General features: G+C 66.8%; 58 protein-coding genes (2 of these 58 cut by a window edge). 27 read left to right on the top strand and 31 right to left on the bottom strand.

Features of this window, described 5'->3' with window-relative positions:
* On the top strand, window positions 1-176 hold the 3' end of the coding sequence (locus ACR4XW_RS07230; protein WP_434759858.1) for a GntR family transcriptional regulator. Its footprint begins 595 nt before the window's first position; the window shows 176 of its 771 coding nt (coding positions 596-771); its start codon lies off the left edge, out of view; its stop codon occupies window positions 174-176.
* A 34-nt stretch (window positions 177-210) separates the two neighbouring features.
* Here ACR4XW_RS07230 and ACR4XW_RS07225 read toward each other — a convergent pair whose 3' ends face one another.
* From ACR4XW_RS07225 to ACR4XW_RS07195, 7 genes are all read right to left on the bottom strand, one after another.
* A complete protein-coding gene (locus tag ACR4XW_RS07225; RefSeq protein WP_434759857.1) occupies window positions 211-825 on the bottom strand; it encodes a hypothetical protein in 615 nt (204 codons plus the stop codon).
* Window positions 822-1,838, bottom strand: coding sequence for a putative FMN-dependent luciferase-like monooxygenase (locus tag ACR4XW_RS07220; protein ID WP_434759856.1), 1,017 nt, complete (start codon window positions 1,836-1,838; stop codon window positions 822-824). Before ACR4XW_RS07220 ends, ACR4XW_RS07225 begins: the two co-directional genes overlap by 4 nt.
* Window positions 1,838-3,490, bottom strand: coding sequence for a dipeptide ABC transporter ATP-binding protein (locus ACR4XW_RS07215; RefSeq protein WP_434759855.1), 1,653 nt, complete (start codon window positions 3,488-3,490; stop codon window positions 1,838-1,840). Before ACR4XW_RS07215 ends, ACR4XW_RS07220 begins: the two co-directional genes overlap by 1 nt.
* Window positions 3,487-4,362: an ABC transporter permease gene (locus tag ACR4XW_RS07210; protein WP_434759854.1), complete on the bottom strand. Its 876-nt coding sequence runs from the start codon at window positions 4,360-4,362 to the stop codon at window positions 3,487-3,489. The genes ACR4XW_RS07215 and ACR4XW_RS07210 overlap by 4 nt, the downstream gene beginning before the upstream one ends.
* Window positions 4,359-5,300, bottom strand: coding sequence for an ABC transporter permease (locus ACR4XW_RS07205; protein WP_434759853.1), 942 nt, complete (start codon window positions 5,298-5,300; stop codon window positions 4,359-4,361). The genes ACR4XW_RS07210 and ACR4XW_RS07205 overlap by 4 nt, the downstream gene beginning before the upstream one ends.
* Entirely contained in the window at window positions 5,297-6,961 is a 1,665-nt protein-coding gene (locus ACR4XW_RS07200; RefSeq protein WP_434759852.1) for a TIGR04028 family ABC transporter substrate-binding protein, read from the bottom strand. The genes ACR4XW_RS07205 and ACR4XW_RS07200 overlap by 4 nt, the downstream gene beginning before the upstream one ends.
* 773 nt (window positions 6,962-7,734) lie before the next feature.
* Complete coding sequence (locus ACR4XW_RS07195; RefSeq protein ID WP_434759851.1) at window positions 7,735-8,481, bottom strand: NUDIX hydrolase; 747 nt, start codon at window positions 8,479-8,481, stop codon at window positions 7,735-7,737.
* Between the two features lie 64 nt (window positions 8,482-8,545).
* Here ACR4XW_RS07195 and nadA point away from each other — a divergent pair, with 64 nt between their 5' ends.
* The 3 genes from nadA to nadC are packed head-to-tail and all read left to right on the top strand — an operon-like array spanning window position 8,546 to window position 12,130.
* Window positions 8,546-9,556 (top strand): quinolinate synthase NadA, encoded by a 1,011-nt coding sequence (gene nadA, locus ACR4XW_RS07190; protein WP_434759850.1) that lies wholly within the window; start codon window positions 8,546-8,548, stop codon window positions 9,554-9,556.
* The gene (nadB, locus tag ACR4XW_RS07185) at window positions 9,549-11,231 is read left to right on the top strand and encodes an L-aspartate oxidase (RefSeq protein ID WP_434759849.1); all 1,683 of its coding nucleotides are present in this window, start codon (window positions 9,549-9,551) and stop codon (window positions 11,229-11,231) included. Before nadA ends, nadB begins: the two co-directional genes overlap by 8 nt.
* Entirely contained in the window at window positions 11,228-12,130 is a 903-nt protein-coding gene (gene nadC, locus ACR4XW_RS07180; protein WP_434759848.1) for a carboxylating nicotinate-nucleotide diphosphorylase, read from the top strand. The genes nadB and nadC overlap by 4 nt, the downstream gene beginning before the upstream one ends.
* A gap of 30 nt (window positions 12,131-12,160) precedes the next feature.
* Here the strand turns inward: nadC and ACR4XW_RS07175 are convergent, their stop codons facing one another.
* Window positions 12,161-13,858, bottom strand: a complete 1,698-nt coding sequence (locus ACR4XW_RS07175) for a fumarate hydratase (RefSeq protein WP_434759847.1) — start codon at window positions 13,856-13,858, stop codon at window positions 12,161-12,163.
* A gap of 155 nt (window positions 13,859-14,013) precedes the next feature.
* Here ACR4XW_RS07175 and ACR4XW_RS07170 point away from each other — a divergent pair, with 155 nt between their 5' ends.
* A complete protein-coding gene (locus tag ACR4XW_RS07170; protein WP_434759846.1) occupies window positions 14,014-14,715 on the top strand; it encodes a glycerophosphodiester phosphodiesterase in 702 nt (233 codons plus the stop codon).
* 1 nt (window position 14,716) lies between these two features.
* Here ACR4XW_RS07170 and ACR4XW_RS07165 read toward each other — a convergent pair whose 3' ends face one another.
* Window positions 14,717-14,842 (bottom strand): DLW-39 family protein, encoded by a 126-nt coding sequence (locus ACR4XW_RS07165; RefSeq protein WP_434759845.1) that lies wholly within the window; start codon window positions 14,840-14,842, stop codon window positions 14,717-14,719.
* 53 nt (window positions 14,843-14,895) lie between these two features.
* On the bottom strand, window positions 14,896-16,959 hold the full coding sequence (locus ACR4XW_RS07160; protein ID WP_434759844.1) for an MFS transporter: 2,064 nt from the start codon (window positions 16,957-16,959) through the stop codon (window positions 14,896-14,898).
* Window positions 16,960-17,078: 119 nt separating this feature from the next.
* On the opposite strand from ACR4XW_RS07160, the gene ACR4XW_RS07155 reads away from it, so the two are divergent.
* The 5 genes from ACR4XW_RS07155 (at window position 17,079) to ACR4XW_RS07135 (ending at window position 20,662) form a co-directional block, all read left to right on the top strand.
* Entirely contained in the window at window positions 17,079-17,678 is a 600-nt protein-coding gene (locus ACR4XW_RS07155) for a TetR/AcrR family transcriptional regulator (protein ID WP_434759916.1), read from the top strand.
* A 68-nt stretch (window positions 17,679-17,746) separates the two neighbouring features.
* Window positions 17,747-18,688, top strand: a complete 942-nt coding sequence (gene trxB, locus ACR4XW_RS07150; protein ID WP_434759843.1) for a thioredoxin-disulfide reductase — start codon at window positions 17,747-17,749, stop codon at window positions 18,686-18,688.
* 77 nt (window positions 18,689-18,765) lie between these two features.
* The gene (trxA, locus tag ACR4XW_RS07145; protein ID WP_434759842.1) at window positions 18,766-19,089 is read left to right on the top strand and encodes a thioredoxin; all 324 of its coding nucleotides are present in this window, start codon (window positions 18,766-18,768) and stop codon (window positions 19,087-19,089) included.
* A 316-nt stretch (window positions 19,090-19,405) separates the two neighbouring features.
* The gene (locus ACR4XW_RS07140; protein ID WP_434759841.1) at window positions 19,406-20,068 is read left to right on the top strand and encodes a flagellar basal body-associated FliL family protein; all 663 of its coding nucleotides are present in this window, start codon (window positions 19,406-19,408) and stop codon (window positions 20,066-20,068) included.
* 21 nt (window positions 20,069-20,089) lie between these two features.
* Window positions 20,090-20,662: a hypothetical protein gene (locus ACR4XW_RS07135; RefSeq protein WP_434759840.1), complete on the top strand. Its 573-nt coding sequence runs from the start codon at window positions 20,090-20,092 to the stop codon at window positions 20,660-20,662.
* Window positions 20,663-20,705: 43 nt separating this feature from the next.
* Here the strand turns inward: ACR4XW_RS07135 and ACR4XW_RS07130 are convergent, their stop codons facing one another.
* Both ACR4XW_RS07130 and ACR4XW_RS07125 read right to left on the bottom strand, forming a co-directional pair.
* Complete coding sequence (locus tag ACR4XW_RS07130; RefSeq protein ID WP_434759839.1) at window positions 20,706-21,956, bottom strand: carboxylesterase family protein; 1,251 nt, start codon at window positions 21,954-21,956, stop codon at window positions 20,706-20,708.
* Window positions 21,953-22,333: a RidA family protein gene (locus ACR4XW_RS07125; protein ID WP_434759838.1), complete on the bottom strand. Its 381-nt coding sequence runs from the start codon at window positions 22,331-22,333 to the stop codon at window positions 21,953-21,955. Before ACR4XW_RS07125 ends, ACR4XW_RS07130 begins: the two co-directional genes overlap by 4 nt.
* A gap of 475 nt (window positions 22,334-22,808) precedes the next feature.
* On the opposite strand from ACR4XW_RS07125, the gene ACR4XW_RS07120 reads away from it, so the two are divergent.
* From ACR4XW_RS07120 to ACR4XW_RS07090, 7 genes are all read left to right on the top strand, one after another.
* Window positions 22,809-23,786 (top strand): AAA family ATPase, encoded by a 978-nt coding sequence (locus tag ACR4XW_RS07120; RefSeq protein ID WP_434759915.1) that lies wholly within the window; start codon window positions 22,809-22,811, stop codon window positions 23,784-23,786.
* Window positions 23,787-23,790: 4 nt separating this feature from the next.
* The gene (locus ACR4XW_RS07115; RefSeq protein WP_434759837.1) at window positions 23,791-24,666 is read left to right on the top strand and encodes a DUF58 domain-containing protein; all 876 of its coding nucleotides are present in this window, start codon (window positions 23,791-23,793) and stop codon (window positions 24,664-24,666) included.
* Window positions 24,653-25,138: a hypothetical protein gene (locus ACR4XW_RS07110; protein WP_434759836.1), complete on the top strand. Its 486-nt coding sequence runs from the start codon at window positions 24,653-24,655 to the stop codon at window positions 25,136-25,138. Before ACR4XW_RS07115 ends, ACR4XW_RS07110 begins: the two co-directional genes overlap by 14 nt.
* Window positions 25,129-26,088 (top strand): vWA domain-containing protein, encoded by a 960-nt coding sequence (locus ACR4XW_RS07105; RefSeq protein ID WP_434759835.1) that lies wholly within the window; start codon window positions 25,129-25,131, stop codon window positions 26,086-26,088. Before ACR4XW_RS07110 ends, ACR4XW_RS07105 begins: the two co-directional genes overlap by 10 nt.
* Window positions 26,085-27,035, top strand: coding sequence for a vWA domain-containing protein (locus ACR4XW_RS07100; RefSeq protein WP_434759834.1), 951 nt, complete (start codon window positions 26,085-26,087; stop codon window positions 27,033-27,035). The genes ACR4XW_RS07105 and ACR4XW_RS07100 overlap by 4 nt, the downstream gene beginning before the upstream one ends.
* Window positions 27,032-28,066 (top strand): tetratricopeptide repeat protein, encoded by a 1,035-nt coding sequence (locus ACR4XW_RS07095; protein ID WP_434759833.1) that lies wholly within the window; start codon window positions 27,032-27,034, stop codon window positions 28,064-28,066. Before ACR4XW_RS07100 ends, ACR4XW_RS07095 begins: the two co-directional genes overlap by 4 nt.
* Window positions 28,067-28,132: 66 nt before the next feature.
* Window positions 28,133-29,629 carry an Rv1352/Rv1906c domain-containing protein gene (locus ACR4XW_RS07090; protein WP_434759832.1) on the top strand — a complete coding sequence of 499 codons (1,497 nt, stop codon included), beginning with the start codon at window positions 28,133-28,135 and terminating at the stop codon, window positions 29,627-29,629.
* Window positions 29,630-29,869: 240 nt separating this feature from the next.
* On the opposite strand, the gene ACR4XW_RS07085 is transcribed toward ACR4XW_RS07090, so the two are convergent.
* Genes ACR4XW_RS07085 through ACR4XW_RS07060 form a run of 6 tightly spaced genes read right to left on the bottom strand, consistent with a single transcriptional unit; the run spans window position 29,870 to window position 34,646 of the window.
* On the bottom strand, window positions 29,870-30,931 hold the full coding sequence (locus tag ACR4XW_RS07085; RefSeq protein ID WP_434759831.1) for an NADH:ubiquinone reductase (Na(+)-transporting) subunit F: 1,062 nt from the start codon (window positions 30,929-30,931) through the stop codon (window positions 29,870-29,872).
* 4 nt (window positions 30,932-30,935) lie between these two features.
* The gene (locus ACR4XW_RS07080) at window positions 30,936-31,256 is read right to left on the bottom strand and encodes a phenol hydroxylase subunit P4 (protein ID WP_434759830.1); all 321 of its coding nucleotides are present in this window, start codon (window positions 31,254-31,256) and stop codon (window positions 30,936-30,938) included.
* Window positions 31,253-32,830, bottom strand: a complete 1,578-nt coding sequence (locus tag ACR4XW_RS07075) for a YHS domain-containing protein (protein ID WP_434759829.1) — start codon at window positions 32,828-32,830, stop codon at window positions 31,253-31,255. The genes ACR4XW_RS07080 and ACR4XW_RS07075 overlap by 4 nt, the downstream gene beginning before the upstream one ends.
* 3 nt (window positions 32,831-32,833) lie before the next feature.
* Complete coding sequence (locus ACR4XW_RS07070; RefSeq protein ID WP_434759828.1) at window positions 32,834-33,151, bottom strand: MmoB/DmpM family protein; 318 nt, start codon at window positions 33,149-33,151, stop codon at window positions 32,834-32,836.
* A 2-nt stretch (window positions 33,152-33,153) separates the two neighbouring features.
* The gene (locus tag ACR4XW_RS07065; RefSeq protein ID WP_434759827.1) at window positions 33,154-34,173 is read right to left on the bottom strand and encodes a ferritin family protein; all 1,020 of its coding nucleotides are present in this window, start codon (window positions 34,171-34,173) and stop codon (window positions 33,154-33,156) included.
* Between the two features lie 41 nt (window positions 34,174-34,214).
* Window positions 34,215-34,646, bottom strand: coding sequence for a hypothetical protein (locus tag ACR4XW_RS07060; RefSeq protein ID WP_434759826.1), 432 nt, complete (start codon window positions 34,644-34,646; stop codon window positions 34,215-34,217).
* 267 nt (window positions 34,647-34,913) lie between these two features.
* Between ACR4XW_RS07060 and ACR4XW_RS07055 the strand changes: the two genes are divergently transcribed.
* Window positions 34,914-37,229 carry an ATP-binding protein gene (locus tag ACR4XW_RS07055; RefSeq protein WP_434759825.1) on the top strand — a complete coding sequence of 772 codons (2,316 nt, stop codon included), beginning with the start codon at window positions 34,914-34,916 and terminating at the stop codon, window positions 37,227-37,229.
* Window positions 37,230-37,265: 36 nt separating this feature from the next.
* Here the strand turns inward: ACR4XW_RS07055 and ACR4XW_RS07050 are convergent, their stop codons facing one another.
* From ACR4XW_RS07050 to ACR4XW_RS07035, 4 genes are all read right to left on the bottom strand, one after another.
* Complete coding sequence (locus ACR4XW_RS07050; protein WP_434759824.1) at window positions 37,266-38,441, bottom strand: TFIIB-type zinc ribbon-containing protein; 1,176 nt, start codon at window positions 38,439-38,441, stop codon at window positions 37,266-37,268.
* Window positions 38,442-38,679: 238 nt separating this feature from the next.
* A complete protein-coding gene (locus tag ACR4XW_RS07045) occupies window positions 38,680-39,855 on the bottom strand; it encodes an SPFH domain-containing protein (RefSeq protein WP_434759823.1) in 1,176 nt (391 codons plus the stop codon).
* 109 nt (window positions 39,856-39,964) lie between these two features.
* Complete coding sequence (locus ACR4XW_RS07040; protein WP_434759822.1) at window positions 39,965-40,672, bottom strand: hypothetical protein; 708 nt, start codon at window positions 40,670-40,672, stop codon at window positions 39,965-39,967.
* Between the two features lie 235 nt (window positions 40,673-40,907).
* Window positions 40,908-41,795, bottom strand: coding sequence for a fructose bisphosphate aldolase (locus ACR4XW_RS07035; RefSeq protein ID WP_434759821.1), 888 nt, complete (start codon window positions 41,793-41,795; stop codon window positions 40,908-40,910).
* Window positions 41,796-41,978: 183 nt separating this feature from the next.
* Between ACR4XW_RS07035 and ACR4XW_RS07030 the strand changes: the two genes are divergently transcribed.
* The 7 genes from ACR4XW_RS07030 to ACR4XW_RS07000 all read left to right on the top strand — a co-directional run bounded on the left by ACR4XW_RS07030 (window position 41,979) and on the right by ACR4XW_RS07000 (window position 47,029).
* Window positions 41,979-42,146 carry a hypothetical protein gene (locus ACR4XW_RS07030; RefSeq protein WP_434759820.1) on the top strand — a complete coding sequence of 56 codons (168 nt, stop codon included), beginning with the start codon at window positions 41,979-41,981 and terminating at the stop codon, window positions 42,144-42,146.
* Window positions 42,146-42,727, top strand: coding sequence for a hypothetical protein (locus ACR4XW_RS07025; RefSeq protein WP_434759819.1), 582 nt, complete (start codon window positions 42,146-42,148; stop codon window positions 42,725-42,727). Before ACR4XW_RS07030 ends, ACR4XW_RS07025 begins: the two co-directional genes overlap by 1 nt.
* A 77-nt stretch (window positions 42,728-42,804) precedes the next feature.
* The gene (locus ACR4XW_RS07020) at window positions 42,805-43,500 is read left to right on the top strand and encodes an IclR family transcriptional regulator (protein ID WP_434759818.1); all 696 of its coding nucleotides are present in this window, start codon (window positions 42,805-42,807) and stop codon (window positions 43,498-43,500) included.
* A gap of 18 nt (window positions 43,501-43,518) precedes the next feature.
* A complete protein-coding gene (locus ACR4XW_RS07015) occupies window positions 43,519-44,844 on the top strand; it encodes an aminotransferase-like domain-containing protein (protein ID WP_434759914.1) in 1,326 nt (441 codons plus the stop codon).
* Window positions 44,845-44,856: 12 nt separating this feature from the next.
* The gene (locus ACR4XW_RS07010) at window positions 44,857-45,846 is read left to right on the top strand and encodes a D-alanine--D-alanine ligase family protein (RefSeq protein WP_434759817.1); all 990 of its coding nucleotides are present in this window, start codon (window positions 44,857-44,859) and stop codon (window positions 45,844-45,846) included.
* Entirely contained in the window at window positions 45,843-46,625 is a 783-nt protein-coding gene (locus tag ACR4XW_RS07005; protein ID WP_434759816.1) for an SURF1 family protein, read from the top strand. The genes ACR4XW_RS07010 and ACR4XW_RS07005 overlap by 4 nt, the downstream gene beginning before the upstream one ends.
* A 2-nt stretch (window positions 46,626-46,627) precedes the next feature.
* Entirely contained in the window at window positions 46,628-47,029 is a 402-nt protein-coding gene (locus tag ACR4XW_RS07000; RefSeq protein WP_434759815.1) for a DUF3817 domain-containing protein, read from the top strand.
* A 13-nt stretch (window positions 47,030-47,042) separates the two neighbouring features.
* Here the strand turns inward: ACR4XW_RS07000 and ACR4XW_RS06995 are convergent, their stop codons facing one another.
* The 9 genes from ACR4XW_RS06995 to rpmH all read right to left on the bottom strand — a co-directional run bounded on the left by ACR4XW_RS06995 (window position 47,043) and on the right by rpmH (window position 53,322).
* The gene (locus ACR4XW_RS06995) at window positions 47,043-48,101 is read right to left on the bottom strand and encodes a ParB/RepB/Spo0J family partition protein (RefSeq protein ID WP_434759814.1); all 1,059 of its coding nucleotides are present in this window, start codon (window positions 48,099-48,101) and stop codon (window positions 47,043-47,045) included.
* A gap of 164 nt (window positions 48,102-48,265) precedes the next feature.
* The gene (locus tag ACR4XW_RS06990; protein ID WP_434759913.1) at window positions 48,266-49,126 is read right to left on the bottom strand and encodes a ParA family protein; all 861 of its coding nucleotides are present in this window, start codon (window positions 49,124-49,126) and stop codon (window positions 48,266-48,268) included.
* A 209-nt stretch (window positions 49,127-49,335) separates the two neighbouring features.
* Window positions 49,336-49,959 (bottom strand): nucleosidase, encoded by a 624-nt coding sequence (locus ACR4XW_RS06985; RefSeq protein WP_434759813.1) that lies wholly within the window; start codon window positions 49,957-49,959, stop codon window positions 49,336-49,338.
* Between the two features lie 28 nt (window positions 49,960-49,987).
* Window positions 49,988-50,650: a 16S rRNA (guanine(527)-N(7))-methyltransferase RsmG gene (gene rsmG, locus ACR4XW_RS06980; protein ID WP_434759812.1), complete on the bottom strand. Its 663-nt coding sequence runs from the start codon at window positions 50,648-50,650 to the stop codon at window positions 49,988-49,990.
* Window positions 50,650-51,273, bottom strand: coding sequence for a Jag family protein (locus tag ACR4XW_RS06975; RefSeq protein ID WP_434759811.1), 624 nt, complete (start codon window positions 51,271-51,273; stop codon window positions 50,650-50,652). The genes rsmG and ACR4XW_RS06975 overlap by 1 nt, the downstream gene beginning before the upstream one ends.
* Window positions 51,274-51,353: 80 nt before the next feature.
* Entirely contained in the window at window positions 51,354-52,466 is a 1,113-nt protein-coding gene (yidC, locus tag ACR4XW_RS06970) for a membrane protein insertase YidC (RefSeq protein ID WP_434759912.1), read from the bottom strand.
* Between the two features lie 8 nt (window positions 52,467-52,474).
* Window positions 52,475-52,786, bottom strand: coding sequence for a membrane protein insertion efficiency factor YidD (gene yidD, locus ACR4XW_RS06965; RefSeq protein WP_434759810.1), 312 nt, complete (start codon window positions 52,784-52,786; stop codon window positions 52,475-52,477).
* Window positions 52,783-53,175 carry a ribonuclease P protein component gene (rnpA, locus tag ACR4XW_RS06960; RefSeq protein WP_434759809.1) on the bottom strand — a complete coding sequence of 131 codons (393 nt, stop codon included), beginning with the start codon at window positions 53,173-53,175 and terminating at the stop codon, window positions 52,783-52,785. The genes yidD and rnpA overlap by 4 nt, the downstream gene beginning before the upstream one ends.
* Before the next feature lie 9 nt (window positions 53,176-53,184).
* Complete coding sequence (rpmH, locus tag ACR4XW_RS06955) at window positions 53,185-53,322, bottom strand: 50S ribosomal protein L34 (RefSeq protein ID WP_434759808.1); 138 nt, start codon at window positions 53,320-53,322, stop codon at window positions 53,185-53,187.
* 328 nt (window positions 53,323-53,650) lie between these two features.
* Between rpmH and dnaA the strand changes: the two genes are divergently transcribed.
* Both dnaA and dnaN read left to right on the top strand, forming a co-directional pair.
* Window positions 53,651-55,114, top strand: coding sequence for a chromosomal replication initiator protein DnaA (dnaA, locus tag ACR4XW_RS06950; RefSeq protein ID WP_434759807.1), 1,464 nt, complete (start codon window positions 53,651-53,653; stop codon window positions 55,112-55,114).
* A 484-nt stretch (window positions 55,115-55,598) separates the two neighbouring features.
* Window positions 55,599-56,059, top strand: partial view of a DNA polymerase III subunit beta gene (gene dnaN, locus ACR4XW_RS06945; protein ID WP_434759806.1) — the 5' end (the start) only. 700 nt of this gene lie beyond the right edge of the window; only the first 461 of its 1,161 coding nucleotides appear in the window; the start codon lies at window positions 55,599-55,601; its stop codon lies beyond the right edge, outside the window.

Raw genomic sequence — 56,059 nt, 5'->3', positions numbered from 1 at the left:
CCGGCCCAGCCGCGGTACTGGTCGAATCCCGGCTCACCACCGATGTCGATGCCGAGGTCGTCGCCCATGCCGAAACGACGTATGTGGGCAGCCGCTGGGCCATCGGCACCAGCACCACGGCGTCTCCCGGCACTCCTCAGGCGACGAGTCTGGTGGGGCTGACCACCACCGGTTGAGCCCCTACCGCCCGGGTGCCCCGGTCGAGCACCTTCATCGGCCGGCCTCCCCCGCCGCCACGGTGAAGCCGGCGGTCAACTTCACCTGGACGCTGATGAACGAGATCACCTGCGACCAGGTGGCGATCTGGGCGCGCGTCCAGCCGGCGGCAGCCAGAGTGGCGAGCACTTTGGGACGCGCCTCGCGCGGATGCAGCACCAAGAAGTGGGCGTGTTCCACCACTGCGGCCAACGGTACGCCGAGGTGCTCGCGTTCGTCCTCGGGTACCTGCCACCACTGGCCGGGTTGACCGGCCAGAGCCAGTTTGGCGTCCCGGTGGGTGCCCCAGGGCTCCATCTGGGCGGCCGATTCGAGCAACCTGTCAACCAACTGCGGGTCGCCGGCCCGGGCCCGGTGCCACTCGGCCACGGCCGATCCGGGTTCGGTCAGCCCGGCGACGAACCCGGCCACCAGGTGCCGGTCGGCGAGCGCGATGCCCTGGGTGGCCATGCCGAACAACGCCCGATAGGCGGCCCGGATGTTTTCGCGGGTTTTCGGACGGGGCCGGCGGGTGGTGTCGCGCCGGTCTCCGGGAACGATCCCGATCGCCCGACCGGCCACATCGACCGCCGGGGCGTAGCGGGGCTCGGCAATCGGTGCGGCGCTCATGCGGCACTCCGTTCCGGATGGGTGCCCAGCCCGAGGGCGGGGGCCACGTGCTCGCCGATCAGTTCAACCGACCGCAGGATCTGGGCATGGGGCGGGTCGATCGAATGCACCTGCACCGACAACTCGGTCGCCTCCTGCAGGGTCGCGTCGGCCGCCAAGGCCTCGGCCACCTGGGCGGGCGATCCGACGAAGGAGTCGGTCAGCCGAATCAGATCGTCAACCTCGGCGTCGGCCGAAACCCGCTTGCCGAAGGTTCCGGACGTGGCGACCGCGCGGCGCAGACCCGCTTCTGCCCAGCGGTAGGCCTGCTGGGTGGTGTCGGCAACGAAAACCGTGCGCGAGGTGAGCACCCGGGGCCGAACCCCAACGGGCAACGCCGCCCGGTAGGACTCGATGATCGGCAACTGCAGGTCGGCCAGCGTCGCGTCGAACCGACCCTCGGGACGGGGTTGGGTGCGCGACAGCATCAGGCCGTCCCCGGCCCGTCCGGCCCGTTCGCCCCCGGAAGCCGAGAAGGTCGCCTGCCAGACCCGCTCGGGCAGGGTTCCGGCGGACGGATACAGCCGGTTGGCGGTGCCGTTGATCGGTTCACCCCGCCACGCGGCCAGCAAGGTGGCGAGCTTGGTCGCCGACAGTTCGTAACGGTCGGCGAAGTCGACCCCGAAGGCGCCGAAAGAACTCGGCGTACCGCCGGTGGAGATACCGACCTCGAGGCGTCCGCCCGACAGCAGGTCGGCCACCGCCACGTCCTCGGCGGTGCGCACGGCGTCTTCCATCGGCAGGCAGATCACCCCGGTGCCGAGCCGGATCGTCGAGGTCTGCGCGGCCACGTGACCGAGGAACACCAGCGGTGAGGGCAGCCCGCCCTCGGCGCCGTGAAAGTGGTGCTGCGCCACCCAGGCGGTGGCATACCCGTGGCTTTCGGCGTGCCGGATCTGCTCGCTCGCATAGCGGTAGCGCTGCGCGGGCGGCACATCGTCGAGCAGTCGGGTGAAGAATCCGAGGGTGGTCATCATGCTCCTTGTGGTGCGGGTGTGCGGCCGGGGATGGCGGCCAGGAGTTCGCGGGTGTAGTCGGTGGACGGGTGACCGAAGACCTCGTGGGTCCAGCCGGATTCGATGACCCGGCCGCGGCGCAGCACCGAGACCGTGTCGCTGATCCGTCCCACCACGCCCAGGTCGTGGGAGATGAACAGGTAGGTCAGGCCGAGTTCGTGCTGCAGGTCGGTGAGCAGCCGCAGAATCTGGGCCTGGACGGTGACGTCGAGGGCCGAGACCGGCTCGTCCAGCACCACCACCTGGGGTTGGACGATCAGGGCGCGGGCGATCGCGACCCGTTGCCGCTGCCCGCCGGAAAGCTCCCGGGGCAACTTGTCGCCCACATCGCCCGGCAGCGCGACCCGGTCGAGGTACTCGGCCACCAGTCGGCGTCGTCCGGCCCGGTCGGCGAGCCGGAAGTTGATCAGCGGCTCGGCGATGATGTCGGCGATCCGCTGCCGGGGGTCCAGGGACGAATACGGGTTCTGCAGCACCAGTTGGGCCCGGCGCCGAAGTTCGCGGATCTGATTGCGGCCCTTCAGCGCACCGACGTCCAGGCCGGCGACCTTCACCAGCCCGGAGGTGGGGCGGTGGAACCCCAGCAGAGCACGCACGGTGCTGGTCTTGCCCGAGCCCGACTCCCCCACGATCGCGTGGGTGGTGCCGGCCGCGACCGTCAGCGACACCTGGTCGACCGCCCGGAACGGGCCCCGTCCGGTGTCGAACTCCTGCACCAGGCAGCTCACCCGGATCGGTGGTTCGGCACTCGGGTCGGGTACCGGACGTGGCGGGGGCACGTCGGCGGCCACCGCGGCCGCCTCTTCGAGCAGGGTGGCGGTGTACTCGTCGCGGGGGCGGGCAATGATCTGGCACGTCGGGCCCTGTTCGACCACCCGGCCGTGCCGCATCACCACGATCCGGTCGGCCCGCTCGCGGGCCACGCCGAGGTCGTGGGTGACCAGCAGCACCGCCGAGTTGTGCTCGGCGCGCAGCCCGTCGATCAGGTCCAGAATCCGCCGCTGCACGGTCACATCCAGGGCCGAGGTGGGTTCGTCGGCGATGATCAGTTCCGGGTCCAACGCGATCGCCGAGGCGATCAGCACCCGCTGCTTCATCCCGCCGGACAGTTCGTGCGGGTACTGCCCGGCCCGCAGTTCGGGGTCGTCCAGGCCGACGTGCTCGAGCAGTTCGAGCACCCGTTGCCGGATCGCGGGTTTCGACCCCCAGCGGTGCACCCGCAAGACCTCGGCCAACGATTCACCGATGGTCTTGACCGGGTTGAGTGAGTTGTTCGGGTCCTGCGGCACCAGGCCGACGCGCCGGCCGCGGATCTCGCGCAGCATCGCCTCGCCGGCACCGGTCAGGTCGGTGTCGCCCAGGGTGATCGTGCCGCCGTCGCGGCGTCCGTTGTCGGCGAGCAGGCCGATCACCGCTTGGGCGGTGGTGGTTTTGCCCGAGCCGGATTCACCGACCAGGGCCACCACTTCACCGGGACGGATGGTGAACGAGACCCCGTGCACGACCTCGGTGCGGCGCTGCCGGGAGGTGTAGGACACGGTGAGGTCGCGGACGTCCAGGACCGCCTCCCGGGTCCGCTCGGAGGCTGCGGGGGTGTGGGTGATGGTCATCGGTTCGCTCCTCGGGAGATTTCGCGGCTGATCCGGTTGGTCGAGAGCACCACCGCGACCACAACGAGGCCGGGCAGGGTGGTCAGCCACCAGGCGGTGCCGACGTAGGTGCGGCCCTCGGCGATCAGCAGGCCCCATTCGGGGGTGGGCGGAGGTGCGCCGTAGCCGAGGAAGCCGAGCGTCGAGATCGCCAGGATCGCGGTGCCGAATTGCAGGGCGGCCAGGGCGATCACCGCGTTCAGGGAGTTCGGCAGGATGTGCCGGCGCAGCACCGTCCAGAAGGTGCCGCCGGAGCCGAAGGCGGCCTCGACGTAGTCGGTGCGCCGCACCCGCAGCACTTCGGCCCGCGATACCCGGGCGAAGACCGCCACCGAGGTGATGCCTACCGCGATCGCGGCATTGGTGGTGCCGAAACCGAGCAGGATGATCACGCTCAGCGCCAACAACAGCGCCGGGACGGCCAGCAGCACGTCCACCAGCCGCATCAGCACCGAGTCGGCCGGGCCACCGAGTGATCCGGCGAGCAGGCCGATCGCAGTGCCGGCGATCAGGCCGACGCCGACCGCGATCGCGGCCGCACCGAGGGAGTGCACCGATCCGTGCACGACCCGGCTGAACAGGTCGCGTCCGGTGGCGTCGGTGCCGAACCAGTGCGCGGCGCTGGGTGCTTGGAGGGCTTCGCGGGCGGTGCCGACCAGCGGGTCGTGGGCGGTGAACAGGCCCGGGACGAAGGCGAATCCGAGCACCAGGGTCAACGTCAGCACCGCGAGCACCAACCCCGGACGGGCCAGCAGGCGGCGCAGCAGCAAACCCGCGGTACGCAATCGCGCACCGGTGATGGGCCGCGCGGCTTCGAGTTCGATGGTGGTCATACCGGCTGCACCTTCTTCAATCGGGGGTCGATCACCGGTGAGATCAGGTCGACCAGCAGGTTGGCGAGGACGAACACCACCGCGGCGAGCACCACGATTGCCTGTAGTACTGCGACGTCCTGGTGGGCGACGGCCTGCTCGGTGAGCCGGCCGATGCCGGCGCGTCCGAAGACGGTTTCGGTGACCACCGCCCCGGCGATCAGCTCACCGAGCAGCACCCCGGCGATGGTCAGGGTCGGTACCAGCGCATTGCGGGCCACATTGCGGGTCAGCACCCACCAGCGCGAGGCACCCTTGGCGCGCACCACCGCCACGAAGGGCTGACGCTGCACGTCCTCGATGGAGCGCACCAGGATCTGGGCCAGCGGGGCACTGATCGGCACCGCGAGGGTGAGTACCGGCAGCACCAGCGACTCGATCGGGCCGGCGCCGATCACCTTGACCAGGCCGAGTTGGAAGGAGAACACCTGGATCAGCACCATCGCCAACCAGAACACCGGCACCGAGATGAACACCGACGGCAGCGCCGCCAACAGATTGCGCAACCACGGACGTCCGGACCAGGTCGCGGCGAACGCGATCAGCACCGCCAGGGTGACCGCGGTGGCGAAACCCAGTGCGGCCAGGGTCACGGTTTGCGGCAGCACCTCGGCGATCAGCGCGCCCACCGGCGTCCCGTTCTGGATCGAGTACCCGAAGTCACCGACCAGGAAGCCGGCGAGCGTGTGCAGGTAGGCCTGCCACAGTGGCACGTCAGCTCCGTAGGAGGCGCGGATCTGGTCGATCTCGGCCCTCGACAGGCCCAGGTCGGGGTTCTCGAACTTGATCAGCATCGCGTCGCCGGGCAGGGCCTGCAGCAGCACGAAGGCCGCGGTGAAGGCCAACGCGATCACGATCAGGGCCTGGCCGATGCGGCTCAGGACGGCCCGGCCGGTCATCGGGTCACCCAGGTGTTGTAGAAGGACGGACGCCCGATCGCCTCGGTGTCGAAGCCGTGCACGACCTGGGGGTTGACCGCGAAGACCTGCGGTTCCTCGAACAGCGGGATCACGTAGTACTGCTCCAGGAGGTACCGCTGGACGGCCCGGCTCGCGGCGACCCGGTCGTCCGGATCGGCCGTCGAGGCGACGGTTTCGAGCAGCTTCTCGAGCTCGGCGTCACCCGTGTCGTCGGCACCTCTGTCGCCGACACTGTTCAACAGCACATTGCGGTTGTCGGAGTGGTACTGCGACTTGATCACGTCCGGATCGGCGCGGCCCACCATGGCGTGGAAGACCTGCACCTGGTTCGGGTCCTTGATCGCCTTGGTGTAGGTGCCGGCGTCGGCGCGCAGTACTTGGAGATCGACCCCGAGTTCGGTCTTCCACTGTTGGGCGATCAGGGTGACCACGTCGAACGATCGCGGCTGCGGCTTTGCCTCATTCACCACCAGGGTGAACTTCTTGCCGTCCTTGGCGCGGATGCCGTCGTCGCCCGTCCGCCAGCCGGCCTCGTCCAGCAGTGCGCGGGCTCGGGCGGGGTCGTGCTCGAGCTTGCCGGACAGGTCTTCGTAACCGAGCGCGGTCGAGCCGAGTACCGAGGTGGCGAGCGGGTAGTTGTCGGTGAACAGGGTGTCGACGATCTGTTGCCGGTTAGTGCCCAGGCTGAGGGCCTTGCGCACCCGGATGTCGCTGAGGAACTCATGGCGGAACCGCAGGTTGAGGCCGTTGTTCACCCCTCGGGTTTGTGGGGCCAGCAGGTCGGCCCCGGCGCCGGTGATCGCGGGTTCGTCGGTGGCCGCGATCTGTCGGGCGACATCACCTTGGCCCGAGGTCAGCGCGCCGACCCGGACGCCGGATTCGGGGGTCACCACATAGGTAATCCGGTCGAGGTAGGGGCGACCCTGGTTGGCCGATGATTTCGGCGCCCAGGCGTAGTCCTCGCGGGCGGTGAGCACCACCTGGGCGCCGACCTGTTCGGACTCGACCACGAACGGGCCCGAGCCGATCACCTTGGTGCCGTTGCCGGCGCCGAAGTCCTCGAATCCGCCGTCGAGGGTCTTCGGGGAGAGCAGCCCGGAGTTGATCGTGGAGGTGGCCTGCAGGAAGCCCGGGGCCGGTGCGGAGAAATGGAAGGTGACGTGGGTGGCGTCGTTAACCTCGGAGCGTTCGTAGTTGTTGATCGCCTCGCTGACCTGCAGGCCGCGCTTCGGGTCGCCACGGCCGTAGAGGTCGAAGTTCTTGGCCACCGCGGCGGCGTCCAGTTTCGTGCCATCGGAGAAGGTGACGTCGTCGCGGATCGTGAAGGTGTACTCGGTGGCGTCATCGTTGACGGTCCATTCGGTGGCGATCCACGGTTCGAACTCCAACGTGTCGGGGTTCTGGTACACCAACCGGTCGGTGATCTGGTTGATCAGGCCGCCGTTGGGGTAGAGGCCGCCGGCGGGCGGGTAGAGCGAGTCGTGCGGGACCGCCTCGAGGTAGGTCAGTTCGCCGCCGGTGACGGGGTCGCCGGTCGGAGGGTTCGCGCCGTCTGCTGCCCCGCCGCAGGCGGTCAGGGTGAACAGGGCGAGGGCGCCGAGGGCTGCGACCGCAGCGGATTTCCAACGAGGACGGGACATGGTGGTGCCTTTCGGGAAGAGCAAAGAGACGTATCGAGCACGGGTGCGGGTACGTCAAGGAGTCGGGGAGAACCCGGGAAGTGTGGAGGGTGCCGTTGCCGGCGGGACGGTCTCGCGACCGGCCGAGCATGTGGAACGGTTCGGTTCGGGTGCGTGAGCCGGGGTCGAAAGATGCCCTGGTTGGCTCACACCGGAACCGGATTGGGTGGTGTGACCCCGTCTGCGCACGACACGGCCCTCACGGGCCTGTGGGGTGCGGCAACAGCGCGGAAAACCCGCGGGCTGGAATCAGCTCAGGTCGTCACCGACAGCAGCGACAACACATCTGCGCACAGCGACCGAAGTCAATGTGGCGGCGAAGGGTCGCGAACTGATGCATGGGTGACAACCTGCCACACGAGAAATCGCGAGAACCCGGATATCCCACATGATGAGATTGAAAATTCAACCGATCTCGGGGCGGGGTCGGTCGTCCGCCCGTCGCGCGCTGCTGCAACCGGCCTGATTTCGTGGCGCGAAACCATATTCGGGTTCGGAGGCCCGAAAACGGACCGGTTGCAGCAGAAGGGCAAAGAGCCCGAGCTCGCGTAGGTAACCCTCACCCGGGCATACCCCAACCTCATCTCCCCTGCTCGCGTACCAAAACCCCCAACTCACCTCGCGGATTCCGGCCGAATCCGCGAGGTGAGTTGCCTGTTTTGGTACCCACCGCGCCCCATACCCGCCCGGGCCTGGCAGCTACGGGGCGCCGAGCGGGCAATGCGGGCAGATACCTAGGCCCGTGACCCCGGTTCCGGGCGGAGCACCGCGAACGGGTCGGTGATCTCGAGTTCGTGGCGGGTGAAGCGGAAGAGCTTGGCGGGCCGGCCGCCTTTGACCCCCGGCGAGGTGGTCTGCCCGGTCGGGGCCAACTGCTCGCGGCGGGTCAGAATCCGCTGCAGATTGGTGACCGAGATCTTGTGCCCGAGCGCTGCTTCATAGGCATCGCGCAGTTGCGCCATGGTGAACTCCGGCGGGGCCAGAGCGAAACCGATGTTGGTGTAGGAGAGTTTCGCCTGCATCCTGCCCACCCCCTTGTGCACCAGCCGGTGGTGGTCGAAGGCCATCTCGGGCAGTTCGGCGACCGGCAACCACGCCGCCCCGGCGGGCAGTTTCGGATCATTGGTCCAGGGCACCAGACCGAGATAGGCAGTGCCGATGGTGCGCTCGAAAGGGTCGCGGTCGGGCGCGCTGACGGTGAGCAGTTGCTCCAGGTGGGCGACCTCCGACAGCTCCACCCGGGTGGCCAGGTGGCGGCGCACCGAGGTGCCGATTCGCTCGTCCACCTCCACCGGACCCGACGGCAGGGCCCACATTCCGGCATAGGGCTCCCGGGGTCGCTGCCAGGCCAGCACCGAGAGCACGAACCCCGTTGTCAGCGGGCGTACTTGCAGCACCACGGCCAGGGCCTCGTGGCGGTATTTCGCCACCCCGCTGTCGTCGCGCAGCGGCGCCCGGCGGTCTCGATCAGGTGTCCCCACGATTGTGCATGCTACTGTTGAATCAGTTTTCGCCCGTGAGTCGAAAACCGAAGGAGACGAAAACATGAACAACACCGCGGTTGCCACCGACTGGCAGACCTGGACCGAGAGCGAATGGACCCGCTGGCGCTCCGAGGTGCGCGAGCTCGCCCGGGCCCAGAACGCCGTCCTGCTGGCGCACAACTACCAGCTCCCCCAGATTCAGGACATCGCCGACCGGGTCGGTGACTCGCTGGCCCTCTCCCGACTCGCGGCCACCGCCGAGCAGGACACCATCGTGTTCTGCGGGGTGCACTTCATGGCCGAGACGGCCAAGATCCTCTCCCCCGACAAGCGGGTGCTGATTCCGGACGCGAATGCCGGCTGCTCGCTGGCCGACACCATCAACGCCGACCAGTTGCGGGCCTGGAAGGCCGAACACCCCGGCGCGGTGGTGGTCTCCTATGTCAACACCACCGCCGAGGTGAAGGCCGAGACCGATATCTGCTGCACCTCGTCCAATGCCGTCGAGGTCGTCGAATCGATCCCGCCCGACCGCGAGATCCTCTTCCTGCCCGACCAATTCCTCGGCGCCCACGTGCGCCGCATCACCGGACGCGACAACATCCACGTCTGGCTGGGCGAATGCCACGTGCACGCCGACATCTCCCCGTCCGACCTGCTCGACCGGGTCGGCGAGAACCCCGAGGCCGAGCTTTACGTACACCCCGAATGCGGCTGCACCACCAGCGCCCTGTGGTTGAACAGCCGCGGTGAACTACCGGCCGACCGCACCCACATCCTGTCCACCGGTGGCATGCTGGACGCGGCCCGCACCAGCACCGCCGGCACCGTGCTGGTTGCCACCGAGATCGGCATGTTGCACCAGCTTCGCAAGGCGAAACCGCACACCACCTTCGAGCCGGTCAACCCGCGAGCGGCCTGCCCGTACATGCAGATGATCACCCCCGACAAGCTGCTGCGCTGCCTGCGCGAGGGCACCGACGAGGTACACGTCGACCCGGCCATCGCGGCCCGGGCCCGGCGATCGGTGGAACGGATGGTCGACATCGGCAAGGCGGGCTCCGGTGAATGACCGGCTGCTCAGCACGGCCGCACCCGCCTGGCAGCAGCACACCTCGGTGGTGATCGTCGGCTCGGGAGCCGCCGGGTTGGCCGCCGCGATCCACCTGGCCTCCGCACGGGTGCCGACCGTACTGATCACCCGCGCCGGAATCCGCGATTCGGCCACCGACCGGGCCCAGGGTGGGCTGGCGGCGATGTGGGCCGCGGACGATTCGGCCGCACTCCACATCGCCGACACCCTCACCGCCGGGGCCGGGCTGTGCGAGCCGGACACGGTGCGCGACCTGGTTGCCGCGGCGCCGGAGGCATTGCGGCGGCTGATCGAGCTCGGCGCAGAGTTCGATCGGGATGCCAGCGACAATGACCAGCACGACTATGACCTCCACCTGGAGGGCGGGCATCAGCGTCGCCGAATCCTGCACGCCGGGGATTCCTCCGGTGCCGAGGTGATGCGCACCCTGATCGGTGCGCTCGCCCGGGCCCGCTCGGTACCCGATGCGACCGTGACGGTGCGCGAGGACGTCCGGGCCCTGGACGTGTTGACCGACTCGGACGGGGCAACCCGCGGGGTGCGGGTGTTGGCCGACGACGGCAGCATCGGTGACCTCGTTGCCCCCGCAGTCGTCCTGGCCACCGGCGGTGCCGGGCAGCTCTGGCGTGGCACGTCCAACCCGGCGGTCGCCACCGGGGACGGACTGGCGATGGCTTGGCGGGCCGGGGCGGTGCTGCGCGATCTGGAGTTCGTGCAGTTCCATCCGACCGTGCTCGCGGTTCCCGGCGAACGCGGGGTGCTGATCTCGGAGGCGGTGCGCGGTGAGGGGGCGGTGCTGATCGACCGCACCGGTGCCCCGGTGATGGCCGGGCTGCATCCGCTGGCCGATCTGGCGCCGCGCGATGTGGTCGCGGCCGCGATGCATGCGCACCTGCAGCGCACCGGCGCACCGCACCTGTTTCTGGACGGCACCGCGCTGGGTGCCGAGGAGTGGCGGGAGAGGTTCCCGGCGATTCTTGAGATGTGCCGTGCGCGCGGTATCAACCCGGCGACCGAACCGATTCCGGTGCAACCCGGGGCGCACTACCTGTGTGGCGGGGTGGCCGCCGATCTGAGCGGACGCACCTCGGTGCCGGGCCTGTACGCCGTCGGGGAGGTCGCCGCGACCGGGCTGCACGGCGCGAACCGGTTGGCCTCCAACTCCCTGCCCGAGGCCCTGGTCGCCGGTGACCGGGTGGGGGAACTGCTCGCCGCCGAACCGGCCCTCAGCGCCCTGCCCCCGGAACCACGTCCGGACAGCTCCGCGGAAGCGGGCGCGACAACCCTGATCGACCCGTCCGCGATCGAGCGGATCCGGGACGTGATGACCTCCGCCGCCTCGGTGGCCCGCGACGCCGACGGATTGGGAGACGCCGCCCGCACCCTGACGACCATGTGCGACGCCGACACCAACCTGACCCAGGACAGCATCACCGCGACGAACCTGCATACTGTGGCCACGCTGGTGGTGGCCGCCGCCCGGGCCCGCACCGAATCACGCGGGGCCCACCGACGCACCGACCATCCGCACACCGATCCGAGCTGGGCCCGGCATCTGACCTGGCAGCGCACTGCCGACGGCGTCATCGCCGGCACCAGCCCCGTGAACACCAAGCCCGTGAACGCCAACCGCAACGAAACGGAAGCAGCATGAATACCTGGCCCTGGCCGTCCGACCTGACCGCCGCTCTCGAAGCCGTCGGGCTCGACCCGCAGCACGTTCACGATGTCGCCGACCGCGCCCTGAGCGAGGACCTGTCCTGGGGTCCGGACGTCACCACCGAGGCCACCCTGGACGCCGACGCCCGGGGCATCGCCGATGTGGTGGCCCGGCAACCCGGGTGCCTGGCCGGGGTACCGGTCGCCGCGGCGGTGCTGCACACCCTGGCCTCCCGGCAGCAGACCGAGATCACCGTGGAGTTGCACGCCCGCGACGGTGACCGGGTGGCCCCCGGTGACCCGGTGCTGTCGGCCACCGGCCCGCTGCGCACCTTGTTGACCGCCGAACGGTCGATGCTGAACCTGTTGGGGCAACTCTCCGGAGTGGCCACCGGCACCGCTGCCTGGGCCGACGCCCTGGCCGGCACCGGGGCCCGGGTGCGCGACACCCGGAAAACCGTCCCGGGGCTACGGGTGCTGCAGAAGTACGCGGTGCGCTGCGGCGGGGGGCTGAACCATCGTCTGGGCCTGGGCGATGCGGCGCTGATCAAGGACAACCACGTGGCCGGGGCCGGCTCGGTGACCGCCGCCTTCACCAAGGTCAAACAGCACGCCCCTGACATTCCGGTCGAGGTTGAGTGCGACACCCTCGACCAGGTGCGCGAAGCCGTCCAGGCCGGCGCCGATCTGATTCTGCTCGACAACATGAGCCCCGACGTGCTGTGCGAGGCCGTGGCGATCACGCGTCCGCGTGGGGTGCGCACCGAGGCCAGTGGCGGGCTGGTGCTCGCCGATGCGGCCGCGGTGGGCGCCACCGGCGTCGACTACATCTCGGTCGGGGCGCTCACCCATTCATCGGTGGTGCTCGACCTCGGGTTCGACCTGCGCGCCTGAGCCGGGCTTACCGAGCGGAACTCCCCCGACTCAACTCTGTGAGTCGGTGTCCGGGCGCTGCTGAATGGTCAGCAAAGTCGGCTTGGAGACCTCGGCGAAGAAGTCATTGCCCTTGTCGTCGACGACGATGAAGGCCGGGAAATCCTCGACCTCGATCCGCCAGACCGCCTCCATGCCCAGCTCGGGGTATTCGAGCACCTCGACCTTCTTGATGCAGTCCTGGGCCAGCCGGGCGGCCGGGCCACCGATCGAGCCGAGATAGAAACCGCCGTACTTGCCGCAGGCATCGGTGACCTGCCGGGAGCGGTTGCCCTTGGCCAGCATCACCATCGAGCCACCGGCGGCCTGGAACTGGTCGACATAGGAATCCATCCGGCCGGCGGTGGTCGGCCCGAAGGAACCCGACGCCATCCCCTCGGGGGTCTTCGCCGGGCCGGCGTAGTACACCGGGTGATCCTTGAGGTACTGCGGCATCTCCTCACCGGCGTCCAGACGCTCGCGGATCTTGGCGTGGGCGATGTCGCGGGCCACCACCAGGGTGCCGGTCAGCGACAGCCGGGTCTTCACCGGGTGCTTCGACAGTTCGGCGCGGATCTCGTCCATCGGCCGACCCAGATCGATCTTCACCACCGCGTCCGGGTCGTCGTCCACACCCAGGTCGGCGTCGGTGACCTCGGGCAGGTACTGGGCCGGGTCGAACTCGAGCTGTTCGATGAACACGCCTTCGGGGGTGATCTTGCCCAGGCACTGGCGGTCGGCCGAGCAGGACACCGCGATGGCCACCGGCAGCGAGGCCCCGTGGCGCGGCAACCGAACCACCCGCACGTCGTGGCAGAAATACTTGCCGCCGAACTGGGCGCCGATACCCATCTGCTGGGTCAGCTCATGGACCCGCTGCTCCATCTCCAGGTCGCGGAAACCCCGTCCGGTGGCGGCGTTGCCGTCGGTGGGCAGCGAATCGAGGTACTTGGCCGAGGCGTACTTGGCGGTCTTCAGGGCGAACTCCGCCGAGGTGCCACCGACCACGATGGCCAAGTGATAGGGCGGGCAGGCCGCGGTGCCCAGCGCGCGAATCTTCTCGTCCAGGAACTTCATGATCGCGTCGGGATTCAGGATCGCCTTGGTCTCCTGGAACAGGTACGACTTGTTCGCCGAACCGCCGCCCTTGGCCATGAACAGGAACTTGTACTGGTTCTCGTGGCCGGGGATGGTGTCGGCGTAGAGCTCGATCTGAGCCGGCAGGTTGGAGCCGGTGTTCTTCTCCTCGAAGAAGCTGACCGGGGCGTTCTGCGAGTACCGCAGGTTGAGCTTGGTGTAGGCGTCGTAAACCCCGCGCGAGATCGGCTCCTCGTCGGTGCCGGCGGTGAGCACCTGCTGGCCGCGCTTGCCCATCACGATTGCGGTGCCGGTGTCCTGGCACATCGGCAGCACGCCGCCGGAGGCGATCTGGGCGTTCTTCAGCAGGTCGAGGGCCACGAACTTGTCATTGGCCGAGGCGTCCGGGTCGTCCATGATCTTCTGCAACTGCGCCAGGTGGGCGGGCCGCAGGAAGTGGGCGATGTCGTGCATCGCGGTTTCGGTGAGCAACCGCAGCGCCTCGGGATCGACCTCGAGGAAGGTGCGACCACCGGGCCCCTCCACGGTGCGTACCCCTTCGGTGGTCAACAACCGGTACGGGGTCTCGTCTTCTCCCAGCGGCAACAGGTCTTCATAGGCGAACTCGGCCATGGCTCACTCCTCGCGTTCGGTCTGCCTTCCATCCTGTCACCGCGGGTTCGGTTCGCGCTGCCCGGGTCGTCGACTGAAACAACGTGTGACTTCTTGTCCGACAGGTCGACAACATGTCACACGATCTCGCCCGTGCGGTGCGCAAGACTGGACCCATGACCGAAATCTGGGGACACCGTGGGGCCAGCTCCGAGGCACCGGAGAACACCCTGCTGGCTTTTGCCCGGGCGGCGAAGGCCGGGGCGGCGGGAATCGAGTTGGACGTGCACCTGCTGGCCGATGGCACACCGGTGGTGATTCATGACGAGACCTTCGAGCGCACCACCACCGGCACCGGGGCGGTGCACGAGGCGACTCTGGAGCAGATCGCCGGCTGGCAGGCCCTGGGTGATCCGCCGCAACCGATCCCGACCCTGGCCGAGGTGCTGGAGTTGTTGGGTCCGGGTGATCTGACGATCAACATCGAGTTGAAGACCGATGCGGTCGGTCAGCCCGGCCTGGCCGAGGCCTGCCTGCGGTTGGTCGAGGAGCGGGAGCTGGCCGAGCGGGTGTGGTGGTCGTCGTTCAACCGGTACACCCTGCGCGAGCTGCGCTCCTTGTCGCGGCAGGCCCGGATCGGGCTGCTCACCCACGGCCCGGTCGACTGGGAGTGGGCGCAGGAGTTCGAGCTACAGGCGATTCACCCCGAGCACAGCCTGGTCACCCCGGTCCTGGTCGACCGGGCCCGGCATCACCGGATGCGGCTGCATGCCTGGACGGTCAACGATCCCGGCCGCGTCCGGCAATTGGCCGAGCTCGGGGTGGAGGCGATCATCACCGACATCCCACGCGAGGCGGTGCAGGCGCTGGCCGGCTGATTCAGCCGTCGATGGCGTCGGTGGCGTCGGCCCACAGTTCGGCCTCGGCCTGCACCCGACGGCTCTGCCGACGCACCAGCAGGGAGGCGCCGAGCAGCATCACCAACAGCGTCAGTTTGATTTTCACCCCGCCACCTTATCCCGAAATAGGCCGGCAGTTGACCGCCCGAGAAGCCCGGACTATTCGCCGCCGCGGCGCAACTGGTGCATGTCGACCAGGAAGGCCGCGGTGAGTGAGTTGCTCGCCTGACGCAGCTTGTCGACATCGACCCCGACATAGCGTTCGGCAACGGTGGGTTCGACCGTGGTGAGCACCTTGTCGCGGTCGAGTTCGGTGGCCAGTTCGGCGATCGCATCGCGCACCGGATCGTCCAGGACGCCACCGGGACGAGCGGCACGCTCGGCGATCTCGATCGCGAATTTCTCCGCGCTCTCGACCATCTTGGCGTCCTCGCTGGTGAGCATCGTGGCGGTGCGGCGCATCAACTGGACGCCGCGTTCGAAGTCGCCGTCGCCGAGGTCGGTGATCGCCTGGGTGAGCAGGGGTCGGTCGCTGCGCCGGGCCTGGTCGACCAACAGGTCGTACTGCAGGCCGAGGACGCGTTCGCTGGTGCGGGCCCGCTTGATGTTGCGACCGAGTGGCACCCGGGGCATGTCGGCCGAGCTCTGCCCCATCTGGTCGAGGTATTCCTGTCGGGCCTCATCGACACTGTGCACCGTTTCGCGCAGCGGCAGTTCCTTGATGAAGAAGCTCAGCGCCAGCACCGACAACCCCATCGGGATGCCCCACCAGAAGGATCCGGTGAGCGCATCGGTGACCCCGTTGCGCACCGCCGCGACCACCTCGGGGGGCAGGCCGGCCAGCGAACCCGGATCGAGCACCGAACCGGCATCGAGCTTGCTCAGATCGACCCGGTCGGCGGCACCGGGGGGCAGATGCCGCGCGATGCCGGTGGGAATGCCGGCCGACATGATCGCGCCGAACAATGCCACGCCCACCGTGTTGCCGACGGTACGGACGAACTGGGTGGTGGCGGTGGCCACACCGAGGTCGCGGCGCATCGCGGCGTTCTGCACGATCAGCAGGTAGATCTGCATGCACGAGCCCAGCCCCAGGCCGAACAGGCCGAGTACCGCAGCGAGCTGCCAGAAGGGGCTGTGCATGTGAATCTGGGTGAGCAACCAGAACGACAGCGTCATGATGCTCACGCCCACCAACATGAAGGGCTTGTAGCGGCCGGTGCGGGTGATCAGCAGGCCGATCACGATGCCGGTGCCGATCATCACGATGTTCAGCGGCATCAGGATCACACCCGACTGGGTGGCGTTGGCGCCCAAACCTCCCTGGGCGAACACCGGGGCGTACATGATCGCGCCGAACATCATCATCGCGACCCCGAAGCCGGAGAGGTTCGACAGGGTGAACACCGAGTTGCGCCACAGCCGCAACGGAATCACCGGCTCCTCGGCGCGGCGTTCGATGAACACGAAGACCACCAGCGCCACCAGGCCCACCCCGTACAGGGTGAGAATCTGCCAGGAGAGCCACGGCCAGGTCGTCCCACCGGTGGAGGTGGCGATCAGCATCGTGGTGATCGCCAGCGACAGCACCACGATGCCGGGCACGTCGACCTTGGCGGTGGACGGGGTGTGGTCCATCTGCAGGAAGCGGAGCACCGCGAAGAAGGCCACGATGCCGAAGGGCAGGGTGGCGAAGAAGAGCACCCGCCAGCCGAAGGTGTCGGTGAGCGCGCCGCCGACCAGCGGGCCGGCCACCGAGGCCAGCCCGAACACCGCACCCAGGTAGCCCTGGTATTTGCCGCGGAACCGGGGCGGCACGATGTCACCCAGGATGGTCTGCGACAGCGGCATCAGGGTGCCCATGCCGATGCCCTGGATGCCGCGGGCGAAGACCAGGAACCAGAAGTTCGGCGACAACCCGGACAACAGGGTGCCGCTCATGAAGACGATGAGCCCGGCCAGGAAGAAGATCCGTCGGCCGTACATATCGGACAACTTGCCGACGATCGGGACGGTGATCGCCGACATCAGCATCGCGATGGACGGCACCCAGGAGTAGTGGTCCATGCCGCCGAGTTCGGAGACGATCCGTGGCATCGCCGGGCCGACGATGGTTTGCGAGACCGCCGCCACGGCCATGCCCAGCACCAAGCCGATGAAGACCCGGCGCTCGTCAGGGCCCATCACGTACTTGGGGGTCTCCGCGGCGGTGGCAGTGGACACAGACTTCCTCACAGGTGGAACGAAGGGGGTTTGGAAGCCGAACTCCACGACGAGCCGGCGGCGAGCCCGATCTTAGACAAAACCTGCAGTGACTGCAAGAATCCTGGATCGTGACTGAGATGGGTATTCGGGAGCAGAAGAAGAAGCAGACCTGGCTGGCCCTGCACCGGGCGGCTCTGGACCTGGCCTGCGCCCACGGCGTGAACGAGGTGACCACCGAGCAGATCGCCGCTGCGGCCGGGGTATCGGCGCGCACCTTCTTCAACTACTTCTCCACCAAGGAGGCCGCCCTGGTGGGGCTGCGGGACGAGGCGATCTCACCGATGGCCGAAGCGTTGCAGGACGTGCCCGACGACACCGCGCCGCTGGATGCCCTCTATGTCGCCTGCTGCGCGTTGCTCACCGATTTCATCGAGGATCCCGACCTGTGGCGGCGACGCCGCGAGCTGTTGTCGGCCAATGCCGGGCTGTTGCGGTTGGCCAGCGCCCGCAATCACAACACCGAACACCAATTGGCGATGATCATCGCCGAACGGCTCGGGTGCGCCGAGGACGAGGACCCCTACCCCAGCCTGGTGGTGGGCGCGGCGATGGCGGCATTACGGGCCACGATCAGGTTTCACGGGCCGCATCCCGAAACCGATCCCTTCGAAACCTTGCGGGGTGCTTTCGACCTGCTGACGGCCGGGCTGCCGGTTCCGGAACGCTTCGGGGAATAATGGCAGCCGCGGGCGGCGTTGACCCGATCGCCCTCCGGGGCCAAGCACCACCAGACACAAGGACGCACATGAGCATCGAGTCAGACATCCGTGACGTGATCATCGTCGGCAGCGGGCCGGCCGGTTGGGCCGCCGCGATCTACACCGCCCGCGCAGCCCTGAAGCCGCTGGTGATCGAGGGGGCAATCGAGGCCGGCGGAGCGCTGATGAACACCACCGATGTGGAGAACTACCCGGGCTTCGCCGAGGGCATCATGGGCCCCGACCTGATGATGCAGATGCGTGGTCAGGCCGAGCGGTTCGGCGCCGAGATCATCACCGACGACGCCACCGAGGTGTCGCTGACCGAAGAGATCAAGACCGTCACCATCGGTTCGGGTGAGACCTACCGCGCCCGCGCGGTGATTCTGGCCACCGGGTCGGGCTACCGCCGACTGGGCCTGCCCGATGAGGACCGACTCTCGGGCAAGGGAGTCTCCTGGTGCGCCACCTGTGACGGCTTCTTCTTCCGCAACAAGCAGATCGCGGTGGTCGGCGGCGGTGACTCGGCCGCCGAGGAGGCCACCTTCCTGAGCCGCTTCGGTGAGAAGGTCACCCTGATCCACCGCCGCGACGAGTTGCGCGCCTCCAAGATCATGGCCGACCGGGTGGCGAACGACCCGAAGATCGAGATGGCCTGGAACTCCGAGGTGGTCGGCATCGGTGGTGAGAACACCGTCGAGTCGCTCACCCTGCGCGATACCCAAACCGGTGAGACCCGCGAGATCCCGATGGACGGGCTGTTCATCGCGATCGGTCACGACCCGCGCTCGGAGCTGTTCGCCGATCAGGTGGAAACCGCCGACGGCTACGTGGTGGTGGACGAGCCCTCCACCCGCACCAACCTGCCCGGGGTCTTCGCCTGTGGCGACCTGGTGGACAACCACTACCGCCAGGCGGTGACCGCGGCCGGTACCGGCTGCAAGGCGGCCCTGGACGCCGAGGCCTACCTCGCCGCGCTGGCCGACTGAGGTTCGTTTCCGATGCGACTGTCGGACGCATCGGGCACAGTGGAAACCGACACACCCAACCAACCCCGGGAGAGAACATGGCCGAAGTCATCGATGTCACCGACGCAACCTTCGCCGAGGTGGTGCTGCAGTCGTCCAAGCCGGTACTGGTGGATTACTGGGCCGACTGGTGCGCCCCGTGCAAGCAGATTGCGCCGATCATCGCCGAGCTCGCCGCCGAACACGGCGACAAGATGACCTTCGCGAAGATGGACGTGAACGCCAACCAGCAGATTCCCACCCAGTACCAGGTGCTGAACCTGCCGACCCTGCACATCTTCCGCGGCGGTGAGGTGGTCGACCAGATCGCCGGTGCCCGCTCGAAGATGGCGCTGAAGAAGGCGATCGACCCCTACCTCTGAGCCCGTCACCGAGGGCCGAGCCGGGGCCGGTGCGGCCCGGCCGGTGAATCACGGGGGTGCGAACCACCCCCGTGAGAGCATGCGCTCGGACGACCTCACGAAAGGTACCCAGATGACAGGCGGTTACTCTCCCCCACCGGGCTTCGGCGGTTCGGGCCATCCTCCGCAAGGAGGCTTTGGTGGCGCCCCCGGGCCGGGTGGCGCGTTTCCTCCGCCCTCGTCGGGGTACCCGCCACAGCAGGGCCCGGGTCAGATGGGACCGGGCCAGATGGGGCCCGGTGGGCCGGGTCAGATGGGCCCCGGTGGACCGAGTCAGATGGGGCCCGGTGGACCGGGGCACTTCGGCGGTGGCGATCACGGCTTCCCGCCCCAGGGTGGATTCGGTGGGCCGCCCCAACCGCCCAAGAAGTCGAACTCCTGGGTGCTGCCGCTGGTGATCGGACTGGTCGTGCTGCTCATGGCCGGAGGCGGCTTTGCGCTGTACTGGTTCGTGCTGCGCGACACCCCGACCGAGGAATCGAGTGGCTCGTCGCCGCAGACCACCCAGGGCCCGCAGGAGACCGAACCACAGGAAACCGAGCCCGGGGACCCCGATCCCCGGGACCCCGCGGGGCAGGATCCGGAACCGGGTGACACCCCCCAGCAGCCGGCCGGTGAGGGCAAGCTGGATTGGCCGGAATCCTTCGGTGACTGGAAGTTGGCACCGGGCAGCGAGGAAATGGACTCGGTGGCCGTTTACGTCAGCACCTCCGGCGCCGGCCAGTTGGTAACGATGTACGGCGAAGAGATGACGGTCGAACAGTTGTATGCCAGCGAGGAGACGGTGCAGGTCGACGGCATCACCTGCATCAGCGAGGCCGTGGTGGGCAGCTACCAATGTGCTGCCGACCACAACGGTGGTGTGGTGGTCGGCAGCAGCTCCACCGAGAAGCGCGATGAGTTGGCGGCCAGCATGAAAGAATTGTTGGCAGCCCTGTGAGGGTTTAGGCTCCTGCACACCATGGTTGACGAGACAGACGACTGGCGCGGCGACGACTCCGTCCACCCCGACGACGAGCCACCGCGCGGCAAAGCTCCGGTGGTGATCGCGATCGCCTCGGTGGTTGCCGTGCTGGTCGTGGTGGGCCTGGTGGGTTTCCTGGTCTCCCGGGCCGGGCCCTCGGGCAAGCCGACCTCGGAGATGACCCCCACCCAGGCCCCGTTGAAACTCGAACTGCCGGTCACCGTCGGCGATCTCGCCCGTGACCCGAACGTCGACTCCTCCACCAAGCTCGGTGAGGGCGAGGAGCAGGTCGAGGCCCGGTCGGCCACTTTCGTGCGCGACCGCACCGACAGCCTGTATGTGGTGATCGCCCGTCCGATGACCGATGCCCAGGAGATGCTGGCCCTGCTCGACGCCCGGGCGATCCGGGAGGTCGGTGACGGCTACTGCGGACGCGACAGTTCCGACCTGGATGTGTGCGCGGTGATCCGCGAGGACATCGGCATTCTCGCCGCGGGCCTGGAGGGTCAGACCCCCGAAGCGATCGTCGAGGACGCCACCGAGATCGGTGCCGCCATCGAACGCGAGTAAGGCCCCCGGTCCCGGCCGGTGAGCCGACTCCCGGCTCGACGGCTCAGTGGCCCAGGATCTGTTCGTGCTGCCGCTCGGGTGTCCACCGGGGCCACGTCCGGCTCGGTGCCCCGGTGCGGGCGAAGGCTCCCCACAGTCGGCGGAGTTCGCGGCCGAGCACTTCCACCTCCTGCCACGGGGTGCCACCCAACATCGGCGCGCTGCGCCAGGCTTGCTCGGTGCCGAGCAGAAACGGCAGCTCCAAACAGTGCACCGCCCCGAACGCTCGGGGCGGAGCCCAGGCGAAGTGGTAGAGGTAGGCGTTCCCCTGTGCCGCAGTGTGCTCGCGGGCCTGTTCGCGGGCGGGCTCGATCGCGAACTCCCGGCTGGCCTCGCGCGTGGTGTCCAGAACATCTGCGGCGTGAATGTCGGGGGCGAAGGCGACGCACTCGTCGGTGGTGTAGCCGATCATCAGGTCGGGCATCGGGTGGCTGCGGCGAATCCGGTGATCCTCGGCCGGCGTCGTGCTCAGGGGTGCGCCCTGGGTGGGCCGGAAGGGCAGGGCGCTCGGTGCGGGATCTCGCTCCATCGACCACCGGAACGCCGCCACTTGGGCGGCCAGCAGCTCGTCCACCTCGGCGTCCAGCGGATGTCGGGACAATTGGCTGACCACGAACTCACCGAGTTCGCCGGCCTCGTCCATCGGACGCAGGGTGCTGATCGCCGGGGAGCTTTGCACGATCAGGCGCGAGATCACGGGGCGCGTTTCGGGCAGGGCGGTCAGGGCGAGGGCCGACAGCCCGCCGGCGGATTGACCGAAGACGGTGATCCGGTCGGGGTCACCGCCGAAGGCCGCGATGTTGTCCCGCACCCACTGCAGCGCCGCGGCCTGGTCGAGAAGCCCGAGGTTTCCGGGCGAGATACCGGGTGCGTACAGGAAGCCGAAGACGCCGAGCCGGTAGTTGGCCGACACGACCACCACGTCTTCGTCGGCGGCCAACCTGCTCCCGTCATAAGCGGGCGAGGTACCCCCGCCGGTGACGAACGCTCCCCCGTGCAGGAACACCATCACCGGGCGGCTGCCGTCCGAACCCGGGGTGCTGATCGCCAGATGGAGACAATCCTCGCTCTGCTCGATGCCTTCGACGACATCGCCGATCAAGGGCGCCAGCCGCGAGAGCACCTGCGGACACACCGCGCCGGGTGCGCCGTCCGGTGTTTCGTCACCGAGCGGCAGCAGCGTGGGCGGTTCGAAGCGGCCCGCCCGGGCATAACGCACGGCGGGATACCGCAGTACCCGATTCTCCGATGTCATTCCTCGCCCCCGACGATCGCAATGGCCTCGATCTCCACCAACAGCCCCGGCTGTGCGAGTTCGACGCCGTAGGCCGATCGGGTCGGCTTGGGATCGGGGAAGTGCCGACCATAGACCTCGTTCATCGCAGCCCAGTCGGAGGCGGCATTGGCCAGCAGGACGGTGGTCTTCACCACGTCGGCCATCGTGGCTCCCTGTCGCTGCAGTTCGGCTGCCAGAAGACCCAGTACGACCTCGGTCTGTTCCTCGACCGTGCTGCCCCGCACCTGGCCGGTGGCTGGATCGATCGGCACCATCCCCGATACGAAGACAAGATTCCCCCGACGTAGGGACGTCGACAACGGTGGCCACTCGGGGGCGGCGGGTTCAGTGGTCATCGATCGCTCCATATCTTCCGGTTGTAGCAGTATTCCGCGATTTCAGGAACAAGTCGGTATGCCGATCCATCGTCCACCGCCGACCGGAAGTGCATGGATTTATACACATTGCTGCCCCCGTGGTTGCTTATGATGGGGCGTCCTGTTGTGAGCAGCCCGAGGAGCGTGTGTGTCCCACCACCCCTACAGCCAACCCTCGGCCCCCGGCGGCCCCGCCGACTACGGCCAATCCGACTACGGCCGGAACAACCCCGGTGCACCCGGTTACCCCCCGGCCAGTCAGTCCTCGGCACCGGGGTACGCACAACCACACCGCGCCTACCCCGAGCCGCAGCACAACTCCGATCCGTCCGGGGGTTATCAAGGTCACCCGGGGCACCAGCCGTCGGCTCAGCAACCCGCGCATAATCAGCCGTCCGGGCACCAGCCCCAGCAGCCGGCCCAGTTCTCCGGCCCCAGCGCCCCGCGGCCCACGATCAGCAACGAGGAGTTGGCCGCGGCCTCCCGCACCGTGCAGGTGATCCGGGAAGGGTTCGCGACAAAGGTGGTCGGCCAGCATGATCTGAGCCGGGCCCTGCTGGTCACCCTGATCAGCCGGGGTCACATCCTGCTGGAATCGGTGCCCGGTCTGGCCAAGACCCTGGCCGCGTCCACGCTGGCCAGCACGGTGCAGGCGACCTTCCACCGCATCCAGTGCACGCCCGACCTGCTGCCCTCCGACATCATCGGCACCCAGGTCTTCGATTCGCGCACCGCCGACTTCATCACCCAACTCGGCCCGGTACACGCCAACTTCGTGCTGCTGGACGAGATCAACCGCTCCAGCGCCAAGACCCAGTCGGCGATGCTCGAGGCGATGCAGGAGCGCCAGACCACGATCGGCGGGGAAACCCACACCCTGCCCGAACCGTTCATGGTGTTGGCCACCCAGAACCCGATCGAGGAAGAGGGCACCTACGTTCTGCCCCAGGCCCAGATGGACCGCTTCCTGCTCAAGGAGATCGTCCACTACCCCACGATGGAAGAGGAGTTCGAGGTACTGAACCGGATCGAGACCGGCGAACTCGACTCGCGCTCCATCGATGCCGTGGTCAGCCCGCAGGACGTGGAGAATCTGCAGGATCTGGCCACCCGGGTCTATGTCGATGCGGCCATCAAGCGGTACATCGTGGCGCTGATCAACGCCACCCGGCACCCGGCCCAGTACATGGGCGAAGAGGTCGCCCGCTACGTCGAATACGGCGCCTCCCCGCGTGGCGCGATCGCGATGTTGACCACCGCGCGGGCGATGGCGCTGATCAACGGCCGTGGGCATGTGATTCCCGAGGACGTCCACGCCCTGCGGCATTCGATCCTGCGGCACCGCCTGGTGCTGACCTTCGAAGCCCTGGCCGACCGCGTCCAGCCGGAGATGGTGATCGACGCGATCTTCCAGGCCGTGCCGACGCCGTAATCCCATGGCGCTGCTGACCAAGGTCAAGACCCGGATGGCGATCCACGCGCACCGCAAGGTGCGCGGATTGCTGGACGGCGAATACCAGTCCTTCCACAGCGGCCGGTCGATGGACTTCCAGGACCTGCGCGAATACGTCATCGGCGACGATGTGAAGGACCTCGACTGGAAGGCCTCGGCCCGCAAGGGCGAGCTGCTGGTGAAGCGGTACCACGCCGAGCGCAAGCACACGATTCTGCTGGTGGTGGGCTGTGGCCGGTCGATGTCGGGCATGTGCCCCGACCGCACCCCGAAGAACGAGATCGCGATCTTCGCCGCCGGGGTGATGGGTTACCTGGCCACCAAACACTCCGACTACGTCGGGATGGTCTACGGCGACGCCGACGAGGTGCACTCGGTGCGGCCGGCCACCACCGAACTCGCCCTGGAACGGATGCTGACCAATCTGGTCGAGCCGACCTCGGCGGCGTCCGATCTGACCGGCTGTCTGGATTACGTCACCCGGGCGGTGCGGCGGCGCACCATCATGGTGGTGATCACCGACGACGTCGACCTGTCGGAAGAGGACGAGCGGTTGCTGCGGCTGTTGCGGGTGCAGCACGAGATCCTGTTCCTGACTCTGGCCGATCTCGATCCGACCGACCCGCAGGTGGCCGATGCCCCGGTGATCGACGCCGACACCTGGGACGCCATCCCGAGCTTCCTGCGCCATGACCACCAACTGCGCGCCGAGATCGCCGCGGCCGACGAAGAACGCCATGCCCGCCGGCGCCGCACCCTGGAACGGCTCGGTATCGCCGGAGAACACATCACCGGCGAGGATCAGGTGATCGTGACGCTCTTCCGGCTGCTGGAAAGGCACCGTCATGGCAACGATTGAGCCGCTGGAGATCTTCGGACCACAGGCCTACTCGTCGCTGTGGTTGATCGCCGGCATCCTCGCCGTGCTGGCCTTCTTCGCGATCCCACCGGTGATCGTGTGGCTGACCCGGGTACGTCCGCCGAAACCGCCACCCCCGCCCCCGCCACCGGACCCGAACCAATTCCGGGCCGAATGTCTGGCCCGGATCAACGCGATCCGGCAGCGTCATGCCGCCGGGCAACTCGGCGAACGCGAAGCCCACCAGGAACTCAGCCAGACGGTGCGCGCCTTTGTCTCCGACGCCACGGGCCGCCCCGTCGACCGGATGACCCTGAGCGATGTGCAGGCCGTGCTGGCCGATGACCCGCGGTTCGCCCATCTCGCCGACTGGATCGAGATGCTGTACCCGCCGCAGTTCGCCCCCTCGGTGCCACGTTCGGTGGCCGACTCGGCGAGTGAGGCCGAACGGTTGGTGGGCTCATGGAACTGACCAACTGGTGGATGTCCATCCCGATCGTGCTCGCCGTGGTCGCCCTGTCGGCGCTGTTTCTGCTGCGCGACCGGCCGGCCGACCCGGCATCGGGGCTGCGGGCGGCCAATACCGAACGGATGCGCCGCACCCCCCGCTTCGCGCAGTTGGCCCGGCAACACCGGCTGTGGATGCTGGTGCAGGTGATCGCCATCGCCCTGGTGGTGCTCGGTGCGTCCTTGTTCTCGACCCGACTGTCCGATGCCGCCGGCAGCGACTCCGAACAGCACAACCGCGACATCGTGTTGTGTCTGGACGTGTCGGGTTCGATGCGCGATATCGACGCCGGCCTGATGGAGTCCTTCGCCGAGTTGGCCGATGATTTGCGCGGGGAACGGATCGGGCTGGTGATCTGGGACTCGAGTGCGGTGATGAAGTTTCCGCTCACCAACGACTACAAGTTCATCGAGAAGCAACTCGCCGACGGTGTCACCGCGATGGAGAAGTTCTCCTACGAATGGAGCCGGGGCACCTTCGAGGGCAACGGGTCGTCGCTGATCGGTGACGGTCTGGCCTCGTGTGTGCTGCGCTTCGACCGTCCGGACGAACCGCGCGCCCGCACGATCATTCTGGCCACCGACAACATGGTCAACGGGGACGCGATCTACACCCTGCCCCAGGCCGTCCAAATGGCCCAGGACAAGGAGATCGTGGTGCACGCGATCGCCCCGCGGATGTACGACGAGGTGCGTGAGATGCGCAAGCTGGTCGCCAAGACCGGGGGCATCACCTACCTGATGGACGACAAGTCCGGCGCCGAACAGATCGTCTCCTCGATCGAGACGATGGACCGGCAACGATTGCGCGGGCTGCCGACCGCCACCGCCAGCGACCGGCGCGCCCCCGGGCTGGTGCTGGTCGGGCTGGGACTGCTCGCCCTGTTGGCCGCGGCATGGAGGTTGCGACAGTGACATTCCATCCCGATTGGATCGCGCTGATGGTGGGCCTGGTCGCCCTGGCGGCCGCGGTCGTGCTGCTGTTGCGCTCGAAGGATCGGATCACCTGGCTGCGCAGGGTGGGCATCGCGCTCGCCTTCGTGCTGATCACGGTTCGTCCGGTGGTCGGTGCCTCCGCCTCGACCGGACAGGCCAGTGATCTGGACGTGATTCTGGTGGTCGACCGCACCACCTCGATGGCCGCCGAGGACTATGACGGCAACAACACCCGGCTCACCGGGGTGCACCACGACGTCCGCGAGATCGCGACCCAGTTCACCGGGGCCCGGTTCGTGCTGATCAGCTTCGACAACGATGCCCGGGTGGAGTTGCCGCCCAGCACCGACACCACCGCGGTGGCCTCGATCGCCGAATCCCTGGGTTACATGGATGCCTATTACGGAGCCGGGTCGACGATTTCGGTGGCGATCCCGGTGATCGCCGAAGAGTTGGACCGGATGGCCGAGGAGGAGCCGGGCCGCAAGCGAATGTTGATCTACCTGGGCGACGGGGAGAACACCTCCGACCAGAGCCCCGAATCCTTCGCCGACCTGGCCGGCAAGATCGACGCCGCCGCGGTGCTCGGCTACGGCACCACCTCGGGTGGACGGATGAAACACAGCCCGGACCGTGACCGCTACGTCTACGACTACGAGAACAGCGGTGATGCGATCTCGCGGATCGATGAGGAGGCGCTGCGCAAGATCGCCTCGGAACTGGACGGGGAGTACCTGCACCGCACCGCCCCCGACGACCTCGAACTGAAACGCCCCGACCAGGGCTTCGCCGCCCTGTCCGGCGGTGAGGTGACCAGCGGGGTGGATCTGAGCTGGATTTTCGGCACCGTGCTGGTGGGCCTGGCGCTGTGGGAGGCCTGGCTGGTGGCGGTGCGCTTTCGCCAAGTGCGACGGGAGCTGCGATGAGTACCGATCGACGTACCGGGCGGGGCTTCCAGCGTCCCGCGTGGCTGAGCGAACGAGGCCTGACCTGGCTGCTGCGGGCGGCCCCGGTGATGCTGTTGCTGATGATCTTCGCGATCAAATCCCTGTCGATGGTCGGGGTGAACTCCGCCGGGATGCGCGCCTACGAGAAGGCCAACTTCGGGTCGAGCCGCACCAGTTTTGCCCAGCTCGGCTTTCTGAACATCCTCGAACCGTGGATCGCGACGTACAACCGCGGCACCGCCGAATACCAACTGCGCGATTACGATGCGGCCCGCGAAAGCTTCACCAAGGCTCTGGACCAGGCGCCGAAGAAGTACGACTGTCGGGTGCGTCTGAACCTGGCGGCCAGTATCGAGGGTCAGGCCGATGTGTTGGCCGGGCAGCAGCAGCATGCCAAGGCGGCCGAACGCTACGAGGAAGGCGTGCGGATCCAGTCCGAGGGTGAATGCGGCGAGCCCCCCGAGGGTGAGCCCTCCCCCGATCCGTCCGCTTCGGAGGAACCCTCCGAGAGCCCTTCGGGCGAGCCGTCCGAAAGCCCGTCGGGTGAACCGACCCCGTCCGATGGCCCCTCGGGGGAACCGTCCGATGACCCCTCCGGGGAGCCGACCGATGGCCCCTCCGGAGAACCGACCGACGGGCCCTCGGGGGAACCGACCGACGGCCCCTCCGGAGAACCGACCGAGGGGCCCGGCGAGCAAGGGGGCGAGGAAGGCCAGGACGGCAAGCAGTCCGAGGAGGAGCGCCACCGGGAGGAGGCGAAGCGCAAGCAGGAGCAACAGGAGCGGATGGAGAAGAAGGCCGAGGAGCAACGCACCCAGGCCGAACGCACCGATGAAGGCTCCGACGAGGGCGAGGACGATCCCGAACCTCCCCCGGACGAGGCCGGTCCCGAGGGTGGCGAGCAGCGCCAGAAGCAGTTGGAGGAGCGGTCGAAGAAGGCCCAGGGAGAGCAACAGAAGGGCCGCGACCGGGAGGGTGCTCCCGACCAGCGCAGCGATAAGCCCTGGTGAACTTCCCGCGGCCTGCCCCTGAGCGGAGATAAACTACAGCGATATTTGTAAAGGGGATGTGGCCTGATGCAACGTTGGAATCCGCCGCCGAATTGGCCCGCACCACCACCGGGTTGGGAGCCGCCCGCCGGCTGGCAACCCGATCCGTCCTGGGGGCCGCCCCCGCCGGGGTGGCAGTTGTGGGTGGACGAACCCATGCCGGGAGGACCTGCTGAGCAGGGTGGTGGTTACCCGAGCGGACCCGAGCACCCGGCCGGCGCCGAGATGGGTCAACCGAGCGCTCCCGGCCACCAGCCCAGCGCTCCCGGCCATCAGCCGAGCGCTCCGGGTTTTCAGCACAGCGCTCCCGGGTATCAACCCAGTGCCCCGGAGCACCAGCCCAGCGCCACTGATCACCCCGGCGGAGCGGACCACCAAGGTGCCGGACCGGATTTCCAGGGGGGCGCCGACTACGGCCCGGAACACCAGAGCAGTGCCGACTACGGCCCCGGAAACCAGGGCGGCGCGGACTACGGCCCGCAATTCCAAGGCGGGGCCGACTACGGACCCCAGAACCAGAGCGGTCTCGGCCAGGGCCTTCAGGGCGATCACGGACCCTCCTTCCAGGATCCGTACCAGGGCGGTCAGACCGGGCAGTACTCCGGCCCGTACTCCGGCAGCACGTACAGCGGCCCCTACAGCGGCGGGCCCTATGCCCACGGCCAACCGGAGCCCGGCGGTTTCGGCGCCGGACAACCCCCCGGCGCTCAGGGCCCCGGCCCGGCGTCCGGTTCCTACGGTCCGAGCTACCCCGGCGGGGACCACGGCCCGGGGCCGACCCGAAGCAGCAAGAAGCCGATGATCGCGATCATTTCGGCGATCGTCGCCGTGGTGCTGATCGGCGGCATCGTCGCCGCGGTGTTCCTGACCGGCAAGAAGTCCGAGCCCACCACCGAGCCGCCCGCGACGCCTCCTGCCACATCGGAACCCACCGATGAGCCCTCCGAGGAGCCGACCGACGAACCGAGCCAGGATCCGAGTGAGGACCCGGCGAAGGATCCGAGCCAATCACCGGGCAAGCCCCCCGCTGACCCGCCCAAGGGTTCGGGCACGTTCGGTGAAGGCACCCACAAGGTCGGCACCGACGTGAAACCCGGTACGTACCGATCGAGCCCCGATGTCGAGAACTGCAATTGGGCCCGACTGGCCAACCTCAATGACGATGACGATTCGATCATCGCTTCGAGCAGCCATTCACCGGCGATCGTGACGATCAAGGAAACCGATGTGGCCATCGAGGTCAGCGGCTGCGGCGAGTTCGTGCCCGTGGAGCAGACCTACCCCGACAAGCCCGCCACCAGCTTCGGCCCGGGCGTCTACGTGGTCGGCAAGCACATCGAGCCCGGCACCTACACCGCCCAGGACCCCGAGGAAACGTGCTACTGGGGTCGGCTGTCCGGATTCGGCGGCTCGGTCGAGGAGGACATGATCGAGAATGATTTCGGTGGCCAGTCGACGGTGACCATTCAGGAGAGCGACCGGGGATTCCTGAACCGACGCTGCGGAACCTGGGTCAAGAAATAGCCGGACCGTAACGAAACCCCCGCCCGTTTCACCGGGCGGGGGTTTCGCCGTCCTGCTGCAACCGACCCGATTCCGGCCCGTCGGCACCGCATACAGCTTCCCGGCCCGAAATCAGGCACATTGCAGCAGCCGGGCTCGGGAACCAACAGTAATCACCCGCGCGATGCCTGGTGGGAGACACAAACACCGAGGGCGGGCAACTGTCGTTGCCCGCCCTCGGTGGCGTTCAGCGGTGCGAACTCAGCGCTTGATCAGCGGTGAACCCACTCCGGCTGCCTTGTCACCTTCGTTGAAGAAGTCTTCGTGGAAGATGTCGCGGGGGAACAGTCGCCGGCTCATCAGCGACTTCAGGGTTCCCTCGACCATCGCCGGCGACCCACAGATGTAGGCCTGGTAGCCGCCGAGCCGTTCGAAGTCCTCCTCCATCACCGACGAGACGTAACCGGTGCGGTAACCGTCCCCCTCGCCGGTATCGATGCAGGCGTGGAAGGTGAACTGGTCGGGGTACTCCTCCTCCAGTTCGCGGAACAGGTCCACGTCGTAGAGGTACTCCGGTGCGCGCGCCCCGGCGTAGAGGGTGATGTGCCCCTCGTACTCCTCGTTGATCAGCGCGTGCTTGACCATCGCCGCCAGCGGGGCCAACCCGGTGCCACCACCGAGCATGACCACCGGCTTCTCCTCCCAGGTGCGCAGCACGAACCGGCCGTAGGGCCCGGCCAGCTTGATCCGGTCACCCTCCTTGGCGTCGGCGAACAACCAACCCTCGGTGCCGATCCCACCCGGAACCAGTGCCACATGGAACTCCAGTTCGTCGGTCTGGGTCGGCGGTGAGGCGATCGACCAGGTGCGGTCGATCCCCTCGTGACCCGGGATCTGGAAGCGCATGTACTGCCCGGCGTTGAAGCCGATCTCCGAATCGAGTTTGACCACCAGTCGCTTGATGTCGGTGGCGATGTCCTCCAGGGTGACGATCGTCCCCTCGAAGTCCTTCACCGGGAACATCTCCAGCTCGTCGTCGACCTCGATGTCGGCCTCGATCACCACGTCGGTTTGCGGCGTGGCGCAGCAGGTGAGGGTTTTGCCCTCGTCGCGTTCGAAGTCCATCAGGGCGAAGCTGGAGGCAGCACCGTGGTCGACATCGCCGTCGAGCACGTCCACCTTGCAGGTGGCGCAGGTGCCGTGGGTGCAGGAGTGCGGCAACCACACTCCCGCACGCAGGCAGGCGTCCAGGATGGGCTGGTCATCGGCGCACTGGACCTCGCGGCCCAACGGTTCGACGGTGACCGTGTAGGTCTCAGCCATCAGGTCACGCCCCGATCAGCGAGATCGTGTTCTTGTGCCGGACTCCGTTCTCGTCCAGGGACTTGTCCGGGTCCGGAGTGAAGTCCTCTTCGACGAGCTGCCAGGTGATCTCCTTGGAGGAGTCGAAGTCCGGGTCGGCGGTGACGTACGGCATCACCATGTTCTCGACGAACTCCGACCACTTCATCGCCTTCGGCGCGCGGAACATCGCGGCGGAGCAGAAGAACATGCTGTCGCGACGCAGCACGCTGACCAGAATGTCGTCACCGTACAGTTCCTGGCGGGAACGGGACGGGAACTCGTAGGTACCCAGCGACTTGATCATCGTGCGCCCTCCTTTGCGCCGGCAGCCATCGCCGCCTCCATCTCATCGTGGCCGCCGACCGAGTCGTCGACCTGGTTGTGCCACTTCTGCCAGTTGCGATGATCGACGTTGCCCATCATCTCGCCCGAGTCACCCTCGGTGTAGCCGTACCAGTCCAGGACGTCCGGGATGGTCGGTCCACCACAGTTGCCCTGGTAGATCTGGTGCACCGGCAGCCAGGCCTGGACGTACTTCTCCGGCTCACGGTCGAAGATCCACTTGCAGTGGTCGGAGCAGAAGTTGTAGTGCTCACCCTTGTAATCGCTGGAGCGCTGGCAGATCTTGTCGCCCTGGCCGTGCTCGACGAAGGCCATCGGAATCTGGCAGGTCTGGCAGAGCTGCGGCAGGCCCGGGAAGAAGAACCGGTTGCCATCGGCGGCCATCTTCTCCAGCTTGTCCCACTTCGGACGGTAGATCTCGTCGTAGCTGTCCGGGTAGGCGGCCGACAGCCACTCCTGGTGCTGCTTGGTCGGGATGCTGGTGGTCAGGTTCGCGGCGTGGCTGAACTGGTAGAACACGTTGTAGGCCAGGTGCGAAACGTGGTCCTTCTCCCAGATCGCCTGCTCGACTCCGGCCGGCGGACGGATGCCGTAGTAGGCCAGGTCGGGGAACAGACCGTTGAGCATCTGCTGCTCGAAGTACAGCTCGAAGGCTTCCTTCCAGCTCATCACCGGACGGGGCAGCATGTAGTCGAGCATCATCGCGATGATCGCGGTGACGCGGTAACCACGCCAGAACCACTTGTCGACCCACTCCTGGACGATCGGGACGTTGTCCTCGTCCTGCTCGAGCAGGAACTTGATCGCTTCCAGACCCAGGGTCATGTGGCGCGACTCGTCCGACTGGGCCGAGAAGCCGAAGGTCATCGTCGGCAGGTCGCCGTTGAACGAGGCACCCGACATGAAGGGCACGAACAGCAGGTTGGTCAGCAGGTATTCGAAGCTGAAGCCGATGGCGATCAGGAACTCGAAGGGGCCGGCCGACAGGGCGTCGTCGAAGTACGACTTCGGCACCGACAGGTACCAGACGCGGTCATGCATCTTCACGAAGTTGTGCATGCCGGAGTAGTACTTGTTGTAGTTGCTCAGGGTGTGGATCTCGGTCTGCGCGTGACGCAGCTCGTCCACCGACTGGCAGAGCGCGGCGAACCGCGGGCCGGGGCCGTTGAAGTGACGCGACAGGTAGGCGAAGTGCCGGTTGGCCTGGTACTCCAGCGGGGTCACACCACCGAGGAAGATCTTCATCGCGTTCAGGTAGGCCGGGTCGGACAGGGTCAGGTGGCCCTGGCCCTGGGCGAACCCGTCGAGGACGGCGTAGAGCCGCTTGTCCTTCTCGGCCTGGTAGCGGTAGTAGGCGTCCACGGTCAGGCGGAACGGGTCGTCCCACTTGCTCCAGTCGTGGATCTTGATGCCCTCATAGGTGGTGTGCGGGTACATCTCCTCGGCGGAGACGTAGCTCGGCTCCCAGTCGATGTCGCGGGTCAGCGCCGAGTAGCGCTGCTGCATGGACAACTTCTTGGCAGGCTTCTTCGTCATGGCTCAGTCCTCTTCCTCGTCACGCTTCTTACGACCCCACGACAGGACGATGCGGTCCTCGTCCCACTCGCTGATGTTGCCGGCGAGGGTCACGATGGCCATCTGGAATTCGTGGGTTTCCCAGGGGCGGCCGAGGCGATCCTCGACCGACTCGCGGTTGATCACCAGGCGTCCGGGGGCCTGCAGCTTCACCAGACCCGGAAAGTGGTTGATCACAAGTTCTTCGTTGTCGGCCTCGATGGCCTCGATCAGAGCGCGGTTCTCCTCGGTCTCCTGAAGATCAACGCTCACGGGGCGGGTATCACGGGCTTCAGCGGTCATGATCACTCCTTCTCGATGGTCAGGCCGAGGGCCTCGTATTCGGCGGCGATTTCCTCGGCGCGGGCCTGAACGCCTTCGGCCGCCTTGGTGTCGACGATCCCGTCGGCGTGTTCGGCGATGGCGCGCACGGCGTCGACCGCCTTCGGCAACCAGGTGTTCACGATCTTGCTTAACACTTCCTTGTTCGCCTCGCCCAGTTCCTCGTCGGCCAGCCAGGCCTTGTAGAGGCCGTCCAGCCACTTGCGGTGGTCCTTGTACCAGGTGCCCACGTGCTGGGCCAGCAGGCTGTAGGCGCCGGCGCCGCTGATCAGGGCCTCCTCGTCGAGGTGGCGGTAGATCAGGGTGTCGAGGAGCTTGTCGATCAGGTCGGAGGCGATCACACCCACCGCCCAGTCCTTCTCGACCAGCGCTTCCTCGGTGTAACGGCGCAGCGGCTGCCAGGCCTCGCTCTCCATCCACAGGCTCTTGGCCGACGCCAGCACCGAGGAGGTCTGCTCACCGAGGGTGATGCCCACGCGGCTGATCAGCTGGGCGTTGCCCACCCGGTCGAAGCCCTCGTAGACGCAGCACTGCGAGATGGTCGCGCCGTAGCTGAACCGGGCCGCACCCGAGTAGACCATCTGACAGCCCGACTCGTAGTGACGCAGCGGAATCACGATCTCACCGATCAGGCGCTTCCAGTCCTCGGGAGTGCGATCGAAGAGGTTGTGCGAGCTGACGTAGTCGAGAGTCTTGCCGAAGGCATCGTGCATCTGCGCGCGGTTGGTCACGTACGGGGTGTAGAAGTACTGCCGCGGGTCGGTGAACGAGTACGGATCGGTGAGCTTCAGCGCCGAGTAGTCGGGATCGTAGAGCTCGTGTTCCGGATCCCAGGTGGGCCGGTAGTGGAAGTTCTCGGTCGCCTGCAGATCGATGGTGCCCTCTTGGTACCGGGTGGCGGGTTTGTCGCCGTAGCGGGCGGCCACGTGATCGAACGTGTGACGCACAGGTTCGATGATCTGCGTCTTCAGTTCATACTGCATGCTGGCTCCTCTCGGGGATTGGGTGGTGTGGCGGTGATGGTTCAGACAAGACGTGCGGACTCGGTGTTGCGGAGTCCGGCAACCAGGCAGAGGCGGATGATCAGATCCGCGATGGCATCTGCATCGGTGAGTTCATAGGGCCGTTCGTGCGGCAGATCTTCACTGAGGATCTGTCCGGTGGCGGTGTCCCCGGAGAATCGGGTGGCGACCCGCGCCCCATGCCCACCGCAGGTGATGGTGAAAACGAGTTCGTCGGTACCGACCTCGTCGACCAGGTGCAGGTGGGAGCTGGTGTCCTGAATCACTGCATTCGCTTCGCAGATCAACTGCTCAGCCAGCGAACGCAGAGCGACGTAGCGATCGCCGCCCTCATTGACGGGCGTTGGCGTGCTCGGTCGCATCGCCGGCATCGGCGGTTCACCCGGGGTTTCGGCCCCGAGCTCCTTGGCCAGTCGTTGCATGAAGAACGTCATTGTTCGCTCTCTTCGTCGAGAAATGCTGTGCTCATTAGAAGGTAAGCGGCGCGGCCCGGGCCCGGGAATACGTAGAACTACGTGAATCGACATACCCGTGAAATCGGGGCGGCAATGCTTTACTAATAGCTTCATACCGGAGCCGGATCGCCAACGGGGAACACGTTTCTCAGAGAGGAACACCCTTTGGTGAGCCACGTCACACAGCGTAGAATCTGACCGCGCAAACTTTTCCGTCGAGCGCGTTGGGACGGGCGAGGAGAAACGTTGGCCGCGACGCCATCAGGGGGCCCCACCGGGCCCGCAACCCAGTTCGTGGGACGGCACGAACTCCTGGGTAGCGTCGCTGATCGCGTACGCCGCGAACGGCTCACCACCCTGGTCGGTCCGGGCGGGATCGGCAAGACCCGGCTGTCGCTGGAGGTCGAGCGCCTCACCGCAGAGCACTTCGCCGATGGATCGCGGGTGGTCACCCTCGATTCGGTGGTCGATCCCGATGACGTCGCCTGGCGGGCCGCCTCGCAGTTGAGCGCCTCCGACCAATCGCGGCGTACCGCGACCGAACATGTGGTGCGGCACCTGGCCGATCAGGAACTGCTGCTGATCGTCGACAACTGTGAACACGTCCTGGACGCCGCCGCCGATCTGGTGCTGGCCATCCTGCAGCGCTGCCCGAAGGTGCACGTGTTGACCACCTCGCTGGGCCCGCTCGGCCTGTCCAGCGAGTACGTGATTCCGGTACCGCCGCTGGGCGTACCCGATGCCGATGCCGGCACCGAATCCGTCGCCGACAGTGAGGCGGTGCGGCTGCTGCTGCAGCGCGCGGCCCAGACCGGGGTGAACATCGAGGTCACCGACGAGAACGCCGCGGCGGTGACCGAACTCTGCAAGCATCTGGACGGGATGCCGCTGGCGATCGAGCTGGCCGCGGTACGGCTGCGGTCGTTGTCGGTGCCCGACCTGTTGCGTCGCATCGACGAGCGCTTCTCGTTGTTGCGCGGCACCCGCGACGCCCTGCCCCGCCACCAAACCTTGTCGGCTCTGGTCGATTGGAGTTTCGACCTGTGCACGCCCTTGGAGCGGCTGATGTGGACCCGGCTGGCGGTCTTCCTGGACGGCTGCGACCTGCACGCCGCCGAAACCGTCTGCGCCTACGGCGACCTGGAAGCACCCCTGGTGGCCGACCTGCTCGACAACCTGGTGTCGAAATCGATCGTCAGTGCCCAACCGACCGCTGATGGGATGCGCTACCGGATGCTGGTCACGATTCGCGAGTACGGCCTGCGCCAGGCCAAGGAAGCCGGCGAATGGGACGAGATCCGGCTGCGACACCGCGACCATTACCTGGAGCGGGCCCGTGACATGGTGCGGCACTGGTCGGGTCCACTGCAGGCCCACAGCATGTGCTCGATGCGTACCGAGCGGGCCAACATCATTGCCGCCCTGGAGTGGTCGCTGTCGGTGCCCGAGGAACGTCCGCGGGCTGCGGAACTGGCGTCCTCACTGCGCTATCAGTGGGTCAGCGGACGGTACCTGTCGGACGGGCGGTACCGGATCGACCGGATTCTGGCCACCGAGGAGGTCACCGGCCGGATTCGCGGTGAGGCCCTATGGGTGGCCGCCTGGGTGTCGCTGATTCAGGGCGATCATTCCCAGGGCGATGTCTATCTGGGTGAGCTGGAGGTGCTCGCCGACGAACTGGACGACGCCATGTTACGCGCCCACTCCGACCACTGGACGGGGTTGTCCCTGCTGTTCCACGGCTGGCCGGCCGAGGGTGCCGACCGGTACCGGGCCGCGATCGAGACCTTCCGGCAGGCCGGGGACGAGGCGGCCTGGCAGACCGCACTGTTCCAGTACGGGTTGTGCCAGATGTACTCCGGCGATGTGCAGGGGGCGCTCGATTCCCAGGCCGAGTTGATCGCGCTCAGCGAGGCCAACGGCGAACAGTGGTGCCGGGCCTACGGGTACTGGGTGCGCGGGATGGCGCTGGCGCGGATGGGTGATCTGGCCGGTGCGCTGGCCTCGGCCGACAACTCCTTGGCCCTGCAGTCCCAATTCGAGGACGCGATCTGCATCGCGCACACCCTGTTGTTGTTGTCACAGGTGTCGGTGGCCAGTGGTGATTTTGCCCGGGCAGCCCGATTCCACAGCACCGCCGATGCGATGTGGCGCTCGATGGGTACCCAGATCTCGTCCTTCGGCCCCGGCCTGGCCGGCGACGCCGGGGCGGCCCGGATGGCGATCCAACGGGCCCTCGGCGAGGAGGAATGGCACCGGATGCACCAGGACGAGGCCAACAGCCGTGATCTGGCCGAGGTCGCGGACTGGGCCCGCGCCGAGCTGGCCGGCCTGGTGGTGCCGACGCAAACACCCGGCACCGATCTGCCGCCCGGGGTGCGGCTGACCAAACGGGAGGCCGAGGTCGCGGCCCTGCTCGCCCGGGGCCTGTCCAACAAGGAGATCGCCTCGGAGCTGACGATCTCGATTCGTACCGCCGAGGGCCATGTCGAGCAGGTGCTGAAGAAGCTCGGCGCGCAGAGCCGGGCGCAGGCCGCGGCGATGTTGTTGCGCGCGGACTGACGCCCCGGTGTGAGCCGGCTCGATCACCGGCCCACCTCATTGCGTGTAGTAGTAGATGACAGCCGCGATCGTGATCACGATCAGCGCCAGGATCACCAGCAGGGCGATCTTGATCGCGCTCCACGGCCGGTAGCCCTGCACCTCACCGGTCACGCCGTTGATGAAGACCTGGTAGGGCTTCTCCTTGTAGGTCACCGTCAGCAACCACACCGGCAGCAGCACATGGGCGTAGGTGAGCGCGTTGTAGCGCACGTCCATCGACGTGACCCGCTGTTCGTCGCCTCCGATGTCGCGTCGGCAGGTGGTTTCGATGTGGCTGCGCATCCGTGGTTCGACGATCTCGGCGTGCACCTGGGCGGCGTCGCGGTCGTAGGTGCGCGACAGGTGCCCGGCAACGAACTCCGGGTTGAACGGCACCAGTTGTTCCATCGGCCAGGGTTCGAGGGCGTGCACCTTCTTGTTGTCCAGGCCCTGGGTGCTGGCCACCCCTTCGACATCGCGGAAGGTGTTGTGGACGATGCCGCTGGCCGGATACCAGCGGGTGCGCCGTTCTGTGCGTCGGTTGTCGCCGCTGCCAACAGTCACGTAGTAGTGCTCACCGCGTTGCCCGCGATAGTGGGTGGTGGTGTCGGCGTCGTAGTTGAAGTAGGGCAGATAGACGCTGCTGAACGAGCCCAGGGTGCGGTACTTCTTGAACTCGTTCGGGGCCAGCCGACGGGAGTTGATCCATTTCTCGATCAGGTCGCGGCCGGTCTTGTGTCCCACCCGCAGCGGCAGCACCCCGTCCAGCGGTAGCCGGGCCGGGGAATCCTTGACGTCGTCGCGCTGGATCGGGGTATTGCAGTAGGGGCAGCGCATCGCGGTGAGCGTGCCGGTGAACTGGGTGTGGCCGCCGCAGCTTTGGCAGACGATCTCCTTGTCGGCGGTCGGCCGGCTCTCCAACTCGGCCAGCCGCATCCGCAGGGCGGTCATGGCACCCGCCAGGTCACGTTTGACGATCTTGCCCAGCTCGCGCGAGGCGGTCATCGGGGCTTCGGTGCCGCAGTGCTGACACTGCAGGCGATCCCGCTCGGGTTCGAAGGCGAGCATGCCGCCACAGGCCGGACACGGATAGGTGCGGGTCTGTTCGGTCGCGTGCAGCACCCCCGGGTCGGGCATCGCGCCCGGATCGGGCAGCCGGGGTTCCTCCGGCAACCGGGGCGGGGACGGCATCCGGCCCCCGTCACCGTACGGCGCTGTTCCGTACGGGGCAGCTTCATACGGAGACTGCTGCGACGTCGGCGGTTCGGCGTACGGGCGCTGCCGGCCGGGGCCGGCCGGCGGTTGCTGGTGCTGCGGCTGCGGCGGCGGGCCACCCGGGTATTGCTGCGGCGGCAACGGTGGCGGTGGCCCACCCGACGATCCCGGACCTCGTCCCGGCAGTGGCGGAGGGGCCGGCGGATTGTTCATCTCAGCCTGCCGGAGGCGGAGTCGGGCTGTCCGGCACCGGCTTGGGCAGCGGCGGCGGGGCCTGCAGCATCGGCGCCAGGTCGGGAACCTGGCTGGCGGCGGCCCAGTTGGCCATCCCGGCCGTCCACACCAGGGTGGTCGGGCCGACCCGTCCGGCGGCGATCTCACCCTGCAACTGGGCGACCGTGAACGGGCCGGCGGCCTGGCCGTTGATCTCGGCGTGGTAGGTCACCTGCGGGGGCAGCGGCGGGGGCGCGCCGGCCGGCTGCTGTTGCTGTTGCTGCGGCTGGAAGGCCCCACCCATCTGCTGGGCCATCTGGGCGCCCATCGCCATGCCCATGCCGGCGCCCATCATGTCGCCCATCCCGCCACCGGCCGGGTTGCCGGCCGCGGTGGTCATCGCGTCGGCGGCCTTGGCCTGCTGGTAGCGGCCCATGTCGCCGATGTTGTGTGCCCAGGAGCCCTCTTCGACACCGCGGGCCACGCCGCGGGTCATCGCCTGGGTGATCTCCTCGGGCAAGGAGATGTTCAGCGTGATGTCCTCGATCGCCAGGCCGTACTCGTCGTCCACCCGCTCGGCGACGAAGTCGCGCAGCTTGGCCGACAGTTCCACCTGGCGTCCCTGCAGGTCGATCACGCCCAGGCCGGTCTCCATCACCATGTCGGAGAAGGCGAGGGTGATCACCCGGCGCAGCAGCTCGGAGATCTCGTCGATGTCGACGACCGAATCGGTGGCCACCACCTGACGCAGGAAGGTGGGAGCGTCCTCCACTCGCACCACGCACAGACCGTTGGCGCGCACCTGCACCATCTTGAAGTCGGGGTCGCGCACGGTGACCGGGTTGGCGGTGCCCCAGCGCAGATCGGTGATCGGGCGCTTGTTGATGAAGTAGACCTCGGAGCGGAAGGGGCTGTTGAACCCGTGCTTCCACCCCTGCAGGGTGCTCAGAATCGGCAGGTTCTGGGTGGTCAGCTCGTAGTGACCGGGGCCGAAGTGATCGGCGAGTTGGCCGCCGCTGACGAAAACCGCTTCCTGGCCCTCGCGAACAATGAGTTGGGCCCCGTTTTTGATTTCGTTCTGATAGCGCGGAAATCGCCACGCCAACGTGGAGCGGGAATCGTCGATCCACTCAATGATGTCGACAATTTCTCCGCGCAGTTTATTGATGAAACTCATCGCCGGAAACCCTCCTGGAAAAGACGCTGGATCCAGCGTATCCGCCGCGGGGACCGGCCCACAGGCTGCCAGGGGGGTGAGCTCGGGCACTCTTGATCAGACCAAGGTCTTATCCGACGTGACGAACCAATTCCTTGCCATCCATCACGTAAGCCGCAGGTGATACCGGACGCTGCGCTTTGGCATATCGCACCGCGGCCCATTGCTGGGCGACGGCCAAATCCTCGGCGGCCGATTCGGGCACCACACAACAGATTTCGGGGTCGGGAATGAAGACCACCGATCGCTCGTCGACCCCGGTCGCCGATTTGAGCAAGGTGGGAAACAGTGCCCAGGCATTGGCCGAGCCGGCGGGCTGCTCGAGCATGATCAGTTCGCGTCCCTCGGTCTCGCGACGGATCGGGGTGAACTCGCGAGCGGCCAGCTCGCGGCGCGCGGCGGTGATGATCTCCTCGGGTTGGGCACCCCAACTGGCGGCTTCGGCCACGCCGACCGGTTCACCATCCCGCAGTACCCCGATCACCAGGCCCACCCCGATCGGCGCGGTGAAGGCATCCTCGGGGGCGCCCCGTTCGGCCCAGATCACCGGCAACAGCCCCTCCGGCACCAGGCCCGAGGCCGGGCTGAGCATGGTGTCGACCCAGCGGCGCACCCGGTCGGGGTCGGCATCGGCATCGAACCCGGCGATGTCGAGCAGATGGAACCCGCCCCCGGCATAGGTCACCCGGATCGTGTGGTCATCCACCGGCGCGGCCTGACCACGCTCCCGCACCACCGCGCGGGCATGGGACAGGACAAGCTCCATCAGGTCGTTCATGGGCCACAGCCTAGTTCTGTCGACGTGGCGGCGCCTCTCAAGATTGTGTGACTTTTTGTTCGACGGGCGAGCAAGATGTCACACAATCTTGAAGGGTCGGTGCGGCGATGGACGAAGAAGAGCCCCGCCACCGCGAAGGTGACGGGGCTGCTTCGGGCGGGTTTCAACCCGGGGCATCGAGCGGGTGATCGCCGCGACGGTCGGGCCGCCGCACCACCGATAGGCGACCGAAAACTCAGGCGATCGAGGCCCGGTAGATCGTGTCGACCGAATCGGCCAGGGTGGCGTTGAACTCCTCATCGCTCTGCTGGTCCGACAGACCCTCGCTGAGCGCCCGCGAGAAGCTGGCGATCAGACCCGGGTTGCGGGCCAGCCGCTCGTTGGCATCCTCACGGGTGTAGCCACCGGACAGAGCCACCACGCGCATCACCCGCGGGTGGTTGATCAGCGGGGCGTAGAGGTTGTCCTGGGTCGGGATGGTGAGCTTCAACATCACCTGCTGATCCTCCGGCACCGAATCGAGGCCGGCCAGCAGGCGAGCCATCAGCTCGTTCTCGATGCCTTCCTTGTCGTCGGCGTTGATGTTCACCTCGGGCTCGAGGATCGGCACCAGGCCCTTGGCCAGAATCTGGTGGCCGATCTCGAACTGCTGATCGACGTTGGCCGCGATGCCCGAGTTCGAGAACTTCGAGATCACCGAACGCATCTTGGTGCCGAAGATCCCCTTGTCCACCGCCCGGTCGAGCAGGGCATCGAGGTCGGGCATCGGCTTCATCACCTGCACCCCGTCCGACTCGTCGGCCAGGCCCTTGTCGACCTTGAGGAAGGGCACCACGCGCTTGCGCTCCCACAGGTACTGGGGGGTGTCGACACCCTCGATCTGACGATCCATGGTCTGCTCGAACAGGATCGCAGCGAGGATCTTGTCGCCGGTGAAAGAGGGGCTGGTGATGATGCGGCTGCGCATCTTGTGGATGAGGTCGAACATCTCATCCTCGCCCTGGTACTGGTCTTCGTTGATGCCGTACAGCTTCAGGGCCTTGGGGGTGCTACCGCCGGACTGGTCCAAGGCGGCCACAAAGCCCTGATCATTCCGCATCCGTTCCGCTTGTTCCGCGCTCATCTCGATCGCTCCTCACATTGCAAAAGGGGGTCATGGCCCAGCCTACGGTCCCGGATTCCGCCAGGACAGGTGGGGCATGCCCGGCCGACATTCGCACCGATCACGCAGACCGGCGTTCGAGTCACCGCGCAGGGAGGGATCGACACCCCGAATCGGTGTAACGGCGACGGTTAGACTGACCGCATGTCTCGTCCGTTGTCGCCGGCCCGTAAGCGCCGGGTGCGTCGCATCGTCCGGTTGCTGTTCGGATTGGCCGCGCTGGCAGTGGGAGCGACATTCCTCGGTTTCTTCCTGGGCCTGGCCCGACCGCGCAAGGACGTACACGGGCGGCCCCTGGACCGGTACGCCTGATGGGCCAGCGGCTGCACCGGGTGCACAGCACCGACTTGCACCGGCTCCCCCGCCCGGACGGGGAAGCCCCCTGGGCAGCGGCCGCCGACAACCACTGGGGCTTTTGCGGCGTGGTCGTCACCGTCGACCGTTCGCTGCGTGGCTACGGCCTGATCAGCCCGGCGGTCAACGTCCCCCGCGACCATCCCCAGGCCGGCGGCCCGATCACCGAGGGTGCCGCGGTGCTGATGGAGTTGCACACGGCGGACATTCCCGTGGCCCCGCGCAACCCGATCGCCCGCCATCTATTGCGGGGCCTGGCCGCACACCTGGTGCGCCAGCGCGTCGAGTGCCTGGAGGCCTTCGGCACCCGTGGCCCGGTGTCCCCCACCCTGCCGCCGGTCGATTGGCTGGAGCACGAGGGTTTCCGGATAGTGCGCGACTCCCCCACCCGTCCCCGGCTCTGCCTCGAACTCGGCCACACCCTGCGACTGCCCGATCTGGTCGGCTGGTGGCAGCGACTCTGGGTGCCCCTGACAGGCCCGACCAATCCCGAACCCGCCGGACGAGTCAGCGAGCCCGCCGGGGTGGCGCGGCCCTAAACTGAAGGAACCCCGGGACGACCATGAAGCGGCGCTGTTTCTTGGATGAAGGGCTGTGTCTTTCATGAGGGGGTTTCATGAGGGCTGAGGGGGTTTCCGGGGAGGCTCGGTTGCCGAACTCGTTGCACCGTGGATTGCAGGTTCTCGATCTGATTTCGAGGCACCGCACCGGTATTACCGTGCAACAGCTTGCCCAGGCTTTGGATTACTCCGAGGCCGACACCCACGAACTGGTGCACGAACTGTGCGGGTTCGGGATGGTCGCGCTCGAGAAGGGTCGGGTTCGGCTCGGTGGGCATGTCGTCACCCTCGCGGCCCGCTTCGCCCCGCAACTCAACCACGGCGTATCGGAGGGCGTGCTGTCCGAACTGGCCGATTTCAGTGGCGCCACGTGCTTCGTGGCCGTTGCCGATGGCGACCAGTGTGTGGTGGTCAACACCGCCGAGCCGGACGATCTGGTGATTCGGGTCGGCTACCGGGTCGGCAGCCGGCACAGCCTGAACACCGGTGCCGCCGGCATCGCGATCCTGGCCGCGCGCGCGCCGTCCGATGACGATTCCGAGGACGTACGCTTGGCCCGCGAACGTGGTTACGCGATCACCCGGGGCCACCTGGAGCCCGGGGCGGTCGGTATGGCGGTGGGGTTTCACTCCGATCAGGGCCCGGACATGATGCTGGAATGCTCGGTCGGACTGGTCGCGCTGGACGGGCTGGACGAGGAACCGGTGATCATGCGGGTGCGCCAGGCTGCTGCCCGATTGGCGGAGGTCTGAGCCGTCCCGGACGGCGGGATTAGACTGAGCGGCGTGGATACTCCCGAACCCGTCCGGCACGACACGCGACTTGATCACTACGTGGATCGATATGCGGCCAGGACGCACGGGATGCACGCCTCGGCCGTCCGAGCTCTTTTTGCGGTCGCCAACCGGCCCGAGGTCGTTTCCCTGGCCGGTGGGATGCCGAACATCACCGACCTGCCGCTGGCCGAGGTCGCAACCCAACTCCACGACCTGATCGTCGAGCAGGGTGCCCGGGCGATGCAGTACGGCTCGGGACAGGGCGAACCGTTTCTGCGCGAGAAGATCACCGAGGTGATGAAGCTCGAAAGCATCAACGGCCACCCCGACGATGTGATCATCACCGTCGGCTCCCAACAGGGGCTGGACCTGATCACCAAGATCTTCTGCGACCCGGGCGATGTGGTGCTGGCCGAGGCGCCGAGCTATGTCGGAGCGCTGGGTACCTTCGCGTCCTACCAAACCGATGTGGTGCACGTCGCCATCGACGACCAGGGTCTGCAACCCGATGCCCTGCGCGAGGCGGTCGCCACCCTGCGCTCCCAGGGCCGAACCCCGAAGTTTCTCTACACCGTGCCGAACTTCAACAATCCGGCCGGTGTGCTGATGAGCATGGAGCGTCGCCGGCAGGTGGTCGAGGCGGCGCGCGAGTGCGACATCCTGATCGTGGAGGACAACCCCTACGGTCTGCTCAACCTGGATTCCGACCCGGTGCCGGCGCTGCGCTCCCTGGACGCCGACAACGTGCTGTACCTGGGTTCGTTCTCCAAGACCTTCGCCCCGGGTTTTCGGGTCGGCTGGGTGCTCGCCCCGCACGCGGTGCGCGAGAAACTGGTGTTGGCTCAGGAGTCGTCCACCCTGTGTCCCCCGGTGTTCAGCCAGTACGCCATCGCGCAGTACCTCGACAACCATGACTGGCAGGGTCAGATCACGTCCTTCAAGAACATGTACCGCGAGCGTCGCGACGCGATGTTGGCGATGCTGCCCGACCACATGCCCGCCGGTACCACCTGGACGGATCCGGCCGGTGGATTCTTCGTCTGGCTGACCCTGCCCGAGGGCTTCGACTCCCAGGCGATGCTCCCCCGGGCCGTGACCGCCCGGGTCGCCTACACCCCCGGTACGGCCTTCTATGCCGACGGGCTCGGCAGCCGCAACATCCGGCTCTCGTTCTGTTATCCGCCACCGGAGGCGATCAGGGAAGGGGTACGTAGGCTGGGTGATGTGCTGATGCGCGAAGCGGTGGTCAACGAGACCTTCGGGGTTCGCACCTCCGGTTTGCGCACCCGCACCATCGGCCCCGGCCCCGACCAGCTCTAAGGAAGTACTGCCATGTCTCCCACCGTGATCGTGCTCGCCGGCGGCCTCTCGCACGAACGCGATGTCTCGTTGCGTTCGGGACGCCGGGTGGCCACCGCCCTGCGCAACGAGGGCTATGACGTCATCGAGTCGGACCTGAACTCCGACCTGTTGAACACCATCGCCTCGGTCGACGACCCGGTGATCTTTCCCCTGCTGCACGGCGAAACCGGCGAGGACGGCTCGCTGCGCGAGGTGCTGGGCCTGCTCGGTGTGCCCTTCGTCGGCGCCGGCGGAGCAAGCAGCCGGGTGTCCTTCGACAAGTCGATCGCGCTGCCGATTCTGGCCCACCAGGGCTTCACTGTGCCGGCCCAGGTCGCGCTGCCCCACGAGATCTTCCGCGAACTCGGTGCCCGGGCCCTGATCGAGGCGATGGCCGAACGCATCGGCTTTCCGATGATGGTCAAGCCCGCCCGCTCCGGATCAGCCCTGGGCTGCAGCAAGGTGAACACCATCGACGAGGTGCCCGCTGCGATGGTCGGGGCTTACGCCTATGGCCAGGTGGCGGTGATCGAGGAGTACATCGACGGTACCGAGGTGGCGATCGCGGTGCTCGACCGCGGAGACGGCCCCGAAGCCCTGCCCGCGGTGGAGATCCGGCCCGATTCGGGCGTCTACGACTATGCCGCGCGCTACACCGCCGGTTCGACGCGCTTCCTGGTGCCGGCCGAACTCGACCCGGACGTCGCCCGGGCGGCCGCGGAGGTGGCGGTGGCGGGCCATGAGCACTTCGGCCTGGTTCAACTGAGCCGCGCCGACATGATCATTCGGGACGGGGTGCCCCACCTGCTCGAGATCAACGTGGCCCCCGGGATGACCGAAACCTCCCTGGTGCCACTGGCACTGGAGGCCGCCGGCCTCGATCTGGGTCAGGTCTGCTCCGATCTGGTGCAGCACGCCCGCCGGCATCAGCCGGGCAGCGAATCCACCGAGAATTCCGATTCGCCTGAAAGCACCACATGACCCGACTGTGGCAGGTTCTGCTGGTGTCCGCCGGCGCCATTATTGCTTCAGTAATGGTTTTCTTGGGTCTGTGGCAGATGGAGGTCTTCCAGAGCCAAGGTGATTCCGGCGCTCGGGCCCGGATGGCCGAACCGGCCGTACCACTGGCCGATGTCGCTCCGGTGGGCGAGGAAGTGCGCGACGGCTACGGCCGCACCGTGACGTTCGTGGGCGAGTATCTGCCCGAGCAACAGTTGTTGATTCCGATTGCGGAGAAGAAGGGCACGTACCGGGTGCTGACCGCTCTGGAGAGACCGGACGGTTCCGTGGTCCCGGTGGTGCGAGGCGTCACCGAAAACGATCGGGCACCTGCTCCCCCGTCCGGGGAACAACGGGGCTCGGGGGTACTGCTGGCCTCGGAGTTGCACGTGCCCGGGGACTATCCACCCGGTCAGGCCGGCTCGGTGCGACTCCCCCACCTGGCAACGGTCTGGGATCAACCGATCGTGCCCGGGTACGTGACCCTGCCGCCGGAGATTTCGGCCGAGCAGGGTCTGGCCGAGGCGCCCCTCGATCTGCCGTCGTCCGGTGGTAGTGCCCGCAACAGCGGGTACGCGGTGCAATGGTGGGTGTTTGCCGCCTTCGCCCTGGGGTTCTCGATCTACGTGGCTCGTGACCTCGGTGTGAAAGAGCGGCGGCGCCAGCTGATCGAATCCGGTTTGGTGGAGGCGCCTGCCGATGATGATGACGATTTCGAAGATGACGAGGCTCGGGACACTCCCGAGTCGACGAGGAGCTGAACGTGGATATCCCGGCAACCAAGAAGGCCCTGCTCTTTTACCGCATCATGGCGTGGGTGGTGGGCGTTCTGCTGGCCGTGCTGGTATTGGTCGGTATGCCGTTGAAGTACGGCTTGGGTGACGGCCGTGTCGTGACCTGGACCGGTGTCCCGCACGGTTGGCTCTACGTGCTTTTGCTGATCGCCGCGTTCAACCTGAAGTACAAGGCCAAGTGGGACTGGGGCTGGTTCATCAAGATCGCCCTGGCCGGTACGGTGCCCTTCCTGTCCTTCGTTGCCGAACATTTCGCCACCAAGGATGTTCGACGCCGCATTGCTGCCGCCGAAACCAAGCAGGCTCGACGCAAGAGCGCCCAGGTCGGTTCCACCGACTCGGATGCCATCGAGCAGGCTTCAGGAGAATAGTGAGTGAGTTCTATTACTGCTGGGGTCGCATGATGTTCAGGATGCGTTCCAGGTCGTCCTCGTTCGCGAACTCGATGGTGATCTTGCCGCGGTTCTTGCGGCCGATGTCCACCTTGGCCTTGGTTTCGAAGTAGTCGGACAGGGAGTCCGACAGTTCGATCGCCCGCTCCGATCGCTCTCGGCGTGGGCGTGGTACCCGCGGAGTGTCGAGCGAATCGTTGAGGGTCACCAGTTCTTCTGTTGCCCGCACCGAGAGTCCCTCTGCCACGATGCGCTGGGCCAGTTGCTCCTGGGCCACGCTGTTGGTGAGCCCCAGCAGGGCTCGGGCGTGACCGGCGCTCAACACTCCTGCCGCGACCCGGCGTTGCACCGTGGGTGGCAGCTTCAGCAGACGAATCGTGTTGGCGATCTGTGACCGGGATCGTTTGATGCGATCGGCCAACTCCTCCTGAGTGCAGGCGAAGTCTTCGAGGAGCTGCTGGTAAGCAGCCGCTTCTTCCAGAGGGTTGAGCTGCACTCGGTGGAGATTCTCCAAGAGGGCGTCGCGGAGCATGTCATGCTCTTCGGTCGGCCGGATGATCGCCGGGATCGTCTCCAGGCCGGCCTGCTGGGTGGCACGCCAGCGCCGTTCCCCCATCACCAGTTCGTAGCCGTCACCAGTCCGGCGGACGATGATCGGCTGCAACAGGCCGACCTCGGTGATGGACGCGGCGAGCTCGTCGAGTTGTTCTTCATCGAACACCTGGCGAGGCTGAGCCGGATTCGGTGCGATCGCCGATACCGGAATCTCGGAGAACTCGGCACCCGACGGCATTTCCGTCAACGGCTCGGGTGGCGTATCGGTTGAAGCACGTCGCGTGGAAGCAGGGTGTGTTGAAGCAGCGTGGGGTGACTTCTTGGCGCCGGCCTTCTTCTTGAGCGTGAATGTTTCACGTGAAACATCGACCATCTTCGGGGCTTCTTCGTCTGTTTCACGTGAAACATTCTTACTCGCCCGAACGGTCTCAGGGTCTGTCGGCTGGAAGAGCTCTCCCAAACCGCGACCAAGTCCGCTGCGCTTCTGTCCTGCCACTCATCGCTCCTGAACTCAGTTTCGAGCGATTCTCGCTCGCTACTGCATTGTGCCATGGGTGACCGTGCGTTGCGTCAGCGCCACAGCGGGCCGGAAGCCACTGACCCACCGTCAATGTTTCACGTGAAACACGGGCGCATGAAACTGGAGCAATCCCAGTGTGGTCAGGTTGCTCGGTGCGCAATCTCCTCCGCGGCCTTCAGATACGCCACGGCGCCGGCCGAGTTCGGCTGATAGGTGAGCACGCTTTGCCCGAAACTTGGGGCTTCGGCAACCCGAACAGACCTGGGAACCATCGTCTCCAGAGTCTGGGTGGGAAAGTACTGTCGAACGTTCTCGGCCACCTCACTGGACAGCCTGGTGCGGCCATCATGCATGGTCAACAGGATCGTCGACAATGACAGGCCCGGGTTCAGCACCGACACCACGCTTTCGATCGTCCGCTGCAGATGCTGGACGCCTTCAAGGGCGTAGTACTCACACTGAATCGGAATCAGGATTTCGTCCGCAGCGACCAGGGCGTTCAGAGTCAGCAACCCCAACGAAGGCGGGCAGTCCATCAGCACGTAGTCGAACTCGGCCTCGGCGAGATATCCGGACAGCGCCCGCTTCAAACGTGTTTCACGTGAAACAGCGCTCACCAGTTCCAACTCAGCGGCGGCCAAATCGATCGTCGCCGGAACCAGCCACAGGTTCGGGGCCTCGGGGGACTTCTGCACCACCTCCGAGATCGGAGTCTGTTCCACCAGAACCTCGTAGGTGCCCATCACGCCGCTGCCGTGATCGATGCCCAGCGCGGTCGAGGCGTTCCCCTGGGGGTCGACGTCGAGCACCAGCACCCGTAGCCCGGCCATCCCCAGAGCAGCGGCCAGGTTCACCGCGGTGGTGGTCTTACCGACTCCGCCCTTCTGATTCACCACTGCGAAGACCCGGGTTCGGGACGGGCGGGGGAGTACCGCTTCCGGTTCCTCCACCAGCCGAGGGTCAAGGTCGTCCGGATCTTCTTCCTCCGGCTCATCGGGCATCGCATAGGCGGCCCGACGTGGCCCAGCCGGCACGGCAATCGATGACTCGGAAGCGCTGGATGCCTTGGGAGAACTGGATTCCTCAGGTGCGGCGGTGCGATCGGCGTCCACGACCTTGTCGGCCTCGTCAGCTTCGGCTTCTCGCATCCCGTGTCTTCCCCTTTGTCGACTTTTCTCAACCATTGTCTTATCTGGTGATAATCGATCACTCAGTCGGCACTGCTGTCGGACCCGTGCCATGCTGCCAATCGTTCCCGACGTTCCTCGAGGGCTTCGGCAATACTCTTCGCCGTTCGGTCCACCGAATCAACCCAACTGGCTCGAGCGGTCTCGTCGGCCGGGTCACTGACACACTTCAACATGATCACCGGGATGTCCAACGAACGGGCGGCGTAGGCGACCGCGTAGCCCTCCATGTCGCATACCTGGGCTTGCTGTGCGAGCCGGCTGCGCATGCCCGAGTCCGCCACGAAAACATCGCCGGTGGCACAGCTCACCACTTCGGCCTCGCCCGGCAGGGTGGCCAGATCGATCGGCAGCCCGCATCCCTGACCCGTCAGGCGACGGATGGCTTCGCTGTCCAGGTCGTGTTGCAGTACCTGTAAGACCGCGAATGTTCCCGACAGTCCGTCGACAAGTGCTCCGGCGGTGCCGACATTCACCAGCACCGAGGGTCGCACCTCGCACAGGGCTCCCCGCACAGCCGTGGCTGCTGCGACCTTGCCCACTCCGGTGATCAGGATGGGCCAGTCGCGCTCGAGGTATTGCACTTCGCTGCGCAGGGCCGCCACCACCAGGGGACGGCGGGGCCGGATGTCGCCGATCAGTTCCACGGGTGGGAGCCTACCGACCCGGCACCGATCAGGCTCGCCGCACTCGCACCACGGTCGTCGCTTCGGCCTGGGCGTGGGCCCGTACCGACAGCACCTCGGCACCGAGCTTCAACGATCGCAGGGCCTTCGCGGCCTTGGTCACCTCGTTGGCCGCACTCGCACCTTTGATCGCCAGCACCTCTCCACCGGAGGCCACCAGGGGCCAGCACCATTGCAGCAGCCGGGGGAGTGGAGCCACCGCGCGGTTCGTCACCACGTCAGCCGGCTCTCCACCCTCGGCGAGGTAGTCCTCGGCCCGTCCCCGATGTACCCGCACCCGATCGTCCAACTGGAGTCGCTCGATCACCAATTCCAAGAACTCCACCCGGCGTTGCAGTGGTTCCAGCAGGGTGATCCTCAGATCCGGACGGGTCAGCGCCAGGGGAATGCCCGGCAGGCCGGCACCCGAGCCCACATCGAGCACCGAGCACCCTTCGGCGATCAGCGATTCGATCGCGCAACTGTTCAGCACATGCCGCTGCCAGAGCCGCTCGGCCTCCCGGGGGCCGATCAGTCCCCAGGTGATGCCCTCATCGGCCAGCAGTGCCACGTACCGTTCGGCCAGATCCCTCCGGGCACCGAAAACGTCGGTCAGGACGGCCGCACTCGGTCTCGAAGCAGCGCGCCGGCCCTCGACCTGCGGTTCGTTCATCAGGCGGGAATGACCACCACGCGTCGGTTGGGCTCCTCGCCCTCCGACTCACTGGTCAACCCGGCCTCGGCGACGGCATCGTGGACGACCTTGCGCTCGAACGGGTTCATCGCGGTCAGTCGCACCGGTTCGCCGCTGTCGCGGGCCTCGTCCGCGGCGTCCTGGGCCAGGGCGCGCAGGTCACGCTTGCGCTGTTCGCGGTAGCCGGCGACATCGAGCAGCATCCGGCTGCGTCGTCCGGTGGCGGTCATCACCGCGAGCCGGCACAGCTCCTCGAGGGCCTCGAGCACCTCACCGTTGGCCCCCACCAGGGTGTCGTCGCCGTCGGTGACGATCGACACGTGTGCCCGTCCGGCCTGAATGTAGGTGTCGATGTCACCGTCCATGTCGGCGATATCGAGCAGCTCTTCGACGTAGTCGGCGGCGATTTCGCTTTCCTGCTCCAGCGGGGTGATCGGACGATCGTCCTCGTCGTCGAGATCGTCGTCATTGTCCTCGTCGCTGTCGGAATCGGTTGCGTCCTCGGCAACCTCGTCCGCATCGGCCAGGTCCACTTGGTCTTCGGCCGCGACGTCGTCGCTCACCGGTTCCTCCGCATTTGCGGTGATCTCGGAATCCGTCACGGGTTCCTCCTCCAAAACGTAGGTGCAGTATCGGGTACTGCGGGCCGGGACGCGGCTCGTCCCGTAGGTCTGGTGCCCGGCTAGCGCCGGGTCTTCTTCTTCGATTGCGGCTGTCGACCGGAGCGCGACTTGCGTTGCGGCTGAGTACGCACCGCGGCCCCCTTGGTCTGACGGGCGGCCCGCGGTTTGTGCTGGGGCTGCACCCGATCGGGAGTCACGTCCACCGACTCGGTGGTCTCTTCCTCAGTCGCGGTCGTGGTGGCGGCGGCACCCTTGCGCTGCTTGCGGGCCTTGGCGGCGCGCTCGGCAGCCATCTTCTCCGGGTCACGCCCGTGTCGACGCTGGCGCTCCTCCCAGGCCTCGTAGGCCGGCGTTCCGGGAGCCGGGTTCTTGCGAATGATGTAGAACTGCTGGCCCATGGTCCACAGGTTCGAGGTCAGCCAGTAGATCAGCACACCGATCGGGAAGTTCACGCCACCGACGGCGAAGATGATCGGGAAGAGGTACAGCATCATCTTCTGCTGCTGTGCCATCGGCCCGGTGAGGGCTTCCGGCGGCATGTTCTTGCGCATCAGCTGCAGCTGGGTGATGAACAGGGTCACCGTCATACCGATGATCAAAATCACCGTGACGATATGGACGTGGGTCAGCGGCCACTCGAAGGGCAGGAAGCGGTCGGAGATCTTCGCGCCGAAGAAGGTCGCCTCGCTCAGCGAGCGGGCCAGGTCGGGGGTGCGTTCGATCCAGTAACCACGCGGGTTGTTGTTGGCCGCCCCGACCAGTACCTGGAACAGCGACAGGAAGATCGGCATCTGCAGCAACAGCGGCAGACACGAGGCCATCGGGTTGATGCCCTCTTCGCGGTACAGCTTCATCGTCTCCTGGCCGAGACGTTCCCGGTCGTGGCTGTACTTCTTCTGCAGTTCGCGCAGTTTGGGTTGGACCAACTGCATATTGCGCGAGCTGCGGATCTGCTTGACGAAGATCGGGATCAGCAGCACCCGGATGAACACCGTCAGCGAGATGATCGACAGGCTCCAGGTGATGCCGGAGTCGGAGCCGAAGACGAAGGCCCACACCCAGTGGAAGAAAACCAGCAGCCCGGACACGGCCCAGTACAGCGGGTACATGATCGACCCGCCGAAGCTCATGATGCTGTCCCAGACGCCCATCGGCACCAGCGTGGTGAGCAACACGTCCATCAGTTAGTTCCTCGGGTTTCTGCTTGATAGGTCGCTTCGGCCTTCGCCACGGCGGCGTCGCGCTCTGCTTGTTCGGCTGCCCAGGCTTCGGCAGCTTCGGTACCAGGTACCGGATCGTAGCCGCCGGCGGCCCAAGGGTGACAACTGGCGATCCGGCGGACGGTCAGCCATGAGCCCCGCAGAGCGCCATGTACCTGCACCGATTCCAGGCCGTAGGCCGAGCAACTGGGGTAGTAGCGGCACACCTCGCCGTACAGCGGGCTGATGAACTTGCGCCAGAACCGGATGAACCAGATCAGGATCCATTTCATCGCTGCTCACGTCCTGCTCGGCGTACCGCGCCGTGCCAGGCACCGGCGAGTTCCTCGCGCAGAGTTGCCCAGGTCGCATTTGCGGCCGACGGCAGTGCCCGCACCACCACGTGGGTATCGGACGGGGTGCTCGGTAGGTGTTCGGCCACGGCATGGCGCAGACGACGCTTCACCCGATTGCGGACGACCGCGCCCCCGACGGACTTGGACACCACAAACCCGACGCGGATGTTCGCGTCGGGTCGTTGGTTGGTCTGCTGGTTCGGCGACTGATCTGTCGGCGGGACGCTGCGTGCGTGCACCACCACACACGGTCGTCCGGATCGCGCACCACGAGCCGTGGCGCGGAAGTCGTCGGACGACCGCATCCGCACCGCCGCCGGCAGCATGGAATCCGATCAGGCGGACAGCACGGCGCGTCCCTTGCGGCGCCGCGCCGAGATAATGGCGCGACCGGCACGGGTGCGCATCTTGGCACGGAAACCGTGCACCCGGCTGCGACGCCGGTTGCTGGGCTGGTAAGTACGCTTGCTCACGGGTTCGGCTCCCCAAGGTTGATGGACGCAGGCACCCGTTGCAGGGCGCACGAAGGACACACCGCCGTTGGCGGCGACCTTCATACGGTACGTGGCCCGACCTTTCGGGTCAAACCGCCGGGGGACAGCAGACCTCGAACCAAGGGGGTGTCCAGCAGACACGCCGAGGATATCCGGATCTTCATGGCGAACGCTTGCGGATTCCTCAGCACATTGTTAGCGTCGTTAGTCCCACCCGGCAGTCCGGCAGGCACACCACAAGTGCGCTCCGACAGGACGGCCGGGCTGTTTGTGCACACCCTGTGGACAACCTTGTGGATCGTGTACAGTGACCGCCAGTACGCGGGCCGGTGGAACCGGTCCCTCAGAACGATTTTCTCCGGAGCGCCGAGTGACCGAAGCGGACGACTTCTTAGCCGAAGCGTGGAATAAGGTCTCCGAACAAATCGATCGCTCCAACCAGCACTGGATTCGTTCCTCGCGTCCGATGACGCAATACGACGACACCCTGGTGCTCGCCGTCCCGAACAACTTCACCCGGGACCGGATCGAAGATCGACTGCGTCCGGACATCGAACAGATCCTCGGCGGTATCTACCTGCGCCCGATCCGCATCGCGGTGACCATCGACCCCGACCTCACCGTCAGCAACGAGGATCCGGTCGATGCCGACCTGGACGCGACCCCGGACGTATTCGCCCAGCCGGTGGTGAACTCCACCCCCTCGGCCAGTTCGATCGCGCACGAGTTCGACTCCCGCCTGAACCCGAAGTACTCCTTCGAGAACTTCGTGATCGGCGAATCGAACCGCTTCGCCCATGCCGCCACGGTGGCGGTCGCCGAAGCGCCCGGCAAGGCCTACAACCCGCTGATGATCTACGGGCAATCGGGGTTGGGCAAGACTCACCTGTTGCACGCGGTGGGCCATTACGTCCGCAACTACTACGACCGGGTGCGGGTGCGGTACGTCTCCACCGAGGAACTCACCAACGACTTCATCAACTCGGTGCAGGACAACCGGATGCAGAAATTCCGGGAACGCTACCGCGATGTCGATGTGCTGTTGATCGACGACATCCAGTTCCTGGAGCGCACGGTGCAGATGCAGGAGGAGTTCTTCCACACCTTCAACACCCTGCACAACGCCCAGAAACAGATCGTGATGACCTCCGATCGTCCGCCGAAGTTGTTGCAGGCGCTGGAACCGCGGTTGCGCAGCCGCTTCGAGTGGGGGCTGATCACCGACGTCCAGCCGCCCGACCTGGAGACCCGGCAGGCGATTCTGCGCAAGAAGGCCGCCCAGGACCGACTCGCGGTCGGCTCGGAGGTGCTGGAGTTCATCGCCTCACGGATTCGCACCAACATTCGTGAACTCGAAGGTGCCCTGATCCGGGTCACCGCATATGCCAGCCTGAATCAGCAGCCGGTCGACCTGGCCCTGGCCGAGGCGGTGCTGAAGGACCTCATCTCCGACAGTGCCGACACCGAGATCACCTCGCAGTTGATCATGGCCGAGTCGGCGAACTACTTCGACGTCACCCTGGACGATCTGTGCGGCCCGAGCCGTACCCAGACCTTGTCCAATGCCCGCCAGGTCGCGATGTACCTGTGCCGGGAGTTGACCGACCTGTCGCTGCCCAAGATCGGGCAACAGTTCGGCGGACGCGACCACACCACGGTGATGTACGCCGAACGCAAGATTCGCAAGCTGCTCGGTGAGCGGCGCAGTCTCTACAACCAGATCAGCGAGCTCACCAACCGGATCAAGCAACGCGCAGCCGGCCAGAACTGAGCAGCCCGCCACCCCTGCCAACCCGACCCCACAGGGTCGGGTTTTTTGGTGCCCACACGAGGCCACATCGTTGTGCACGAGCTTGTGAACAGCGACGTGAGCAAGTGGGCTCGGGCTGGGGAAGGACATGCCTGTAATTCATTCTGTCCGCATCTTTCACCCGTGTGATTTCGACTTGCACCCATCCACGTACACATCACCGATCGCCGATCGACTACGGTGAACAGCGGTTATCCCCAGAATTCACAGCAGCTATGACTACGTAGAGAATTGGAATTGATCGATCGAGCTTCAAAGCAGGTCGGCCGAAAACCGTGGATAACTCCCGTCCGGGCCCATCGTCAGCACTGCTTGTCGCTTCCGTGCCCGGCCCCACACAGCCCTCCACCTGTTCCGATATCATCGGCTCACCCCCGCCCGGGGGACGACGCACCGCATCACCATCGAATCAACCCCGGCACCGACCGAGGGCAGGAGACACATCGTGAAGATCCGCTTGGAGCGAGATGTACTGGCCGAAGCTGTCCAGTGGGCGGCCCGAACGCTTCCGACTCGTCCTGCGGCTCCGATCCTGGCCGGCCTGCTGATGCGGGCCGACAGCAATGGGGTGGTCTGGTCGAGCTTCGACTACGAAACCTCGGCCCGGATCACCGTGCCCGCCCAGGTCAGCGACGAGGGTCAGGCCCTGGTGTCGGGACGGTTGCTCGCCGATATCTCGCGGTCGCTGCCGAACAAGCCGGTGGAGATCTCCACCGACGACACCAGGATGGAACTGATCTGCGGGCCGGCGCGGTTCACCCTCCAACTGCTGCCGGTGGAGGAGTACCCGGCCCTGCCGGCGATGCCGGAGGCCTCGGGTTCGGTGCCGAGCCAGGATTTCGCCGAAGCGGTCTCCCAGGTCGTCGTTGCCGCCGGACGCGACGAGTTGTTGCCGGTGTTCACCGG

The sequence above is a fragment of the Pseudenemella bisphenolivorans genome, from assembly GCF_051133435.1.
Classification (GTDB): Bacteria; Actinomycetota; Actinomycetes; order Propionibacteriales; family Propionibacteriaceae; genus JAAYAO01.
This window is presented reverse-complemented; position numbering and strand designations above follow the sequence as displayed.

Coding starts and splice junctions, on each gene's coding strand:
- nadC (WP_434759848.1), top strand. CDS start 11,228: ATGAATACCTGGCCCTGGCCGTCCGACCTGACCGCCGCTCTCGAAGCC.
- ACR4XW_RS07125 (WP_434759838.1), bottom strand. CDS start 22,333: ATGACCACTGAACCCGCCGCCCCCGAGTGGCCACCGTTGTCGACGTCC.
- ACR4XW_RS07065 (WP_434759827.1), bottom strand. CDS start 34,173: ATGCAGTATGAACTGAAGACGCAGATCATCGAACCTGTGCGTCACACG.
- ACR4XW_RS07210 (WP_434759854.1), bottom strand. CDS start 4,362: ATGACCACCATCGAACTCGAAGCCGCGCGGCCCATCACCGGTGCGCGA.
- ACR4XW_RS07200 (WP_434759852.1), bottom strand. CDS start 6,961: ATGTCCCGTCCTCGTTGGAAATCCGCTGCGGTCGCAGCCCTCGGCGCC.
- ACR4XW_RS07040 (WP_434759822.1), bottom strand. CDS start 40,672: ATGAACGACCTGATGGAGCTTGTCCTGTCCCATGCCCGCGCGGTGGTG.
- ACR4XW_RS07020 (WP_434759818.1), top strand. CDS start 42,805: ATGAGGGCTGAGGGGGTTTCCGGGGAGGCTCGGTTGCCGAACTCGTTG.
- ACR4XW_RS07085 (WP_434759831.1), bottom strand. CDS start 30,931: ATGGCTGAGACCTACACGGTCACCGTCGAACCGTTGGGCCGCGAGGTC.
- ACR4XW_RS07105 (WP_434759835.1), top strand. CDS start 25,129: ATGGAACTGACCAACTGGTGGATGTCCATCCCGATCGTGCTCGCCGTG.
- ACR4XW_RS07155 (WP_434759916.1), top strand. CDS start 17,079: ATGGGTATTCGGGAGCAGAAGAAGAAGCAGACCTGGCTGGCCCTGCAC.
- ACR4XW_RS06990 (WP_434759913.1), bottom strand. CDS start 49,126: ATGCCCGATGAGCCGGAGGAAGAAGATCCGGACGACCTTGACCCTCGG.
- ACR4XW_RS07225 (WP_434759857.1), bottom strand. CDS start 825: ATGAGCGCCGCACCGATTGCCGAGCCCCGCTACGCCCCGGCGGTCGAT.
- ACR4XW_RS07095 (WP_434759833.1), top strand. CDS start 27,032: ATGAGTACCGATCGACGTACCGGGCGGGGCTTCCAGCGTCCCGCGTGG.
- ACR4XW_RS07025 (WP_434759819.1), top strand. CDS start 42,146: ATGGGCCAGCGGCTGCACCGGGTGCACAGCACCGACTTGCACCGGCTC.
- ACR4XW_RS07090 (WP_434759832.1), top strand. CDS start 28,133: ATGCAACGTTGGAATCCGCCGCCGAATTGGCCCGCACCACCACCGGGT.
- ACR4XW_RS07080 (WP_434759830.1), bottom strand. CDS start 31,256: ATGATCAAGTCGCTGGGTACCTACGAGTTCCCGTCCCGTTCCCGCCAG.
- ACR4XW_RS07050 (WP_434759824.1), bottom strand. CDS start 38,441: ATGCCGTCCCCGCCCCGGTTGCCGGAGGAACCCCGGCTGCCCGATCCG.
- ACR4XW_RS07215 (WP_434759855.1), bottom strand. CDS start 3,490: ATGACCATCACCCACACCCCCGCAGCCTCCGAGCGGACCCGGGAGGCG.
- ACR4XW_RS07115 (WP_434759837.1), top strand. CDS start 23,791: ATGGCGCTGCTGACCAAGGTCAAGACCCGGATGGCGATCCACGCGCAC.
- nadA (WP_434759850.1), top strand. CDS start 8,546: ATGAACAACACCGCGGTTGCCACCGACTGGCAGACCTGGACCGAGAGC.
- ACR4XW_RS07045 (WP_434759823.1), bottom strand. CDS start 39,855: ATGAGTTTCATCAATAAACTGCGCGGAGAAATTGTCGACATCATTGAG.
- ACR4XW_RS07010 (WP_434759817.1), top strand. CDS start 44,857: ATGTCTCCCACCGTGATCGTGCTCGCCGGCGGCCTCTCGCACGAACGC.
- ACR4XW_RS07030 (WP_434759820.1), top strand. CDS start 41,979: ATGTCTCGTCCGTTGTCGCCGGCCCGTAAGCGCCGGGTGCGTCGCATC.
- ACR4XW_RS07070 (WP_434759828.1), bottom strand. CDS start 33,151: ATGACCGCTGAAGCCCGTGATACCCGCCCCGTGAGCGTTGATCTTCAG.
- ACR4XW_RS07205 (WP_434759853.1), bottom strand. CDS start 5,300: ATGACCGGCCGGGCCGTCCTGAGCCGCATCGGCCAGGCCCTGATCGTG.
- rnpA (WP_434759809.1), bottom strand. CDS start 53,175: ATGCTGCCGGCGGCGGTGCGGATGCGGTCGTCCGACGACTTCCGCGCC.
- ACR4XW_RS07110 (WP_434759836.1), top strand. CDS start 24,653: ATGGCAACGATTGAGCCGCTGGAGATCTTCGGACCACAGGCCTACTCG.
- yidD (WP_434759810.1), bottom strand. CDS start 52,786: ATGAAATGGATCCTGATCTGGTTCATCCGGTTCTGGCGCAAGTTCATC.
- ACR4XW_RS07005 (WP_434759816.1), top strand. CDS start 45,843: ATGACCCGACTGTGGCAGGTTCTGCTGGTGTCCGCCGGCGCCATTATT.
- trxB (WP_434759843.1), top strand. CDS start 17,747: ATGAGCATCGAGTCAGACATCCGTGACGTGATCATCGTCGGCAGCGGG.
- ACR4XW_RS07140 (WP_434759841.1), top strand. CDS start 19,406: ATGGGGCCCGGTGGACCGGGGCACTTCGGCGGTGGCGATCACGGCTTC.
- rsmG (WP_434759812.1), bottom strand. CDS start 50,650: ATGAACGAACCGCAGGTCGAGGGCCGGCGCGCTGCTTCGAGACCGAGT.
- ACR4XW_RS07060 (WP_434759826.1), bottom strand. CDS start 34,646: ATGACGTTCTTCATGCAACGACTGGCCAAGGAGCTCGGGGCCGAAACC.
- ACR4XW_RS07035 (WP_434759821.1), bottom strand. CDS start 41,795: ATGAGCGCGGAACAAGCGGAACGGATGCGGAATGATCAGGGCTTTGTG.
- ACR4XW_RS07170 (WP_434759846.1), top strand. CDS start 14,014: ATGACCGAAATCTGGGGACACCGTGGGGCCAGCTCCGAGGCACCGGAG.
- ACR4XW_RS07130 (WP_434759839.1), bottom strand. CDS start 21,956: ATGACATCGGAGAATCGGGTACTGCGGTATCCCGCCGTGCGTTATGCC.
- ACR4XW_RS07220 (WP_434759856.1), bottom strand. CDS start 1,838: ATGACCACCCTCGGATTCTTCACCCGACTGCTCGACGATGTGCCGCCC.
- ACR4XW_RS07075 (WP_434759829.1), bottom strand. CDS start 32,830: ATGACGAAGAAGCCTGCCAAGAAGTTGTCCATGCAGCAGCGCTACTCG.
- ACR4XW_RS07175 (WP_434759847.1), bottom strand. CDS start 13,858: ATGGCCGAGTTCGCCTATGAAGACCTGTTGCCGCTGGGAGAAGACGAG.
- trxA (WP_434759842.1), top strand. CDS start 18,766: ATGGCCGAAGTCATCGATGTCACCGACGCAACCTTCGCCGAGGTGGTG.
- ACR4XW_RS07135 (WP_434759840.1), top strand. CDS start 20,090: ATGGTTGACGAGACAGACGACTGGCGCGGCGACGACTCCGTCCACCCC.